The sequence below is a fragment of the Shigella sp. SIG3 genome (assembly GCF_053555855.1).
Map to the genome: position 1 here is coordinate 1 of NZ_JBQZXE010000004.1, position 56,809 is coordinate 56,809.

General features: G+C 51.1%; 62 protein-coding genes and 3 pseudogenes (1 of these 65 cut by a window edge). 14 read left to right on the forward strand and 51 right to left on the reverse strand.

All coding sequences use genetic code 11. From position 1 onward, the window contains the following. The 19 genes and pseudogenes from ACUU1I_RS01770 to ACUU1I_RS01860 all read right to left on the reverse strand — a co-directional run. Positions 1-1,596 (reverse strand): terminase large subunit (locus tag ACUU1I_RS01770; RefSeq protein WP_449144804.1); only part of this gene is annotated, 1,596 nt, incomplete at its 3' end. Beyond that, a complete protein-coding gene (locus tag ACUU1I_RS01775) occupies positions 1,580-1,936 on the reverse strand; it encodes a phage terminase small subunit P27 family (protein WP_000113645.1) in 357 nt (118 codons plus the stop codon). The genes ACUU1I_RS01770 and ACUU1I_RS01775, both read right to left, overlap by 17 nt. Before the next feature lie 122 nt (positions 1,937-2,058). Continuing rightward, on the reverse strand, positions 2,059-2,241 hold the full coding sequence (locus ACUU1I_RS01780; RefSeq protein ID WP_000174068.1) for a hypothetical protein: 183 nt from the start codon (positions 2,239-2,241) through the stop codon (positions 2,059-2,061). Continuing rightward, complete coding sequence (locus tag ACUU1I_RS01785) at positions 2,225-2,665, reverse strand: HNH endonuclease signature motif containing protein (protein ID WP_001145905.1); 441 nt, start codon at positions 2,663-2,665, stop codon at positions 2,225-2,227. The genes ACUU1I_RS01780 and ACUU1I_RS01785 overlap by 17 nt, the downstream gene beginning before the upstream one ends. Continuing rightward, complete coding sequence (locus ACUU1I_RS01790) at positions 2,665-2,961, reverse strand: head-tail connector protein (protein WP_000134108.1); 297 nt, start codon at positions 2,959-2,961, stop codon at positions 2,665-2,667. The genes ACUU1I_RS01785 and ACUU1I_RS01790 overlap by 1 nt, the downstream gene beginning before the upstream one ends. Next, the gene (locus ACUU1I_RS01795) at positions 2,958-3,296 is read right to left on the reverse strand and encodes a phage head closure protein (RefSeq protein ID WP_001020662.1); all 339 of its coding nucleotides are present in this window, start codon (positions 3,294-3,296) and stop codon (positions 2,958-2,960) included. The genes ACUU1I_RS01790 and ACUU1I_RS01795 overlap by 4 nt, the downstream gene beginning before the upstream one ends. After that, on the reverse strand, positions 3,293-4,504 hold the full coding sequence (locus ACUU1I_RS01800; RefSeq protein ID WP_000267614.1) for a phage portal protein: 1,212 nt from the start codon (positions 4,502-4,504) through the stop codon (positions 3,293-3,295). Before ACUU1I_RS01800 ends, ACUU1I_RS01795 begins: the two co-directional genes overlap by 4 nt. Before the next feature lies 1 nt (position 4,505). After that, complete coding sequence (locus ACUU1I_RS01805; protein WP_000504059.1) at positions 4,506-5,078, reverse strand: HK97 family phage prohead protease; 573 nt, start codon at positions 5,076-5,078, stop codon at positions 4,506-4,508. Between the two features lie 39 nt (positions 5,079-5,117). After that, a complete protein-coding gene (locus tag ACUU1I_RS01810; protein WP_001188865.1) occupies positions 5,118-6,275 on the reverse strand; it encodes a phage major capsid protein in 1,158 nt (385 codons plus the stop codon). 299 nt (positions 6,276-6,574) lie between these two features. Next, complete coding sequence (locus tag ACUU1I_RS01815; RefSeq protein ID WP_001132078.1) at positions 6,575-6,799, reverse strand: hypothetical protein; 225 nt, start codon at positions 6,797-6,799, stop codon at positions 6,575-6,577. A 141-nt stretch (positions 6,800-6,940) separates the two neighbouring features. Then, complete coding sequence (locus ACUU1I_RS01820; protein ID WP_000126701.1) at positions 6,941-7,102, reverse strand: PerC family transcriptional regulator; 162 nt, start codon at positions 7,100-7,102, stop codon at positions 6,941-6,943. A gap of 9 nt (positions 7,103-7,111) precedes the next feature. After that, positions 7,112-7,417 carry a hypothetical protein gene (locus ACUU1I_RS01825; RefSeq protein WP_001294165.1) on the reverse strand — a complete coding sequence of 102 codons (306 nt, stop codon included), beginning with the start codon at positions 7,415-7,417 and terminating at the stop codon, positions 7,112-7,114. Next, positions 7,414-7,692: a hypothetical protein gene (locus tag ACUU1I_RS01830; RefSeq protein WP_000557476.1), complete on the reverse strand. Its 279-nt coding sequence runs from the start codon at positions 7,690-7,692 to the stop codon at positions 7,414-7,416. The genes ACUU1I_RS01825 and ACUU1I_RS01830 overlap by 4 nt, the downstream gene beginning before the upstream one ends. A gap of 279 nt (positions 7,693-7,971) precedes the next feature. Next, positions 7,972-9,720, reverse strand: a complete 1,749-nt coding sequence (locus ACUU1I_RS01835; protein WP_000761799.1) for a DNA primase family protein — start codon at positions 9,718-9,720, stop codon at positions 7,972-7,974. Beyond that, positions 9,717-10,016, reverse strand: a complete 300-nt coding sequence (locus ACUU1I_RS01840) for a DUF4222 domain-containing protein (RefSeq protein ID WP_000770157.1) — start codon at positions 10,014-10,016, stop codon at positions 9,717-9,719. The genes ACUU1I_RS01835 and ACUU1I_RS01840 overlap by 4 nt, the downstream gene beginning before the upstream one ends. Before the next feature lie 5 nt (positions 10,017-10,021). Beyond that, positions 10,022-10,255, reverse strand: a complete 234-nt coding sequence (locus tag ACUU1I_RS01845; protein ID WP_001204964.1) for a hypothetical protein — start codon at positions 10,253-10,255, stop codon at positions 10,022-10,024. 1 nt (position 10,256) lies between these two features. After that, positions 10,257-10,477: pseudogene (locus ACUU1I_RS01850) on the reverse strand (hypothetical protein). Beyond that, the gene (locus ACUU1I_RS01855; RefSeq protein WP_005005155.1) at positions 10,470-10,691 is read right to left on the reverse strand and encodes a hypothetical protein; all 222 of its coding nucleotides are present in this window, start codon (positions 10,689-10,691) and stop codon (positions 10,470-10,472) included. Before ACUU1I_RS01855 ends, ACUU1I_RS01850 begins: the two are co-directional and overlap by 8 nt. Further along, positions 10,681-10,881: a host cell division inhibitor Icd-like protein gene (locus tag ACUU1I_RS01860; RefSeq protein ID WP_024260618.1), complete on the reverse strand. Its 201-nt coding sequence runs from the start codon at positions 10,879-10,881 to the stop codon at positions 10,681-10,683. The genes ACUU1I_RS01855 and ACUU1I_RS01860 overlap by 11 nt, the downstream gene beginning before the upstream one ends. Before the next feature lie 129 nt (positions 10,882-11,010). Here ACUU1I_RS01860 and ACUU1I_RS01865 point away from each other — a divergent pair, with 129 nt between their 5' ends. Next, positions 11,011-11,190: a hypothetical protein gene (locus tag ACUU1I_RS01865; protein ID WP_000103622.1), complete on the forward strand. Its 180-nt coding sequence runs from the start codon at positions 11,011-11,013 to the stop codon at positions 11,188-11,190. 124 nt (positions 11,191-11,314) lie between these two features. Next, positions 11,315-11,644 carry a hypothetical protein gene (locus ACUU1I_RS01870; protein ID WP_154074686.1) on the forward strand — a complete coding sequence of 110 codons (330 nt, stop codon included), beginning with the start codon at positions 11,315-11,317 and terminating at the stop codon, positions 11,642-11,644. Between the two features lie 49 nt (positions 11,645-11,693). Here ACUU1I_RS01870 and ACUU1I_RS01875 read toward each other — a convergent pair whose 3' ends face one another. Further along, a complete protein-coding gene (locus ACUU1I_RS01875) occupies positions 11,694-11,882 on the reverse strand; it encodes a helix-turn-helix transcriptional regulator (protein ID WP_000953271.1) in 189 nt (62 codons plus the stop codon). A gap of 404 nt (positions 11,883-12,286) precedes the next feature. Next, positions 12,287-13,516, reverse strand: a complete 1,230-nt coding sequence (locus ACUU1I_RS01880) for a tyrosine-type recombinase/integrase (protein ID WP_000085257.1) — start codon at positions 13,514-13,516, stop codon at positions 12,287-12,289. A gap of 248 nt (positions 13,517-13,764) precedes the next feature. On the opposite strand from ACUU1I_RS01880, the gene roxA reads away from it, so the two are divergent. Continuing rightward, positions 13,765-14,886, forward strand: coding sequence for a [50S ribosomal protein L16]-arginine 3-hydroxylase (gene roxA, locus ACUU1I_RS01885; RefSeq protein ID WP_001295435.1), 1,122 nt, complete (start codon positions 13,765-13,767; stop codon positions 14,884-14,886). A 48-nt stretch (positions 14,887-14,934) separates the two neighbouring features. On the opposite strand, the gene pepT is transcribed toward roxA, so the two are convergent. Beyond that, positions 14,935-16,161 (reverse strand): peptidase T, encoded by a 1,227-nt coding sequence (pepT, locus tag ACUU1I_RS01890; protein WP_000359449.1) that lies wholly within the window; start codon positions 16,159-16,161, stop codon positions 14,935-14,937. Positions 16,162-16,410: 249 nt separating this feature from the next. Here pepT and potA point away from each other — a divergent pair, with 249 nt between their 5' ends. Genes potA through potD form a run of 4 tightly spaced genes read left to right on the forward strand, consistent with a single transcriptional unit; the run spans position 16,411 to position 20,222 of the window. Further along, positions 16,411-17,547, forward strand: a complete 1,137-nt coding sequence (gene potA, locus ACUU1I_RS01895) for a spermidine/putrescine ABC transporter ATP-binding protein PotA (RefSeq protein ID WP_000531594.1) — start codon at positions 16,411-16,413, stop codon at positions 17,545-17,547. Continuing rightward, on the forward strand, positions 17,531-18,388 hold the full coding sequence (potB, locus tag ACUU1I_RS01900) for a spermidine/putrescine ABC transporter permease PotB (RefSeq protein ID WP_000799401.1): 858 nt from the start codon (positions 17,531-17,533) through the stop codon (positions 18,386-18,388). The genes potA and potB overlap by 17 nt, the downstream gene beginning before the upstream one ends. Beyond that, positions 18,385-19,179 (forward strand): spermidine/putrescine ABC transporter permease PotC, encoded by a 795-nt coding sequence (potC, locus tag ACUU1I_RS01905; protein ID WP_000580316.1) that lies wholly within the window; start codon positions 18,385-18,387, stop codon positions 19,177-19,179. Before potB ends, potC begins: the two co-directional genes overlap by 4 nt. Further along, positions 19,176-20,222, forward strand: a complete 1,047-nt coding sequence (gene potD, locus ACUU1I_RS01910; protein WP_000759317.1) for a spermidine/putrescine ABC transporter substrate-binding protein PotD — start codon at positions 19,176-19,178, stop codon at positions 20,220-20,222. Before potC ends, potD begins: the two co-directional genes overlap by 4 nt. Before the next feature lie 155 nt (positions 20,223-20,377). Here the strand turns inward: potD and cobB are convergent, their stop codons facing one another. The 5 genes from cobB to lolC are packed head-to-tail and all read right to left on the reverse strand — an operon-like array spanning position 20,378 to position 25,292. After that, positions 20,378-21,199, reverse strand: coding sequence for a Sir2 family NAD+-dependent deacetylase (gene cobB / locus ACUU1I_RS01915; RefSeq protein WP_000952731.1), 822 nt, complete (start codon positions 21,197-21,199; stop codon positions 20,378-20,380). A gap of 15 nt (positions 21,200-21,214) precedes the next feature. Next, positions 21,215-22,126 carry an N-acetylglucosamine kinase gene (nagK, locus tag ACUU1I_RS01920; protein WP_000291256.1) on the reverse strand — a complete coding sequence of 304 codons (912 nt, stop codon included), beginning with the start codon at positions 22,124-22,126 and terminating at the stop codon, positions 21,215-21,217. Between the two features lie 28 nt (positions 22,127-22,154). Next, entirely contained in the window at positions 22,155-23,399 is a 1,245-nt protein-coding gene (gene lolE, locus ACUU1I_RS01925) for a lipoprotein-releasing ABC transporter permease subunit LolE (RefSeq protein ID WP_001251390.1), read from the reverse strand. Beyond that, on the reverse strand, positions 23,399-24,100 hold the full coding sequence (gene lolD / locus ACUU1I_RS01930) for a lipoprotein-releasing ABC transporter ATP-binding protein LolD (RefSeq protein WP_001033695.1): 702 nt from the start codon (positions 24,098-24,100) through the stop codon (positions 23,399-23,401). Before lolD ends, lolE begins: the two co-directional genes overlap by 1 nt. Beyond that, the gene (gene lolC, locus ACUU1I_RS01935) at positions 24,093-25,292 is read right to left on the reverse strand and encodes a lipoprotein-releasing ABC transporter permease subunit LolC (RefSeq protein ID WP_005067807.1); all 1,200 of its coding nucleotides are present in this window, start codon (positions 25,290-25,292) and stop codon (positions 24,093-24,095) included. The genes lolD and lolC overlap by 8 nt, the downstream gene beginning before the upstream one ends. Positions 25,293-25,553: 261 nt before the next feature. Here lolC and ACUU1I_RS01940 point away from each other — a divergent pair, with 261 nt between their 5' ends. The 3 genes and pseudogenes from ACUU1I_RS01940 (at position 25,554) to ldtC (ending at position 31,279) form a co-directional block, all read left to right on the forward strand. Further along, positions 25,554-26,600, forward strand: a complete 1,047-nt coding sequence (locus ACUU1I_RS01940) for an acyltransferase family protein (RefSeq protein ID WP_000810299.1) — start codon at positions 25,554-25,556, stop codon at positions 26,598-26,600. A 127-nt stretch (positions 26,601-26,727) separates the two neighbouring features. Then, the gene (mfd, locus tag ACUU1I_RS01945) at positions 26,728-30,174 is read left to right on the forward strand and encodes a transcription-repair coupling factor (protein WP_005067803.1); all 3,447 of its coding nucleotides are present in this window, start codon (positions 26,728-26,730) and stop codon (positions 30,172-30,174) included. Positions 30,175-30,316: 142 nt separating this feature from the next. Continuing rightward, positions 30,317-31,279, forward strand: a pseudogene (gene ldtC, locus ACUU1I_RS01950) (L,D-transpeptidase LdtC). Between the two features lie 82 nt (positions 31,280-31,361). On the opposite strand, the gene bhsA reads toward ldtC, so the two are convergent. Further along, on the reverse strand, positions 31,362-31,619 hold the full coding sequence (gene bhsA / locus ACUU1I_RS01955) for a multiple stress resistance protein BhsA (protein ID WP_000800146.1): 258 nt from the start codon (positions 31,617-31,619) through the stop codon (positions 31,362-31,364). 240 nt (positions 31,620-31,859) lie between these two features. On the opposite strand from bhsA, the gene comR reads away from it, so the two are divergent. Further along, a complete protein-coding gene (gene comR, locus ACUU1I_RS01960) occupies positions 31,860-32,492 on the forward strand; it encodes a TetR family copper-responsive transcriptional repressor ComR (protein ID WP_000179805.1) in 633 nt (210 codons plus the stop codon). Between the two features lie 61 nt (positions 32,493-32,553). Here comR and ACUU1I_RS01965 read toward each other — a convergent pair whose 3' ends face one another. The 8 genes from ACUU1I_RS01965 to hinT form a co-directional block, all read right to left on the reverse strand. Then, positions 32,554-33,093, reverse strand: a complete 540-nt coding sequence (locus tag ACUU1I_RS01965; protein WP_001043459.1) for a glycine zipper 2TM domain-containing protein — start codon at positions 33,091-33,093, stop codon at positions 32,554-32,556. Between the two features lie 226 nt (positions 33,094-33,319). After that, entirely contained in the window at positions 33,320-34,624 is a 1,305-nt protein-coding gene (gene ndh / locus ACUU1I_RS01970; protein WP_005048063.1) for an NADH-quinone dehydrogenase, read from the reverse strand. Positions 34,625-35,024: 400 nt separating this feature from the next. Continuing rightward, on the reverse strand, positions 35,025-35,567 hold the full coding sequence (ycfP, locus tag ACUU1I_RS01975; RefSeq protein ID WP_000587933.1) for an alpha/beta hydrolase YcfP: 543 nt from the start codon (positions 35,565-35,567) through the stop codon (positions 35,025-35,027). Between the two features lie 22 nt (positions 35,568-35,589). Beyond that, positions 35,590-36,615, reverse strand: coding sequence for a beta-N-acetylhexosaminidase (nagZ, locus tag ACUU1I_RS01980; RefSeq protein WP_000529300.1), 1,026 nt, complete (start codon positions 36,613-36,615; stop codon positions 35,590-35,592). A gap of 10 nt (positions 36,616-36,625) precedes the next feature. Further along, positions 36,626-37,450: a thiamine kinase gene (gene thiK / locus ACUU1I_RS01985; protein ID WP_001116580.1), complete on the reverse strand. Its 825-nt coding sequence runs from the start codon at positions 37,448-37,450 to the stop codon at positions 36,626-36,628. Beyond that, positions 37,431-38,072: a penicillin-binding protein activator LpoB gene (lpoB, locus tag ACUU1I_RS01990; protein WP_000164451.1), complete on the reverse strand. Its 642-nt coding sequence runs from the start codon at positions 38,070-38,072 to the stop codon at positions 37,431-37,433. The genes thiK and lpoB overlap by 20 nt, the downstream gene beginning before the upstream one ends. A gap of 14 nt (positions 38,073-38,086) precedes the next feature. Next, entirely contained in the window at positions 38,087-38,464 is a 378-nt protein-coding gene (locus tag ACUU1I_RS01995) for a YcfL family protein (protein WP_001225297.1), read from the reverse strand. A gap of 2 nt (positions 38,465-38,466) precedes the next feature. After that, entirely contained in the window at positions 38,467-38,826 is a 360-nt protein-coding gene (gene hinT / locus ACUU1I_RS02000; RefSeq protein WP_000807125.1) for a purine nucleoside phosphoramidase, read from the reverse strand. Between the two features lie 333 nt (positions 38,827-39,159). Here hinT and fhuE point away from each other — a divergent pair. Then, positions 39,160-41,349 (forward strand): annotated as a pseudogene (gene fhuE, locus ACUU1I_RS02005) (ferric-rhodotorulic acid/ferric-coprogen receptor FhuE). Between the two features lie 59 nt (positions 41,350-41,408). Here fhuE and ptsG read toward each other — a convergent pair. The 14 genes from ptsG to yceD all read right to left on the reverse strand — a co-directional run bounded on the left by ptsG (position 41,409) and on the right by yceD (position 53,916). Next, the gene (gene ptsG / locus ACUU1I_RS02010) at positions 41,409-42,842 is read right to left on the reverse strand and encodes a PTS glucose transporter subunit IIBC (protein ID WP_000475710.1); all 1,434 of its coding nucleotides are present in this window, start codon (positions 42,840-42,842) and stop codon (positions 41,409-41,411) included. A 294-nt stretch (positions 42,843-43,136) separates the two neighbouring features. Next, positions 43,137-43,934, reverse strand: a complete 798-nt coding sequence (locus ACUU1I_RS02015) for a metal-dependent hydrolase (protein ID WP_000480243.1) — start codon at positions 43,932-43,934, stop codon at positions 43,137-43,139. 10 nt (positions 43,935-43,944) lie between these two features. After that, positions 43,945-44,949, reverse strand: coding sequence for a DNA polymerase III subunit delta' (gene holB, locus ACUU1I_RS02020; protein WP_001267946.1), 1,005 nt, complete (start codon positions 44,947-44,949; stop codon positions 43,945-43,947). Continuing rightward, a complete protein-coding gene (tmk, locus tag ACUU1I_RS02025; RefSeq protein WP_001257000.1) occupies positions 44,946-45,587 on the reverse strand; it encodes a dTMP kinase in 642 nt (213 codons plus the stop codon). Before tmk ends, holB begins: the two co-directional genes overlap by 4 nt. Next, positions 45,577-46,599 carry a cell division protein YceG gene (yceG, locus tag ACUU1I_RS02030; RefSeq protein ID WP_000756820.1) on the reverse strand — a complete coding sequence of 341 codons (1,023 nt, stop codon included), beginning with the start codon at positions 46,597-46,599 and terminating at the stop codon, positions 45,577-45,579. Before yceG ends, tmk begins: the two co-directional genes overlap by 11 nt. Positions 46,600-46,601: 2 nt before the next feature. Further along, the gene (gene pabC / locus ACUU1I_RS02035; RefSeq protein WP_000478708.1) at positions 46,602-47,411 is read right to left on the reverse strand and encodes an aminodeoxychorismate lyase; all 810 of its coding nucleotides are present in this window, start codon (positions 47,409-47,411) and stop codon (positions 46,602-46,604) included. A 119-nt stretch (positions 47,412-47,530) separates the two neighbouring features. Then, entirely contained in the window at positions 47,531-48,772 is a 1,242-nt protein-coding gene (gene fabF / locus ACUU1I_RS02040; RefSeq protein ID WP_000044679.1) for a beta-ketoacyl-ACP synthase II, read from the reverse strand. Between the two features lie 86 nt (positions 48,773-48,858). Further along, positions 48,859-49,095 (reverse strand): acyl carrier protein, encoded by a 237-nt coding sequence (gene acpP / locus ACUU1I_RS02045; protein ID WP_000103754.1) that lies wholly within the window; start codon positions 49,093-49,095, stop codon positions 48,859-48,861. Positions 49,096-49,305: 210 nt separating this feature from the next. Then, positions 49,306-50,040 (reverse strand): 3-oxoacyl-ACP reductase FabG, encoded by a 735-nt coding sequence (gene fabG / locus ACUU1I_RS02050; protein WP_001008541.1) that lies wholly within the window; start codon positions 50,038-50,040, stop codon positions 49,306-49,308. A 12-nt stretch (positions 50,041-50,052) separates the two neighbouring features. Continuing rightward, positions 50,053-50,982, reverse strand: a complete 930-nt coding sequence (gene fabD, locus ACUU1I_RS02055; protein ID WP_000191374.1) for an ACP S-malonyltransferase — start codon at positions 50,980-50,982, stop codon at positions 50,053-50,055. A 15-nt stretch (positions 50,983-50,997) separates the two neighbouring features. Next, complete coding sequence (gene fabH / locus ACUU1I_RS02060) at positions 50,998-51,951, reverse strand: beta-ketoacyl-ACP synthase III (protein WP_000288132.1); 954 nt, start codon at positions 51,949-51,951, stop codon at positions 50,998-51,000. A 67-nt stretch (positions 51,952-52,018) separates the two neighbouring features. Continuing rightward, on the reverse strand, positions 52,019-53,089 hold the full coding sequence (gene plsX / locus ACUU1I_RS02065) for a phosphate acyltransferase PlsX (protein ID WP_000197568.1): 1,071 nt from the start codon (positions 53,087-53,089) through the stop codon (positions 52,019-52,021). Positions 53,090-53,169: 80 nt separating this feature from the next. Beyond that, the gene (gene rpmF / locus ACUU1I_RS02070) at positions 53,170-53,343 is read right to left on the reverse strand and encodes a 50S ribosomal protein L32 (RefSeq protein WP_000290727.1); all 174 of its coding nucleotides are present in this window, start codon (positions 53,341-53,343) and stop codon (positions 53,170-53,172) included. Between the two features lie 51 nt (positions 53,344-53,394). After that, positions 53,395-53,916: a 23S rRNA accumulation protein YceD gene (gene yceD / locus ACUU1I_RS02075; RefSeq protein WP_001174439.1), complete on the reverse strand. Its 522-nt coding sequence runs from the start codon at positions 53,914-53,916 to the stop codon at positions 53,395-53,397. A 198-nt stretch (positions 53,917-54,114) separates the two neighbouring features. Here yceD and yceF point away from each other — a divergent pair, with 198 nt between their 5' ends. After that, the gene (yceF, locus tag ACUU1I_RS02080) at positions 54,115-54,699 is read left to right on the forward strand and encodes a 7-methyl-GTP pyrophosphatase (RefSeq protein ID WP_001125202.1); all 585 of its coding nucleotides are present in this window, start codon (positions 54,115-54,117) and stop codon (positions 54,697-54,699) included. 111 nt (positions 54,700-54,810) lie between these two features. On the opposite strand, the gene rluC is transcribed toward yceF, so the two are convergent. Next, positions 54,811-55,770 (reverse strand): 23S rRNA pseudouridine(955/2504/2580) synthase RluC, encoded by a 960-nt coding sequence (rluC, locus tag ACUU1I_RS02085; RefSeq protein ID WP_000846343.1) that lies wholly within the window; start codon positions 55,768-55,770, stop codon positions 54,811-54,813. A 572-nt stretch (positions 55,771-56,342) separates the two neighbouring features. Here rluC and rne point away from each other — a divergent pair. Then, on the forward strand, positions 56,343-56,809 hold the 5' portion of the coding sequence (gene rne / locus ACUU1I_RS02090; RefSeq protein WP_000827422.1) for a ribonuclease E. Its footprint extends 2,719 nt past the window's final position; 467 of the gene's 3,186 nt are visible here — the first part of the coding sequence; it begins with the start codon at positions 56,343-56,345; the stop codon falls past the right edge of the window.

Below are 56,809 nucleotides of genomic sequence, written 5' to 3' on the forward strand. Positions count from 1 at the left end.
ATGCTCTGCCTGGAATGTACCAAACGCCATCAGCGCCGCCACGCTCGGGTCTATCTTGTTCGGTGATTTTTTCTTGTTCGGCTTGATATTGGCGTTCGCGTCACTCTGCATCACGACGTTACTCATCGACCAGGACAACACCGGATCGCCACGATGCACAATCACCCTGCGGTTAACAAAAACTTCGAACGATTTCGCCGCCGGACTGAATCTGAGGTAGGTTTGCGGGAACGGCTCCACCTCAAAACCAGCCCCCTGTAATTGCGTCCTGAGATGCGTGGCGTTCCACGTATCAAAGCCCACCAGCCTGATATTAAATTTCTCCGCATCCTGCATGATGTCATCTCTGATCCGGTCGTAATCAATGCAGTCACCTGGCGTTGTGCGTATCCAGCCCGCTTTAGCCCACTGGCGATAGACAGCGCGGTTTTTATTGGCGGGGTTCTGTAGCTGGAACTCCGGCAGATAATGACGGGAAATCAGCATAATGGTTTTACCGACCGGAAAGGCATAGCATACGCTGGAAATATCGCTGGTTGATGATAAGTCCAGCCCCGCGTAACACTCCTGACCGTGTAAATCTTCCTCCGTGAACGTTCCGGCACACTCAGCCCATGCACCATTACCCATCCACGGGGTAGTCCCCTGACACCAGATATTAAATCGCTTTGTCATCATCTCCACCCACTGCGACGGAATACCCCGCGCTTTCTGGATGGTTGAGGCCAGTTTTTCACGATCCACGGAAACATCAATATTAGGGTTCGCCTTTATCCACATCGCCGGATCATCAACCTCGTTTTTGTCGTCCAGTTCGTAAATCAGTACAAAAATTGAATCGTTGACCTCTTCGCCGTCCAGGATCTGGCAGCAATAATCATAGTGCTGTTTACAGGCTGAAACGACGTTACTGCCCGATGTGGTAATGGCAAATAACAGCCCTTCGGGACGTGCGCCCATCCCCAGCTCAAGCGCGGAATAAACGCCGTTATCGGGGTGTAGGTGGTATTCGTCCACGATGGAAAGACTGGGGTTTGTCCCCTCGATGGTTGCCGCTTTTGCTGCCAGCGGCTTTAACAGGCTGTTGCTTTTCGGGTGTATCACCTTATGCGCCTGAATATTCACCCGCCTGCGTAACGGTCGGGATAAAAGGCACATCTGACGCGCATCATCAAACACGATCCGCGCCTGGTCACGGCTCACCGCTGCGGTGTAGATATCCTGCTGACCGTTCTCCATAATCAGAAACCAGTTAGCCAGAATCGCGGCGGTCGTGGATTTCGCATTTTTGCGCGGCACTTCGATAAAGGCGCTCGTGTATTTGCGCCGTCCGGTGGCCTTAACCTTAAAGCCGAGGATGCACGCAAAGGCGAACTGCTGCCACGGCTCCAGCTCAATGGGTCTGCCACGCATCGGTCCTTTTACGTGCGGGCACACCCTGGAAAAGGCAATAAACCGCTCCACAACCTCACGATCGAACATGTAAAGGGGGCTTTTAAGGTCCGAAAAGTACCGTTTAACAGCCTGTTTTAACCGTTTACAGGCCGGAATTTTGCCCGTTTTTACGTCTTCTGCGTACTTATTCCAGGCGGTCAAGCTCGTCCTCTTCTTCTGTTTCCGGTGGATTTTTACGGCGGCTTATCGGGTCAAAACCGAGCAAGGAGGCCATTTTTATCATCACTCTTTCAGCGTCGGATTTTGCGCTTAATGCGGGGTTTCTGCTCTCGCCGCCCTGACTGTTAACAATGCTGAACCCGCGCGCCGCAAGGTCTGCAACGGCTTTCCGGTAAATGGAGTAGTTGACGCAATACAGTTCCAGATTGCTCCAGTCGGCGGGGGTCAGGTCTCCCCGTTCCGCAAGCTGCCGCGATTTTTCCCGCCACTGCTTCACGGCGATATCATCCAGGTAGGCGGGGGCTTTCGGTGGTCTTGCCATGCTTATTTTTCGTCAGATTATTTTTCAAAAAATTCCCGTGCATAAAAATTTGGGGAGGCGTTCGGTGCCCGGCGGGGTCGGGTTTGTCCTGAAAACGCCCCCCACCCCGTCATACAGCCTCATCAGCGATTGCGGAAACATTCCATAACCTCGCGGTCACGGTCGGTTAATCGCTTCGCTGTGATGCGTTCTGCGCGTCCTGACGCTTTATCTTTATGCCCTGTTTCCTGTGTCTTCCATGCGTCACGCTGCCTTATAAGTCCACGGATAAGGCGGTTTTGTTCCCGCTCATTCATCAGCGTCATACATCCAGTTATTGCGGTTAGCAGCCCGTTCTTCCTCTTCACGAAATCCACCTGCGGCACGCTTGCTTTTTGTTGCCGGATCAAGCCATTTCGTTTTCTGGTTATGACACGCCTGGCACAATGGTTGATGGTTCCATTCGGGCCAGAAGAGAACATCATCACCGCCATTAATCGGGATAATGTGATCCACCACCACGGCGGGCGTATATATCCCCTTCTCAAGGCATCGCACGCATAACGGGTTTTTACTCAGATACATGGCGCGGTATTTGTCCCACTGTCTGGAATATCCACGCGCGCGGCGGTGTCCTCGTCTGGCATCCTCTGCACGCCATGCCGCCCGCCTGTGCTCCTCACACTTGCCGGATTTAACGCGCCTGTTACAGCCTGGTTCTGTGCATCGTCTTAATGGTTGCCACGGCATCAGTACACCCCCACATCACGGTAAGCCGTCCAGAGTGCGCCTATCGTCATGGGTACGCGTGTTTTTGCGTTATCCGCGACAATCTGGCGATTTTCATACAGGTGAGCGATAAACATCATGCAGCCAATCTTTATGGCTGGCGTGAACGCCAGCCCGTCATCAAAGCGCCTGCCTATGTGTATCTGGCACGCCTCAAGCGATGCGGCAATGTATCCGCTGATTAACTGGTCTTCATCGTCGCCATCGATGCGGCAATGGAGTTTCACTTCTTCCAGGGTGATAAGTTCTTCTGTCATTTTTCCGCGCCCTCACGACAAAGAATTTCAAGGCGTGTCCTGGCGGCATCCGGCAGCGGCTGCCCGATGATATTCAGTACACGCCCCGCCAGCGGCCCCGTACTGACCTTTATCCGGCTGGTGGCGTTGATGTCCTTCCGGTACCGTATCCAGATCCTTACGGTACCAATCGCCAGCTCTGCGCCCGATGAAATGGCCTCCTTGCTGCTGACCATGTTCACGCTTGCCCAGAGTGTGTGACCGTCCTCCCACGTTTCGAGTATTTCGCCGGTTATATCCCTGGTCTGTTTCAGGGTCTGAATCGTTATCCTGTCACGCAGTCGCCCTATGTTCATTCCGGTTTTTCTCCCTCGCTGATTTTTACTTCCTGTTTCCATGCCTGGCTGAACTCATCACCACCATCACGCGGTGACAGCCCTTCACGTTCGCGGGCTTCGTTCGGACACATAACGCCGGATTTTATGCCGCGCTCATAGGTGGCAAAGCGTTCGCCAGGTGTGGCCCGTAACAGGTCCGCGCTGTCAAACTCCACCTGATACCGGATACCAGGTACAGGCGAGGCCACCAGCAAGGCATTTTTTATCTGCTGCTCAAAGTTCGCCAGCCACGGGCGCATCGTCATGGTGAGAAATGCGCGGCTTGCCTCGCTGAAGTTGCTGTAGGTGCTGTTGCTGTATTCCTGCAAAAAAATCGGCGAGACGTTGAACATTCGGGCGATGTCTTCAATGGTGAAGCGACGGGAGGCCAGCCATTCGGCATCCTGATTACTCATGCCCAGCTGCTGATAGCTCATCCCCCCTTCAAGGATGGGCGTTTTTCCGGCGTTTCTGGCCCCTTTGTAGCGTTCCAGTGCGGCTAATGCCTGTTTGCCCTTCACGCCGTCCAGCCATTCGCCTGACGTGATAACCCCTGCCGCCATCATGCCATCACGCATCACGCTCGCGCCGTGGCGTTGTTGGGCCAGCCCAAGCCCCAGCGATTCGCGGCAGATGGTTACAGGTGAGCGCCCCATAAAACCGTCATCCGTGGAGTAACGAAGGTGGAGAACCTCCCACGGTAAATAGTTGCGGGTGTTTCCGGTGTAGGCGTCAGTGATGCAGTAGCGCCAGTTATGATCACCTGTCTGCTCCACGTTCACCGACTGCGGCGGGTAAGGATGTAAAGCCGCCGGAAAACCATCACGCCCCCACTGAATAACCGCATAAGCATTACCACTTAACAGGCAGTGGCGGATCATCATTCGCTTAAACTGGTAGGGTGTCTGCCACGCGTTCGGGCGCTCGTTGAGGATGTGATCGACCGGATGAGAATCAAGCCATTCGCGGGCCTCCTTCCCCTTCTCATTGCGTACCAGGTACAGGTAACACGGCATGGTAGCCACCGCCTCAGAGATGACCGTGACGGCGTTCATGACGGCGGAGAGTGATTCCGCTGTCCCAGATGATACGTACTCACCCGCCCCCGTGTTCGATGTGCCGGCCAGCGCCATAAATTCATCAAGCGTCATGCTGCGCTGCTCTTTTTTTCGTCTGAAAGGCCACATATCACACCCCCGCTAAATCCGCCCACCAGCGGCGATTATCCTCACGCGGCATTTTTTCGGGGTGCTGCTCATACAGGGAACGGCGGGCCAGCTCCACGCCGGAATCGGGGTAAGCCGGTACCGATGTAACGGTAATTTCGTACAGTTCCGCCACCAGCACGGTGCGCACGCATGGATCTGTTGTGGTATCCCATACATCCTTACGGGAGCGAAAGCTAAAGCTCATCCCCGAGATGTCCCCACGCTTAACCAGTTCGATAACGTCGCGCCCTGTACTGGTATCCGGTGGGGTCAGTTCAAAGCGTAACCCTGTTTCGTCCTCTTCCAGTTTCAGCGTGCCGGAACGGGTGCGCCCCAGTAACATGCTGTGGTCATGCTCATACAGGCCGCGAACGTCATTACCCGCCGCAAGCCATTCAGTAAACGCCCCCCGCTGGAATTTTTCGTAAAACTCACCCCATAACAGTTCTGAAAGCTTATCCCAGCGAACAACGTAGCCCGTCAGCGTACCGGCTCCGCTGGTGGTGATTTCCGATGACCGGATTTCCATACTCTTCATAATTTTTTCACCCATAAAACACTAAAGGGGCTTTTTAGCCCCTTCTGTATGCTGTTAATCGTCGTCTTCCGGCAGTTCCAGAATCTTGATCGCGTTCGAATCCACCACGCCACCGCCTAAATATTTTTGCGTGAAAATTTTGATGAATCCTGGTTCTGTCAGGTTGTCCGGTCTGGTGCGAACACCTGTTTCGTGATCAACAATGTAGTAACCGCGTTTGAAGTCACCCAGGGCAATAACGTTATCAGGCATAAACTCCAGATATTCGACCGGAAGGCCCAGCAACGTATCAGGATCACCCGCCTGTAAACGGTCGCGCCAGATATAATCACCGTTCGCGTTCTTCACCTTCTGAAGTTTTGCCGCCGTCGTGGAGTTAACCACCCAGACCGCGTTTTTGCGGTATTTTTTACGTAATGCAAATTTCAGGTCGATCAGCGGGTCCGCAGATGTCCACGCCAGAGATTCGGAAGGTTTAATTACCTGCAACGTACCAAAATCACGCTCTTTGTCGTTCTTCTCTGCACGGGGTACGGATAAAAAACCTTTTGCTTTTTTGTCACCGTCGCCCACAACCAGATCGCTTTCTTCGGTTTCCGTGAAGGTGTCGCCAATCTCACCCGTCAGCCATGAAAGGATGTCCACATCGGAAAAATCCACGATTTCCTGTGTGGTGCGCGGGTACGCATAGACCGGATACAGCTTAATGCTCACCTCGTTAATCTGCGGGGTGCTGGTCTGTTCGCGTGCCTTACCCTCTTCACCGTGGTTAACGGTCGCACCGCCAGCGGAAACAAGCTGCTTAAACTCGTTGCTGCTGATTTTCTTCACGGTACAGATGCGGCGCATAGTGGATTCATCCGCCAGCATTCGCATGATTTCGGTGTTCAGTTCAGGGATAACGGTATAACCACCATCAGCGGGAACGCCTGTACTTAATGCGCGGGTTTCACCGGTCAGAATGTAGTTGCGTAGTTCTGCGGGGTCAGTGGTCTGGCTGCTTTTACCTGGCTTGCTGCGCTCTTCGTCTGCAATGGCTTCAAGGCGGGAAATGTCTTTATCGAGGGATTCAGCTTTAGCGCGTAATTCGTCAAATTTTGCGCCCTCAGCATCGTTAAGACTGCGGTTTTCTTTTTCAGCGTTCTCCAGCATGTCGCGCATCTGATTTTTAATGGCGGTTTTCTGCTGGCGTAATTCGATTATTCTCTGCATAAAAAAGTCCTGGGGTTAAGTAAGGAACTCCAGGACGCGGCAAACACTCAACCGTTTTTCATAAGGAAATCAGTAATCGCACCGATCGTTTTCCCGCCTGGTAATGAATATTGGCGAGCACATTAACAGGCGGGAAAGTGGCCCCAGCGTCCTGGCACCACGGGCGAGAATAATCATGATTCAGTTCGGGTAAAATATGCCGATCCGCTCAGTGAACAACGTGGAACAACCACGAACAAATAATTTACAAAAAATAACAAAAAGCCGGATTGCTCCGGCTGTATGTGCTGTATGGGTGCTCAGTCTCTGATCCCTTTCAGAAATTCTATCAATGCATCTGTCTGTTCAGGATTTACTGCCAGCATTTCACCGGATAGCGCGCAACGAACAAAACCATGATGATCCTTTTCAATCAGCGCCCCCGTTTCCAGAAATGCGCGGTAATCAGTGATATTCATCGTCTCCATGTTGTCAGCATGGTATTTATCACGCTGTTTAAGTATCTCATCAAATTTCATCGGCATTGCGTTTTCCTCTGTTGTGTCTGTTTGTTTCAGATAGTAACTATGCCGGACCGTGACGAAAAGCCAGTAGTGCTCCATACCGTTTCAAATGACGCAAAAAAAGCCGGATTGCTCCGGCTTCGTGGTGTGGTTCTGATATTCCTACTCTGCTAATTTGCTCAGCCCCATGTCTGCGTAAGTGCGATTTACTGCATTTCTCAGGTCTGCGTAGTTCTCCGTTGGCGGCTCCGGTGTGCCCTTGCTGCTCTGTTTTACCAGCGGGTCGCCCACCAGCCGCCCGTAAGCTGCAATTTGTGCTGTCATATTGCCACCTCAGTGAAGCGATCCGGCATTGTTCTTTTTCATCTCTTCCATCATTTTTTCAGTGAGCATTACGCACTGAAACCCCATGTTTTTGATGTCTACGGGTTTCATGCCTTTGTCAGTGGATATCACAGGCAGAATATCCTGATACACATCGCGGTCAGGGTAACTAAGCACACAAAGCGCCCATGATGCCACGGGTGAGGATCCTTCGTCTGTTTCAACCCACCAGCCTGGTGTAGCTGCGCTTATTTGCAGAATCGTGATCCGTCCGTTGTGCTTGTAAAATTTTTCACCAAATTTTGGTTCGCTCATGATTCCACCTCTCCGGTTTTAACGTTGATTGTTGTTACCTGTTCCGCTTCGGCAATCTCCCGCTCTGTCAGCGTGGCAAAATTTGCCGCCGTCGTGGTCATGAATGCGCTTATCAGTTCGGGATGTGCTTTCGCGTATCCTTCCCCCGCGTGGCGGTCTATCGTTCTGATTGCCACCTTTAAAGCGTGCTCTGTCATGTCTAACGCGCGATATTTCGGTTCTGTTCTGTCTCTGCGTTTTTTGAGTGATTTATTAAATTTCCCTGAAGTGTGCATATTTATTTTTACCCCCTCGTTTAAAAAGTTTTGAGTTGTGCCTCCCCTTGTCTACCTTAGTGGCCCTCATGCCAGTAATGGCGCTGCTTTCAGCGGGGTAGAGTGCTTTTATCCACTATCTACCCCGTGTCTACCTCCCTGTCTGATTCAGGTAAAATCAGGTAGAGAGGGTAGATAGTGGGTAGACAGTAAAAAAAGGCTACCTACCTAACTTAATGCACTGAATTAAATGTATTTTTCTTTACTCAGGTAGATAGGGTAGACAGCAATTACAAAAAATTATAAAAACGCGTCGCACTCGTCTGTTGTTATTGCGTTAGTCTGCGTTACTCCCTTAACTTTCCGCGTAATATATTCATGTCCGTAAACTTTCGCGGCTGGCTTCATAGCCTTGCCAAAGTCATTTACGTTTAGCGGTTTGCTCCTGCCTGCGTACGCCATAAACGCCAGATAGACGCGGTAAAGGCTGTTTCTGGTCGTGTACTTCACTGAATCGCCACCGCCGCCCATCATCAGGCCGCGTGCTTCCTCCAGAAAATTCAGGAACTGGCAAAACTCAATAACCGGATCCGTCTGTTGCTTTATTGCCAGAGCTTCATCACCGTCACGCTGTTCCAGTAGTAAAGCCCGTGCTTTCTCAGAGTCGGTAAAGTTCGCCAGCAATCGGCGGATAATGACAGGGATTTCAGCCGCAATCTTTTCCGGTAGCTCCCTGTCTTTTTCGGCCTCACTAACGATATTGTCGAAACGGAAAATCACGCGACGACGTGCCACACCTCCGGCCCGTTCGGTGAATATCATCGGGTTATTGTTGGTCGCCAGCACCACCGCCCTGATTACAGCCGTGAAACGCTTTTCGTATTTCGGGTTAATTTCCACGGGGTCACCGCCCGTGATTTTCTTGATGCCCGTTCCTTCGCCTGTATATTTCGGCTGGTCAGCCAGGACGATAAGACGACTCCCGACAACCTGCGGACGTCCACCAGCATCATCAAGCGATGTCATTTCAGCGCTTACCGTGTTCTGTTTCCCTGCCAGAAGGCTGGCTATGTGTGTGAATGTACTTTTACCGCTCCCGCCGTCTCCGGTGGCCTCAATAAACATCTGCCAGTCGTACCGGTTCGCCATAATCATGTACAGCGCGGCACATATACGCATCATCTTGCGCTGGTCTTTTCCGGCTGCGTGCTCAAGCCATTTATGAAAGTTTAGCGCGTTATCGCGGATGTTCTCCCCTGGTGCTGGTGGCGTGTACTCAATGCCGTTGTGCGTGGTGATCCAGTTCTCCGGCGTGTGCGGGGAAAATTCCCCCGTTTTCAGGTCAAGCGCACCATTGGCGAACGGCAGCAAATCGCCGGACGGCTCGCCCATTGGTTCGGCAATAACTTTTAACGCTTCCACGGCGTTATTGATTACGCGCTTGCTGAAAGTGGCCCTGTGCTCTGAATAGATCGCCACCATTTCGCGGCTAAGTTCCATTGTGCTGACCGGACACCATACCCCGCCGCGCCATACGTGAACGATTTCACTTTCCTGATGCACACAAACGCCATCAAAGCGCTCGGCAAGCAGCTGCGCGCGCTCACTGTCTGCCATTTGTGCCAGTTGCGTATTTTTCTGCTCCGGCATGGTAAGCCCTGCGGCAATATTTTCACGCTCAGCATTCAGATAGCGCCGCCAGTTTTCACACTTCTGGACGTGCATTCCTTCGGGGTAAAAATTTGCGTCCTGAATATCTGCCGCCGCCAGCTTCTGACCAATCTTTTTGGTCTCCACCAAATCCAGTTCTCCGGCCTGGTACAGCCTTACGCGTTTTTTTCCATCCGGAACAATTTTCAGTGCATCAAGTTCGGCAAGCTGATTTGGCCCAAGCCACACAGGCGGCACATTATCGCCGGATGCGGGGCCATCCTGCTCCTGCCATTGTTTCGCGTGCGACCAGGCATCACTACCCGCAAAGATAATTACCTCTGTGTCTTTGTGTTTTATTCCGCGTGGCTGTTTTTTTACGTTCGGTGCCAGTTTCATTTTTTACCCCTGAATACGTTAAGCATCTTTTTTATTTCCTGAATATTGGCGCGTGCTTTCTCCCTGCTGGTTGGTTTACTGCGGGGCGCTGCCTGTACCAGCGTGAAATCACGCCGGAATTGATAAACAGGCATCACGCAATCATATTCGTAACCTTCACGGCGGTAGGTGATGCGCCGTTCTGCCACGCCTTTAATCGTTACCATGCCGCCGTACTGGTCGCGGTAAATATCACCGCGCGTAAATTTAGGGTGAGTGTTGCCACTGGCAGTTAAGCCAGAATATTTAAGTTTCATTATTTTTATTCTCCGGTGTGCTGTTCTTTATATCTGTCGTGCAATAGATCTATTTCTTGCAGTTCCATTATTACAGGCTCAAGAAGCGTTATTAATGCCGTGGCAATTCTTGATTTTTGTTTGTCGCGTTCATTGTCGCCAAGTGTTTCAAGCCATATGCGCAATATTTCCAGCATGTTTTCACTGTGAGAAAGTGCAAGAAATGCGCGGTCTATTGTTTCGTGGTAAATATCACGCATATTAATCCCCGTCCGTCGTTTTTCTTAAAATAACCTCTGTCACGAAATCAGCATAATCGGCGGCGATATTCAGTACATCAAGCCCGTTGATTTATATTCTCTCGTGGAAAGTAAGAAAAAAGCCGCTCTAATAAGTTCTGGCATTGACGAAAGCGCATCAGCCGCATCATCAGGAACGCCGGAAAATTCCTGTTTCAGGGAATTAAAACGATCATCACGCATAACCCCCCCCATTTTCACAATCGGCAACAAGAATATTTTTAGCGTCATTCAGTGACCGCGTTGCGATGTATCGGATACATTCCAGGGCGAACTGTGTCCGGTCTTTCTGTTCTTCTCCCTGCGCAAGCTCTGCCGTGCATTCAATATCAATAAGCGCGTGCATCAGCGTAGTGAGTGCGGCGGCTGCTGCGTTCGGTGTGGTTTTATTGTGCATAGGTTTCCCCCTGACGAATACGGGCGGCGAATACAGCAACACAACCGGACGGGCAACGGCTACGCGCTTCGCGTTCCGTCCAAGCGGTTACGTGGATGATTTGGGATTCTCCGGTACTCAGTGCCAGAAAACGCCACACAAAGGCCGTTTGTGTGTGTACAAGGTGTGGTATATGATTTACGGCAACCATAACGGCTCCTAGTTTACGTTGTTGGTTAGAAGCCCCGTTACTGCTCCTACAGTGCGGGGCTTTGCTTTTTGTGTTGATTGTGTGTAATGTGTCATTACACATAAATACATTACATGAGGTGTAATTAACGTGTCAACACACAAAAACGAAAGGCGTGGTAATCCTCCGTTCCAGTTCCGTTTAGATCCTGACTTACGGGAAAAGATGGAAAAGGCACAACAACAGGACGGCGATGATTCTCTTGCTGCCTGGATAAAGCGAATAATCCGCAAAGAATTACAGCAACGCGGCATAGAACCCAAAGGATAAAAACTATCAGCGCCGTGGTGTGAGGTACTACGGCGCATTGCTTTACAGGCGCACACAATGACCAACGAAGAATCAACCGAAAAAACATCACCTGCACGAAAAAGACGACGCAGAAAGAAAGAGCATGAATCAGAACGATTCGCGCCGTGTTCTTTTGCCCTTGAGAAGTACCTTAAAGAATACTCATCAAAGGAGAGAACTTCGCAGTTATGGCAACGCACTGAACCAGACTGATTGCATTGCCCACCAGCCTGATAGCGGCTATCATCCCCGTGCTTATGTTTGGGATCACACACACAAACGGCGCAGCGGGTTATCTGTTCAGAAAGGCGGCTCCATTTCGGGGCCGCTTTTTTTATGCCTGAAAAACCCCAATTTTGTGGTTTTCCAGTTTCACCAGGGCGAACGAATCCCCGCCCACGTTCTGGCGTATATTCAATCTTCATGGTTATAGCTCTGTGTTCAGATGATTGATGTGTGGCGGCTGCGTGCCGCCAGCGTGATTAATGAACTGCCTTGCAGCTATCCTTCCAGGCCAGAACCTCGGATAAAGACCAGCCAACGGAACGACCGCCAAGTTTACGACGTGATGGGAATTGTCCGGCCTTTTCCAGGCGGTAGCGGCATGAGCGGCTAAGGCCTGTTAGCTTTTCGCATTCTTTTTCACGTATAAACCGATCAGTGCTTAACACTATTGCCCCCTTTCGTTTCTTAAAGAGTTATTTCGTGTTCTATTGCGTTGGGATGTGTCTGATTGTGTCAGGATGATTCAGAGTTGGCAAATGTTGAGGCCGTATGGTTTACAGAAAGAGGAATAATCAGGATAAAATCATTTAAATTCATGTTAATACAAAGGCATAAAATATTGTTTCATGCCTTTTTTCTCGCTATTTAAAGAGTGATTCGCTAGTGTATAAAAAACCAGTAAGACGTTAAAAATCAGCTACTTATAAATCTGTACACTTTTTCACCTCTTGTTCGTAGTTGTTCCGCATTGTTGCTCATTGTTGCTCATTGTTGCTCATTGTTGCTCATTGTTGCACGTTGTATCTGTTCGCATATCCAGTATGCGCATACTGAAAAAACACGAAAAAAATTATTTTCTTCTGGCTACTGGTAGCGTGGTTACGTTTTCATGTGTTCCCGCCAGTATCCCTAACCGCTCCGTCCACATATCCAGCGCATTGCGTTTAGCATCCAGATAACGGGAATGATTATAAACTCGCTGCATTCCTGGCATCTGGTGGCCTGTAAGCTGCTCCACGACGTGAGGATCCACGCCTAAATCGTTCAGCATCGTTGTAAAGGTGCGCCGGATGTCATGTAGTGACCAGTGAGGGTGATTTAGCCTCCTGTGCGCTAATCTGCCGTACTGCGACACGCTTGTTTCCTGTTTCACTTCCCCCAGCAATAAGCCCGTGTGCCTGTTCTGCTCCACCAGCTGCGTGACGAACGGCAGTATTGCTTCCGGTATGGGCCGGAATATTGCCACCTTCGTTTTGCTGTGTTCTTTCGGCACGGTCCAGAGCATTTCGGTAAAATCCCACTCGCTGATCTCCGATAACCTCAGTTCTACCGTCCGGCATCCGAACACAATCAGGAGGCGGATTAACGCGATGTAGTAGGGGGAGAATATTTTTTTGTCCAGTGCCTGCAATAATTCGCCCAGTTCTTTGGTGCTTAAGACACGCTCGCTTATATCCGGTTTTTTCCCAACGTCCGCCACACTCATATCATCAAGAACGTTGCTGATTGCATAGCGCCGCCTCCGGCAGAACTTAAGCGCCTGTTTGCACGTCTGTAGCAAGAATCCGGCAGTAACAGGCGTTCGCTTTGCCACCTGGTCAAAACAGGCCAGCCAGTGCCGTAGCTCGCATTTATCCAGCGGCATAGCACCAATGTGCTGTATTACGTGATTATTAAGGCGCTTTTTCAGGGCGGCATAATCCACGCGGTTTTCCTTTGCGTACGACTCAAGCCAGTAGGTGAGCGCATCGCCAACCGTTACCGGCTTTAACGCTTCCTGTACGGTGTAATTAAGCTCATGACGTGGATTTTTCCCCTCTGCCAGCCATGCGCGACACTGGGCGGCTTTTTCCCTGGCTGATTTCAGGCTCAGATCAGGATAATTTCCCAGCTTAATGCGTTCCGGTGGTGCCCCCCTTCCCGTTCCGGCCCTGTAAGTGAAATACCAGGTTAAAAGGCCACTGGTTGAATGCCTGACGCTCAGGTTTCCACCGTCATTAAGAAAGGCTGTTTTTTGGGCGGGTGTGCCGTTGATTTTCCTCAGCTGTGTATCGCTCAGTTTGTTAAGTGCTCTGCTCATAATTTTGATTCCGGTCATCACAATTAACTACACCATTAACTACACCGATCGTTGCACAAAGGGCTACAACGTGAAACAAGCTGGAACAAGGAAAATCACAAATCTGTTTATAATCAAAAACATAATGAACAATCTGAAACATTATGAAACGGCAAAAAACACTAATTGATAAAATATGTCCATACTTCACGCATTACGTTAAGCATCCGTTATAATCGGTTGCAGATACCAGCCTGTGGATGCTTAACATGGAATACCAACTCACTCTTAACTGGCCCGATTTTCTTGAACGTCACTGGCAGAAACGCCCGGTGGTGTTAAAACGCGGCTTTAATAATTTTATTGACCCGATCTCTCCAGACGAGTTGGCGGGTCTGGCGATGGAAAGCGAAGTTGACAGTCGACTGGTCAGTCACCAGGATGGCAAATGGCAGGTCAGCCACGGCCCGTTCGAAAGCTACGATCATCTCGGTGAAACCAACTGGTCATTACTGGTACAGGCAGTAAACCACTGGCATGAGCCGACCGCCGCGCTGATGCGACCGTTCCGTGAACTACCGGACTGGCGTATTGATGATCTGATGATTTCTTTTTCTGTACCTGGCGGCGGCGTCGGCCCGCATCTCGATCAGTACGACGTGTTTATCATTCAGGGTACCGGACGTCGTCGCTGGCGAGTGGGCGAAAAGCTGCAAATGAAACAGCACTGCCCACATCCAGATCTGTTACAGGTCGATCCGTTCGAAGCCATCATCGATGAAGAGCTGGAGCCTGGTGATATTCTTTATATTCCGCCAGGATTCCCGCATGAAGGCTACGCGCTGGAAAATGCGATGAACTATTCCGTGGGTTTTCGCGCGCCAAATACGCGGGAATTAATTAGCGGATTTGCCGATTATGTGCTGCAACGTGAACTGGGCGGCAACTACTACAGCGATCCGGATGTTCCACCTCGCGCTCATCCTGCGGATGTTCTGCCGCAAGAGATGGATAAACTGCGTGAGATGATGCTCGAATTGATCAACCAGCCGGAACACTTTAAGCAATGGTTTGGCGAGTTTATATCCCAGTCACGTCATGAACTGGATATCGCGCCGCCGGAACCGCCTTATCAGCCAGATGAAATCTACGATGCACTGAAACAAGGTGATGTGCTGGTGCGCCTGGGTGGTCTGCGCGTATTGCGCATTGGCGACGACGTGTATGCCAATGGTGAGAAGATCGATTCCCCGCACCGTCCGGCACTGGATGCACTCGCCAGCAACATTGCGCTGACTGCGGAGAATTTTGGCGATGCGCTGGAAGATCCGTCATTCCTCGCGATGCTCGCGGCGCTGGTCAATAGCGGGTATTGGTTCTTCGAAGGGTAAGTTTGGATTTAAGCCGGATGCAGCATCACATGCCGCATCCCTTTTCGCTTACTTCCGTTGCGCCGTTAACTCGGCAATACGGACGATCACCTGCACCGCTTTTTCCATACCTTCCAGAATCACAAACTCATGCTTACCATGATAGTTGTAACCGCCAGTGAACAGGTTCGGGCAAGGTAATCCCATAAACGACAACTGCGCGCCGTTGGTACCGCCGCGGATCGGTTTCAGTTCCGGTTCAATATCGCAGTCACGCATCGCCTGCTGGGCGATATCGAGAATATGCGGATGCTCAACCACTTTCTCGCGCATATTGTAGTAACTGTCTTCAATCACCAATTCAATGTAGCAATCAGGATGTAACCCTTTGCCCACTTTTTTGGCGATCTCCATCATTTTACGTTTACGCGCTTCAAACTGTTTACGGTCGAAATCACGGATGATGTAGTGCATATCGGCCCGTTCAACGGTGCCTTTCATGCTCGCCAGGTGATAGAAACCTTCATAGCCTTCTGTCATTTCCGGGCTTTCATCCGCCGGAACTTCCGCATGAATACGTGCCGCCAGCGACAGCGCATTTACCATCACTCCTTTCGCCGTGCCCGGATGAACATTGTTACCGACAATTTTGATATTGACCGATGCGGCGTTGAAGTTTTCAAACTCCAGTTCGCCTACGCCACCACCGTCAACAGTGTAAGCCCAGCGGGCATCGAAGGCATCAACATCAAAATGTTTCGCCCCTTTGCCCACTTCTTCATCCGGGGTAAAGGCGACGCGAATATCACCATGCGGAATGTTTTTCTGTTGCAATACCGCCAGCGCGGTCATGATTTCTGCAATACCTGCTTTGTCATCGGCACCTAACAAGGTTTTACCATCGGTGGTAATCAACGTCTGACCCAGTAGCTGATGCAGCACCGGGAACATAACCGGTGATAAAACTTCATCGCCGATACCCAGCGCAATATCGCCACCGCGATAGTTTTCAACAATTTGCGGATTAACATTTTTGCCGCTGCAATCCGGTGAGGTATCCACATGAGAAATAAAGCCAATCGCCGGGATATCGCCAGGGACGTTAGCCGGTAACGTCGCCATCAAAGTGCCCTTCTCACTTAAGGTCACATTGATAAGCCCCATTTCTTCGAGCTGCTCTTTCAGCAGATGCAATAACTTCCATTGGCCTTCCGTGCTGGGAACCTGTCTCACCCCTGCTTTTGATTGGGTATCCAGAGACACGTAGTTCAAAAATCGCTCAAGTAGTTTATCCATGTAGTCACCCTCACTTTTTGTGACAACATTATTAAGAAGCAAGAAAAGACAAATATTGCGTCAGGTCACTTTTACCCCTGCAAGCGGGAATATTTATCAGCATTACCTTAATGAATATAAAGCTAAGCCAGTAATTCACAACAAAGATTGGCGATTCAAGCGGTTTGCCGTAGAATTACCGCCCTCATTAAGAGTCACCAAGGTGGTTAACCACAAACCCCGCATCGGTAAGCCATCCGTTGCGTTTACATGGGACAGAGTAAAAAATTGAATAAACAACCGAGTTCGCTTTCACCGCTGGTGCAATTGGCGGGAATTCGCAAATGCTTTGATGGTAAAGAGGTCATTCCCCAGCTGGATCTGACTATCAACAATGGCGAGTTCCTCACGCTGCTTGGCCCTTCTGGCTGCGGTAAAACAACCGTTCTTCGCCTGATTGCAGGTCTGGAAACTGTTGATTCCGGACGCATCATGCTGGATAACGAGGACATCACCCACGTTCCGGCGGAAAACCGCTATGTGAACACTGTTTTCCAAAGCTATGCACTTTTCCCCCACATGACCGTGTTCGAAAATGTGGCCTTTGGGTTGCGCATGCAAAAAACCCCCGCTGCTGAAATTACGCCCCGCGTGATGGAAGCCCTGCGGATGGTGCAGCTGGAAACCTTCGCTCAACGTAAACCGCATCAGCTCTCTGGTGGTCAACAGCAACGCGTCGCCATTGCTCGCGCGGTGGTTAACAAGCCTCGTCTGTTGTTGCTGGATGAGTCGCTCTCAGCGCTGGATTACAAACTGCGTAAGCAAATGCAGAACGAGCTGAAAGCGTTACAGCGTAAGCTTGGCATTACATTCGTTTTCGTGACTCACGACCAGGAAGAAGCACTCACCATGTCGGACAGGATTGTGGTGATGCGCGATGGTCGCATTGAGCAAGACGGCACGCCGCGTGAAATCTACGAAGAGCCGAAAAACCTGTTTGTTGCCGGGTTCATTGGCGAAATTAATATGTTTAACGCCACGGTGATCGAGCGACTCGACGAGCAGCGCGTACGCGCCAACGTTGAAGGCCGCGAATGTAATATCTACGTTAACTTCGCCGTTGAACCGGGGCAAAAACTGCATGTTCTGCTGCGCCCGGAAGACTTACGTGTTGAAGAGATTAACGACGACAACCACGCTGAAGGGCTGATTGGTTACGTTCGTGAGCGTAACTACAAAGGCATGACGCTGGAGTCGGTTGTTGAACTGGAAAATGGCAAGATGGTGATGGTCAGCGAATTCTTCAATGAAGACGATCCTGACTTTGACCACTCTCTCGACCAAAAAATGGCCATTAATTGGGTAGAAAGCTGGGAGGTCGTACTGGCTGATGAAGAACACAAGTAAGTTCCAGAATGTAGTGATTGTCACTATTGTCGGTTGGCTTGTGTTGTTTGTCTTTCTGCCCAACCTGATGATCATTGGCACCAGCTTTTTGACCCGCGACGACGCCAGTTTCGTCAAAATGGTCTTTACGCTGGATAACTACACGCGTCTGCTCGATCCGCTCTATTTTGAAGTGCTATTGCACTCGCTGAATATGGCGCTGATCGCCACCCTCGCCTGCCTGGTGCTGGGCTATCCATTTGCCTGGTTTCTGGCGAAGCTGCCACACAAGGTGCGTCCGCTGCTGCTGTTTCTGCTGATTGTTCCGTTCTGGACCAACTCATTGATTCGTATCTACGGGCTGAAAATTTTCCTCAGCACCAAAGGCTATCTCAACGAGTTTTTGCTCTGGCTGGGCGTTATCGACACACCAATCCGTATCATGTTCACGCCCAGTGCGGTGATTATCGGTCTGGTTTACATTCTGCTGCCGTTTATGGTGATGCCGCTGTACTCCAGTATCGAAAAACTGGATAAGCCGTTGCTTGAGGCGGCGCGCGATCTCGGTGCCAGCAAGTTACAGACTTTTATCCGCATCATTATTCCACTGACGATGCCGGGGATTATTGCCGGATGTCTGCTGGTGATGCTGCCAGCGATGGGCCTGTTCTATGTGTCCGACCTGATGGGCGGTGCGAAAAACCTGCTGATCGGTAACGTCATCAAGGTACAGTTCCTCAATATTCGTGACTGGCCGTTTGGTGCAGCCACCAGCATTACGCTGACTATCGTAATGGGCCTGATGTTGCTGGTTTACTGGCGCGCTTCTCGTTTGCTGAATAAGAAGGTGGAACTCGAATGATCGGTCGACTGCTTCGCGGCGGTTTTATGACCGCTATCTACGCGTACCTGTATATCCCAATCATTATTTTGATTGTGAACTCCTTTAACAGCTCGCGCTTTGGCATCAACTGGCAGGGTTTTACCACCAAATGGTATAGCCTGCTGATGAACAACGATAGCCTGTTACAGGCAGCGCAGCATTCACTAACAATGGCGGTGTTTTCGGCGACGTTTGCTACGCTTATCGGTTCACTGACGGCAGTTGCGCTGTACCGTTATCGCTTTCGCGGTAAGCCGTTCGTTAGCGGAATGCTGTTTGTGGTAATGATGTCACCAGATATCGTGATGGCAATTTCGCTGCTGGTGCTGTTTATGCTGCTGGGTATTCAGCTTGGCTTCTGGTCGCTGCTGTTCTCGCATATCACCTTCTGCCTGCCATTTGTGGTGGTGACGGTGTATTCGCGCCTGAAAGGTTTTGACGTGCGGATGCTGGAAGCGGCGAAAGATCTCGGTGCCAGCGAATTTACCATTCTGCGAAAAATCATTCTGCCACTGGCAATGCCAGCGGTGGCGGCGGGCTGGGTGTTAAGCTTTACCCTGTCGATGGACGATGTGGTAGTTTCTTCATTCGTCACCGGACCAAGTTATGAAATTCTGCCGTTAAAAATTTATTCGATGGTCAAAGTCGGCGTATCGCCGGAAGTTAACGCGCTGGCAACCATATTACTGGTGCTGTCGCTGGTGATGGTTATTGCCAGCCAGCTTATTGCTCGTGATAAAACGAAAGGTAACACAGGGGACGTTAAATGAAAAAATGGTCACGCCACCTGCTCGCGGCGGGTGCTCTGGCACTGGGCATGAGCGCCGCTCACGCCGATGACAACAACACGCTGTATTTCTACAACTGGACCGAGTACGTGCCGCCAGGACTGCTTGAACAGTTCACCAAAGAAACCGGTATTAAGGTTATCTATTCGACTTACGAGTCGAACGAAACCATGTACGCCAAGCTGAAAACGTACAAAGACGGTGCCTATGACCTGGTGGTTCCTTCAACCTATTACGTCGATAAAATGCGTAAAGAGGGGATGATCCAGAAGATCGACAAGTCGAAGTTAACGAACTTCAGCAATCTCGATCCAGACATGCTCAACAAGCCTTTTGACCCGAATAACGACTACTCCATTCCGTATATCTGGGGTGCGACGGCGATTGGTGTTAACGGTGATGCAGTGGATCCGAAATCTGTCACCAGCTGGGCCGATCTGTGGAAGCCAGAGTACAAAGGCAGCCTGCTGTTGACCGACGATGCCCGTGAAGTGTTCCAGATGGCGCTGCGTAAGCTGGGCTACTCCGGTAACACCACCGATCCGAAAGAGATTGAAGCTGCATATAACGAGCTGAAAAAACTGATGCCAAACGTCGCAGCGTTTAACTCCGATAACCCGGCTAACCCGTACATGGAAGGCGAAGTTAACCTCGGCATGATCTGGAACGGTTCTGCTTTCGTTGCACGCCAGGCGGGTACGCCTATTGACGTGGTGTGGCCGAAAGAAGGCGGCATATTCTGGATGGACAGCCTGGCGATCCCGGCAAATGCCAAAAACAAAGAAGGCGCGCTGAAATTGATCAACTTCCTGCTGCGCCCGGATGTGGCAAAACAGGTTGCTGAAACTATCGGTTATCCAACGCCAAACCTTGCGGCGCGTAAGCTGTTAAGTCCAGAAGTGGCAAACGATAAGACGCTCTACCCGGATGCTGAAACCATTAAAAATGGCGAATGGCAGAATGACGTTGGCGCAGCCAGCAGCATTTATGAAGAGTATTATCAGAAGCTGAAAGCAGGACGTTAATTCAACAAGCGGACGGTGGTATTACCGCCCGTTTTTTAGTTAGCAAGGATGTGGCTAATGAGTCAGGACAGTAAAGTTTTATCCCGCTCTTTCGTCGGTATTGTGGTCCGCTTGTAGGCCTGATAAGCGTAGCGCATCAGGCAATGCTTCCTGCTTTATAATCCCTCCAGCAACTTTTCAACAAATTCTGGCACCACCTGGCTTGCCGGGCCGTAATATTTCTCGGCAAATTCATTACCAACCTGACTCGGTTCAAGATTCAGTTCAACGGTGTGAGCACCATGTAGTTTGGCTTCGTGTACAAACCCAGCAGCCGGATAGACATGCCCGGAAGTACCAATGGCAATAAAGACATCCGCCATCGACAACGCCATATAAATTTCATCCATGCCGAGTGGCATTTCGCCAAACCAAACGACGTGCGGACGCAAGGGTGCCGGGAAGTGGCAACAATGGCATTTATCTTCTGGCGTAACGTCTCCGGTCCAGTCGAGAACCTGACCACTTTGCGAACAACGAACTTTCAGCAATTCCCCATGCATATGAATGACATTGGTATTACCTGCGCGTTCATGCAGGTTGTCTATATTCTGCGTTACCAGCAAAAAGCGATCGCCGAGAGCGTCTTGCAGTTTAGCCAGCGCAAGATGCGCGGCGTTAGGCTGAATTTCTGGCTGCTGCAGCTGTCGACGACGGGCGTTATAAAACGCTTGCACCAGTTCAGGATCGCGATCGAAACCTTCCGGCGTTGCCACATCTTCAACCCGATGTTCTTCCCACAGGCCATCTGCGGCGCGAAAGGTACGAATACCTGATTCCGCAGAAATTCCTGCCCCTGTCAGTACGAGTACTCTTGGTTTTTCCATTGCTTCCGGCACCACTTTATCTCTGAAAAAAATACGCTGACGCAAACGCTCGCGCAGGCGACGTTTATTTTTACGAAAACGACTTAACCGATGACCCCGACGCGACAGCATAGCAACCTCTGTTGTTTAATCGGTTAGATGTAGGAAGGCCGCACCACGCATTCCTCCCGCATCACCGTGGCGCGCGCGTTCAATGCGCGGAACACGAGCTACAGGTAAGAGATGACAAGGCAACCTGTCCGCCAGTTGCGTTGTGATTGCCGGGAAATTCGATAAGCCACCACCAATGACGACCAGGTCAGGGTCAACAATGGTCAGGATATTTCCCAGAGAAACCGCTAATAAATCCAGATAACGCTCAACGTGCGCCCTTGCCTGCTCATCGCCTTGATCATAAAGCGCAATAATTTCGGGAGCCTGCAACGGTTGATGATAATAGTGTTGATACAGCCACGCAAAACCGCGACCAGACAGATAATTTTCAATGCAGCCATGCTGACCACAGCCGCAGCGGCGTAACGGGAAATCCAACCCCATCATGGTTAACGCATCAACCGGCAGACGCATATGGCCAAACTCGCCGGTAATGTAGCTTTTACCAGTAATCGGTTTGCCGTTGAAAACCAGCCCGCCGCCAACGCCGGTGCCGAGAATTAACCCCATCACCAGTGGATATTGCGTAAATTCATCCTCCCAGGCTTCTGAAAGGGCAAAACAGTTGGCATCGTTATCAAGGCGTACATCGCGATCAAGACGTGCGCTCAGGTCGGCACGCAGCGGTTTGCCGCTGGCAGCGGGGACATTAGCGGCATACAGCTTACCATCTTCTGTTTCCGGCATTCCCGGAATACCGATGCCGACAGAACCTTTACAGCCAAAACGTTGGTCAGCTTCAGCTACCAGCTCACACACTGCATCTAAAAATGCGTCATAGCTGTCACGCGGTGTCGGCACCCGCTTTTCCCACTGCAACTGCCGACCGCTATCAAACACGCCAAGCGCAATTTTTGTTCCACCAATATCAAACCCGTAATACATTGCCGCTCCTTGTTTTAATGTACTGCCTTTACTGGCCGCTAAGGACTCGCGCAGGGTCAATATTACTGGCGCGCCGCGCCGGATACCAACTTGCCAAAAGACTCAGCAACAATGCTGTGACCAGTACGTAGAAGACGTCCAGCCAGTGCAATTCCGATGGCAGGAAGTCAATAAAATAGATATCGCTGGAGAGGAACTGATGACCGATCAGCTTTTCAATCCACTCAATAATCGGGGTAAGTTGCAGTGAAACAACTACGCCGATAACCACCCCACACAGGCTGCCGAACAGCCCTGCCAGCAATCCATACCAGACAAAGATGGCGCGAATTAAACCATCTTTCGCCCCCAGCGTTCTTAATACTGCGATATCGCCACTCTTGTCTTTCACCGCCATCACTAAGGTGGAGACGATGTTGAAACAGGCCACGCCAATCACCAGTACCATCGCCAGATACATAATGGCGCGGATCATCTGGATATCGCGATACATATAGCCGTAAGTACCAATCCAACTTTTAATATAAACATAGCTGTTGGTCACTTCACCCGCATCGCGTACCAGCTTATTGGCGTTGAAAACATCCGTCATTTTAAGGGCAATACCTGACACGCTGGAACCCATATCAAGATATTGTTGGGCATCCGCCAGCGGGATCATGGCAAAACTGTGATCGAGTTGACCACTCAACTGCAAAATACCGGCAATGTGCAAACGCACACGTTTTGGCTGCATCAGTTTATGCTCGGGATTCGAGTTGGGGATCATGATCGACACCCAATCGCCCTGCTTCACTTTCAGCGCATCCGCCACGCCTTTGCCGATGATAATTTGCTGTTCGCCCGCTTTAAAATTGCGCCACGCATCCCCCTGAACAAACGAGGGTAATGCGCTCAGACGCTGTTCCTGTTGTGGGTTAACGCCCTTCACCTGGATTGCGCGCAGATTCGCTCCACTTTCCACCAGACCGGTGAAATTGATATACGGCGCAGCGGCGGCAATACCCGGCACTTTCTGCACGTTATCCAGTGCTTCCTGCCAGTTAGTCCATGGCTGATTTACCGCTTCGATTTCGCCATGCGGCACCACCGCCAGAATGCGGTTATTCAGTTCGCGTTCAAAGCCGTTCATCGCGCTTAAGCCGACGATCAATACCGCCACGCCGAGGGCAATGCCAATGGTAGAAATGACAGAGATTAGCGACACCATGCCGCCGCGTCGCCGTCCGCGACTAAAACGCAGGCCAATCAATAACGATAAAGGCATCGCCATTACTCCGCCCCCATCAGGCTCAGTTCCGCCGTCAGACGTCCATCACGCATTTCCAGTTGGCGGCTCATACGTTTCGCCAGTTGCAGGTCGTGAGTGACCACCAGGAAAGCGGTGCCCTGCAAGCGATTCAACTCTCCAAGCAACTGGAAGATGCTGTCGGCGTTACGCGCATCGAGGTTACCGGTAGGTTCATCCGCCAGTACCAGACGCGGATTATTGACCAGCGCACGGGCAATCGCTACACGCTGGCGTTCGCCGCCAGAAAGTTCAGATGGGCGGTGATTCGCACGATGCTCCAGCCCCACCGCTTTTAACATCTCCAGTGCACGGCTGTTGATTTCAGCGGGCTTTTTCTTGCCAATCAGCAGTGGCATAGCCACGTTTTCCAGGGCAGTAAAATCCGGCAGCAGGTGGTGAAACTGATAAATAAAGCCCAGCTTCTGGTTGCGCAGTTCTGCTTTCGCCGCTGAAGACAGTTTGCTCATCGGCTGACCGTTAAAGATCACATCGCCGGAGGTTGGCGTATCCAGCCCGCCTAACAGGTGCAGCAAGGTACTTTTACCGGAACCAGAGCTACCGACAATTGCCATCATTTCACCTTCGCCCACGCTGAAACTGACATTGTGCAGCACATCGGTTTGCACACTGCCTTCCTGATAGCGTTTGCACAGGTTGTCGCATTGCAACAGGATCTTATTCATAACGTAAAGCCTCAGCGGGTTGTGTGGCGGCAGCGCGCCATGAAGGGTAAAGCGTAGACAGCAGCGCGATAGCCATCGCCACCAGCGCAATAACAATGACCTGTAAAGGTTCGATAGCCACCGGCAGCGCCGCGCCATCAAGCAGGACGCCGATTATCGGCATCAGATTATTTAACTGGCTGGCAAGCAGTGCGCCAAGCGCCGCTCCGAGGATTGCACCGATAATCCCGGCGCTGGCCCCTTGCACCATAAAGACCATCATGATTTGTCGCGGAGTTAAGCCTTGCGTTTGCAGGATCGCGACTTCGCCCTGCTTCTCCATCACCATCAGCCCCAGCGAGGTAATAATGTTAAACGCCGCAACAGCGACAATCAGGCTCAGCAGTAAGCCCATCATATTTTTTTCCATGCGTACGGCCTGGAACAGCTCGCCTTTACGGTCACGCCAGTCCTGCCATTTGCTGCCTTCAGGCAGTTTTTGCTGACTTAAAGAGTCAACTTTCAGCGGCTCATCCAGCCACAAACGCCAGCCGGTAATATTGGCTGCCGGATAACGCATCAGACGCGAGGCATCCTCAATATTCACCAGCATTTCATAGCCATCGACTTCACTGTTGGCGGCGAAAGTGCCAATCACATTGAACAGGCGCTGACTTGGAATACGCCCCATCGGCGTGAACTGGCTGGCAGATGGCACCATCACGCGGATTTGATCACCGCGATTGACGCCCAACTGTGAGGCAAGTTGTTCGCCGAGGATGACATTATATTTCCCCGGCTCGAGGTCAGTTTGTTTCACATTGACCAGATACGGCGTTAGTGGATCTTTTTGCGCCGGGTCGATACCGAGCATCACCCCGACCGCCACGCTGCGCGCGCTTTGCAGTACCACATCACCGGTAGTAATAGGTGCGACGCGATTAACGCCGTCCAGTTTGACTGCCGTTTCCGGGAGTTGCTGCGGGTTAAGAGAGCCATGCTCAGAAGAGAGAATTGCCTGTGGCATCAGGCCAAGGATGTTGTTTTGCAGCTCGCGCTCAAAGCCGTTCATCACTGACAATACTGTGACCAGCGCCATCACCCCGAGGGTAATGCCGATGGTAGAAAGCCAGGAGACGAAACGACCGAAGCGATCCGCTGCACGCCCACGCATGTAACGCAAGCCAATAAATAGAGCGACAGGTTGGTACATGAAATCCGTCTGGTTGCTGTAGCAAAGACACGAGTATATAAGCGAAAGCAAGATGGGTAAACGTCTGAACTGTAAGTGATCGTCAGGGCTAATCTGAAAAGCCCCCGTAAATCAATCGGCTAAATTGCCATGTTTTATCATCAATCTTGCCGCCTGATCTTAATCTGAAAAATCATCCAATACAGACAGATACCCATTACACCTCGGGTCATAACCAGCAGGATCAACCGCATGTAAATTAAAAAAGAGCGTGTTGTTCTGATGAAACAAAAAGAGCTATGGATTAACCAGATCAAAGGGTTATGTATTTGTCTGGTGGTGATTTATCACTCGGTCATTACCTTTTATCCGCATATGACCACTTTTCAGCATCCGTTATCGGAAGTCCTGAGCAAATGCTGGATCTATTTCAATCTTTACCTTGCCCCCTTTCGTATGCCGGTTTTTTTCTTTATATCCGGCTATTTGATTCGCCGCTATATCGACAGCGTACCGTGGGGAAATTGTCTCGATAAACGGATCTGGAACATCTTCTGGGTGCTGGCGCTTTGGGGCGTGGTGCAGTGGCTGGCACCTGAGCGCGATTTAAGCAATGCCTCCAATGCCGCTTATGCCGATTCCACCGGTGAGTTCCTGCACGGGATGATCACCGCCAGCACCAGCTTGTGGTATCTGTATGCGTTAATTGTCTATTTCGTGGTATGTAAAATTTTTAGCCGTCTGGCGCTGCCACTATTCGCCTTGTTTGTACTGCTGAGTGTGGCGGTTAATTTCGTTCCCACGCCGTGGTGGGGAATGAACAGTGTGATACGCAATTTGCCTTATTACAGCCTTGGCGCATGGTTTGGCGCAACAATAATGACCTGTGTTAAAGAGGTGCCGTTGCGCCGCCATCTGCTGATGGCTTCTTTGCTTACCGTTCTGGCGGTCGGTGCCTGGTTGTTTACTATCTCGCTGCTGTTGTCGCTGGTATCGATTGTGGTGATCATGAAGCTGTTTTATCAGTACGAGCAACGATTCGGTATGCGCTCCACCAGCCTGCTGAATGTGATTGGCTCCAACACCATTGCTATCTACACCACCCATCGCATTCTGGTTGAAATATTCAGCTTAACTCTGCTTGCGCAAATGAACGCAGCACGCTGGTCGCCGCAAGTCGAACTGACACTCCTGCTGGTTTATCCCTTTGTCAGTTTGTTCATCTGTACTGTTGCGGGCTTGCTGGTAAGAAAACTTTCACAGCGTGCATTCAGCGATCTGTTGTTCTCCCCGCCTTCACTGCCCGCTGCCGTCAGTTACTCTCGTTAAACCATCACCCCAGCCGGGGCGATTCAATTTGCTAAACCATGTCGATTACGGATAATGAACAGCATTGCTTATCAGAGATATGCCCCCATATGTTGAGGCATATCCTAACGAGAATCTGACAACCGTTATGCCTGAACAATATCGTTATACGCTGCCCGTCAAAGCGGGTGAGCAGCGTCTGCTGGGCGAGTTAACCGGCGCAGCCTGTGCAACGCTGGTAGCGGAAATTGCCGAACGTCACGCCGGTCCGGTGGTACTCATTGCACCAGATATGCAAAATGCTCTGCGTTTGCATGATGAAATCAGCCAGTTCACCGATCAGATGGTGATGAATCTGGCGGACTGGGAAACTCTTCCCTACGACAGTTTTTCGCCTCATCAGGACATTATCTCCTCGCGCCTTTCCACCCTTTACCAGCTACCGACGATGCAGCGTGGCGTACTGATTGTTCCGGTGAATACGCTTATGCAGCGCGTTTGCCCACACAGTTTTCTCCACGGTCATGCGCTGGTGATGAAAAAAGGTCAGCGCCTGTCACGAGATGCATTACGAACCCAACTGGACAGCGCCGGTTATCGCTATGTTGACCAGGTGATGGAGCACGGCGAATACGCCACGCGCGGCGCGTTGCTGGATCTCTTCCCGATGGGGAGTGAGCTGCCTTATCGTCTTGATTTCTTTGATGATGAAATCGACAGCCTGCGGGTGTTTGACGTCGACAGCCAGCGCACGCTGGAGGAAGTAGAAGCGATCAATCTGCTGCCCGCACACGAATTTCCGACCGATAAAGCGGCAATTGAACTGTTCCGCAGCCAGTGGCGCGATACCTTCGAAGTGAAGCGCGATCCGGAACATATTTACCAGCAAGTGAGTAAAGGCACATTACCTGCCGGGATCGAGTACTGGCAGCCATTGTTCTTCAGCGAACCACTGCCGCCGCTGTTCAGTTATTTCCCTGCCAATACCTTGCTCGTGAATACTGGCGATCTGGAAACCAGTGCCGAACGTTTCCAGGCTGACACGCTGGCGCGTTTTGAGAATCGCGGCGTCGATCCGATGCGCCCGCTGTTGCCACCACAATCGCTCTGGCTGCGGGTGGACGAGCTCTTCTCAGAGCTGAAAAACTGGCCCCGAGTGCAGCTAAAAACTGAACATTTACCGACAAAAGCCGCGAATGCCAATTTAGGTTTCCAGAAACTGCCAGACCTGGCCGTTCAGGCGCAACAAAAAGCGCCGCTGGATGCGCTGCGTAAGTTCCTCGAGACTTTCGACGGTCCGGTGGTGTTCTCGGTAGAAAGTGAAGGTCGCCGTGAAGCGCTGGGTGAACTGCTCGCACGAATTAAAATTGCTCCGCAACGCATTATGCGTCTTGATGAAGCCAGCGACCGTGGGCGTTATCTGATGATTGGCGCTGCCGAACATGGTTTTGTCGATAAGGTGCGTAATCTGGCGCTGATCTGCGAAAGCGATCTGCTCGGTGAACGTGTTGCCCGCCGTCGTCAGGATTCTCGCCGCACCATCAACCCCGATACACTGATCCGTAACCTTGCGGAGCTGCATATTGGTCAGCCGGTGGTCCATCTGGAGCACGGCGTCGGTCGCTATGCCGGAATGACCACGCTGGAAGCTGGCGGCATTACTGGCGAGTACCTGATGCTCACCTATGCCAACGACGCCAAACTGTATGTTCCGGTGTCGTCACTGCATCTGATTAGCCGTTACGCAGGTGGCGCGGAAGAAAACGCCCCGCTGCATAAACTTGGCGGCGATGCGTGGTCACGCGCGCGGCAGAAAGCGGCGGAAAAAGTGCGTGATGTGGCGGCGGAATTGCTGGATATCTACGCGCAACGCGCCGCCAAAGAGGGCTTCGCGTTTAAACACGATCGTGAGCAGTATCAGTTGTTCTGCGACAGCTTCCCGTTTGAAACCACGCCGGATCAGGCGCAGGCCATTAATGCGGTACTTAACGACATGTGTCAGCCGCTGGCAATGGATCGTCTGGTGTGCGGCGATGTTGGCTTTGGTAAAACAGAAGTGGCGATGCGCGCCGCTTTCCTGGCAGTAGATAACCACAAGCAGGTAGCGGTGTTGGTGCCTACCACCCTTCTTGCGCAGCAGCATTACGACAACTTCCGCGACCGTTTCGCCAACTGGCCGGTACGTATCGAAATGATCTCCCGTTTCCGCAGCGCCAAAGAGCAGACGCAAATCCTTGCGGAAGTGGCGGAAGGGAAAATCGATATTCTGATCGGTACGCACAAACTGCTGCAAAGTGACGTCAAGTTTAAAGATTTAGGCCTGCTGATTGTCGATGAAGAACACCGCTTCGGGGTGCGTCATAAAGAGCGCATTAAAGCGATGCGCGCGAACGTGGATATTCTGACGCTTACTGCAACGCCGATCCCACGTACGCTGAATATGGCAATGAGCGGAATGCGTGACCTGTCGATTATCGCCACGCCGCCCGCCCGTCGTCTGGCAGTTAAAACCTTTGTCCGTGAGTATGACAGCCTGGTGGTCCGGGAGGCGATCCTGCGTGAAATTTTGCGCGGAGGACAGGTTTATTATCTCTACAATGATGTGGAAAACATTCAGAAAGCCGCCGAACGGCTGGCAGAACTGGTGCCTGAAGCACGGATTGCCATCGGTCACGGGCAGATGCGCGAGCGCGAACTGGAACGGGTGATGAATGATTTCCATCATCAACGTTTCAACGTGCTGGTTTGTACCACCATTATCGAAACCGGGATCGACATCCCGACAGCCAACACCATTATCATTGAACGTGCGGATCACTTCGGTCTGGCGCAGCTGCACCAGTTACGCGGTCGCGTCGGACGTTCACATCATCAGGCATATGCATGGCTGCTGACGCCGCATCCAAAAGCGATGACTACCGATGCACAAAAACGTCTTGAAGCGATTGCCTCGCTGGAAGATCTCGGGGCAGGTTTTGCGCTGGCAACGCACGATCTGGAGATTCGCGGCGCGGGTGAACTGCTTGGCGAAGAACAAAGCGGCTCAATGGAAACCATCGGTTTCTCGCTGTATATGGAGTTGCTGGAAAACGCCGTCGATGCACTGAAAGCCGGACGCGAGCCGTCGCTGGAAGATCTCACCAGCCAGCAAACAGAAGTCGAGCTGCGGATGCCGTCGCTATTGCCAGATGATTTCATCCCTGACGTGAACACGCGTCTGTCGTTCTACAAACGTATTGCCAGCGCCAAAACGGAAAACGAACTGGAAGAGATCAAAGTCGAGCTTATCGATCGCTTCGGCCTGCTGCCAGATCCGGCGCGTACCCTGCTGGATATTGCCCGTCTGCGCCAGCAAGCGCAGAAACTGGGGATCAGGAAGCTGGAAGGTAATGAGAAAGGCGGGATGATCGAATTTGCCGAGAAGAATCACGTTAATCCGGCCTGGTTGATTGGTTTGCTGCAAAAACAGCCGCAGCATTACCGCCTTGATGGTCCGACGCGCCTGAAATTTATTCAGGATTTGAGTGAGCGGAAAACGCGTATCGAATGGGTACGCCAGTTTATGCGTGAACTGGAAGAGAACGCGATCGCTTAATGTAAATCGGGGGCGTTTCTGCGCCCCCATCTGCAACATTTACAAATTCTTTGCACTTTCCTGCACTATCCGACACTGTCACCATCCATAATTCAGGCTTATCTGTTTATTACAATAACCTTATATTTATTATGGATTTTTGGTGATGATCAAAACGCGTTTTTCTCGCTGGCTAACGTTTTTTACGTTCGCCGCTGCCGTGGCGCTGGCGCTACCGGCAAAAGCCAACACCTGGCCGCTGCCGCCAGCGAGCAGTCGTCTGGTTGGCGAAAACAAATTTCATGTGGTGGAAAATGACGGTGGTTCTCTGGAAGCCATCGCCAAAAAATATAACGTCGGCTTTCTCGCTCTGTTACAGGCTAACCCCGGCGTTGATCCTTACGTACCGCGCGCGGGCAGCGTGTTAACGATCCCGTTGCCAACCCTACTTCCAGACGCGCCGCGCGAAGGCATTGTGATCAACATTGCGGAGCTGCGTCTCTATTACTACCCGCCGGGTAAAAATTCGGTAACCGTGTATCCAATAGGTATTGGTCAGTTAGGTGGTGACACGCTGACACCGACAATGGTGACCACCGTTTCAGACAAACGTGCAAACCCAACCTGGACGCCAACGGCAAACATCCGCGCCCGTTATAAAGCACAGGGAATTGAGTTGCCTGCGGTAGTGCCGGCTGGACCGGATAACCCAATGGGCCATCATGCGATTCGTCTGGCGGCCTATGGCGGCGTTTATTTGCTTCACGGTACGAACGCCGATTTCGGCATTGGCATGCGGGTAAGTTCTGGCTGTATTCGTCTGCGGGATGACGATATCAAAACACTCTTTAGCTAGGTCACCCCAGGCACCAAAGTGAATATCATCAACACTCCGATAAAAGTCTCTGCCGAACCAAACGGTGCGCGTCTGGTTGAAGTACATCAGCCGCTGTCAGAGAAGATTGATGACGATCCGCAGCTGCTGCCAATTACGCTGAATAGCGCAATGCAATCATTTAAAGATGCAGCACAAACTGACGCTGAAGTGATGCAACATGTGATGGATGTCCGTTCCGGGATGCCGGTGGATGTCCGCCGTCATCAAGTGAGCCCACAAACTCTGTAAATCCTGGATAAAAAAAATCCCCGCGACACGGCATGTCGCGGGGAAAAAATCAGCAGTAGCAGGCATTAATGAGGGTTAATGCTTATTTATAAATTACTGCTGTTCCATGGAGGGTATTCGGACCGGTTACAGAAGTAATACGGAAAGATTTTGCGCCCATCTCATCCGCTTTTTGCGCCAGCTGCTCTTCCAGCGATCCCAGATTTGTCCCCGCGTTAGCACTGATAGTACCGACTTTTTGTTGGCCTTCTGGCGTTGACTGAACTTCGACAGCCGCAAAGTTGGCAAATGACATGGAGCTTAAAATCGCCGCAGCGATGAGGGTTTTTACGTTTTTCATAATAGTGGCCTTATGCAGATGAATGACGTCGCAAGAAATTACTTAACGATCGATAACTAAATGATAGATGTGATCTGGATCACATACAAGATATTTTTTATAACAATCATTAATTAATTTAAAAATCTTTAAATTTCAGTCAAATAGAAAGCAATTATTTTTATGGGATCTGGACTGGTGAACGGAGGTGATTATTTTTATAATAACCTTTCATTCACAGTCACCAGGTACAACGGCATCATGGCAACTGACTCAACACAATGTGTAAAAAAAAGCCGTGGCCGCCCAAAAGTGTTCGACAGGGATGCCGCGCTTGATAAGGCCATGAAATTGTTCTGGCAACACGGTTATGAAGCGACTTCTCTTGCGGACCTCGTCGAAGCGACCGGAGCCAAAGCGCCCACGCTATACGCGGAATTTACCAACAAAGAGGGGTTATTTCGTGCCGTTCTCGACCGCTATATCGATCGTTTTGCCGCTAAGCATGAAGCACAGCTGTTTTGTGAAGAGAAAAGCGTGGAGTCTGCGCTGGCTGACTATTTTGCTGCCATCGCCAACTGCTTTACCAGCAAAGACACCCCGGCAGGCTGCTTCATGATCAACAACTGCACCACCCTCTCCCCAGATTCAGGAGATATCGCCAATACGTTGAAATCACGCCATGCGATGCAAGAGCGCACTTTGCAGCAGTTTTTATGTCAACGACAAGCGCGCGGGGAAATCCCGACCCACTGTGACGTGACACATCTGGCAGAATTCCTTAATTGTATTATTCAGGGGATGTCGATCAGCGCACGCGAAGGTGCATCGCTGGAAAAACTGATGCAGATTGCCGGAACGACTTTGCGTTTATGGCCCGAACTGGTGAAATAAGTCGCAAAAAAAGCCCCTCAGCCTGAGCGAATGAGGGGCCAAATTGCAGAGTACAGCCTTGTTATACTTTGTTATTCAAAATCAGTTGCCCGTTACTATCTAGCGGGATCTGCGTACCCGGATCGCGGTCCATGCGGATTTTGCCCTGCTGATCGCCAATCTTATAGGTCACATCATAACCGAGCATTTTTTCTGACTTGTCATACACCGTTTTACAACGCTGTTGCGTAGTCGTGTAAGTATCGCTTTCCTGGAGAGAGCCCTGGATCTGGTTACCGGCATATCCACCACCCAGCGCCCCCACAACAGTGGCGACATCTTTACCGCGACCACCACCAAACTGATGCCCTATCACGCCACCAGCAACAGCGCCGAGCACCGACCCGGTAATGCGATTTTCATCCTGCACCGGTCGACGATGGGTCACTGTGACGTTGCGACACTCCTGACGCGGTGTTTTAACCGTTTCCTTGATTGGGGTTGCAGAAACAACCTGAGCGTATTGCGGGCCCCGTTCAAACACGTTCAGACTGGCCACTGCCGCTACGCCCAACGCAGCTGCGACACCAATCCCGATACCCGCCAACATTGATTTATTCACGGGAACACCTCCTTCTTTGCAGTTATGCCAATCATGCAAGCGAAGGAGAAAAGCAGCTATCAGACAGAAGATGAAAAGCGCGGGAATGACTGGAAATACTTAAGGATTCGGAGGAGTCTGAAGGAATGCCTGATGCGACGCTTAACGCGTCTTATCAGGCCTACCGCTCGTACCATTTGTCCAGGGCGGATAAGGCGTTTATGCCACATCAGCCAGTGTACGTCGATTAATGCAACTTCAAACGCGGACGGATAACGCGGTTAATACTCCCCACCAGCATCATTAATCCGGTTTTAAAGTAACCATGCAGCGCAATCTGATGCATTCGGTATAGCGAGATATATACAAAGCGCGCAATTCGTCCTTCAATCATCATTGAGCCGCGCGTCAGGTTACCCATCAGGCTACCAACGGTGGAGAAGTTCGACAGCGATACCAGCGAACCATGATCTTTATACTGATAATTTTTCAGCGGCTTACCGTTCATCTGCGCCAGAATGTTGTTCATTGCGCAAGTCGCCATCTGGTGTGCAGCCTGAGCACGCGGCGGAACAAAGCCCCCTTCCGGACGCGGGCATGACGCGCAGTCGCCAATAGCGTAAATGTCTGGATCGCGAGTGGTTTGCAGCGTCGGTTCCACCACCAGCTGGTTGATACGGTTAGTTTCAAGACCACCGATATCTTTCAGGAAGTCTGGCGCTTTGATCCCGGCTGCCCATACCATCAGATCAGCCTCAATATATTCGCCATCTTTAGTGTGCAGGCCGCCTTCATCAGCACTGGTGACCATGGTTTGCGTCAGCACGCGAACGCCAAGTTTCGTTAGCTCGTTGTGGGCCGCAGCAGAGATACGTGGCGGTAATGCAGGCAAAATACGTTCTCCCGCTTCTACCAGCGTTACGTTCAGGGCTTCGTTGGTCAGGCCTTTGTAACCGTAGCTGTGCAGTTGCTTGATCGCGTTGTGCAATTCAGCGGAGAGTTCTACACCCGTCGCGCCGCCGCCGACAATCGCAATGTTCACTTTGCCATTTGCGCCCAGGTTGGCAGAGTATTTCAGGAACAGATTCAGCATCTCCTGGTGGAAGCGACGCGCCTGGTGCGGGTTATCGAGGAAAATGCAGTTCTCTTTGACGCCTGGCGTATTGAAATCGTTAGAGGTGCTACCCAGCGCCATGACCAGGGTGTCATAGGCGATTTTACGTTCCGGAACCAACAGTTCACCTTTCTCGTCGCGTAGTTCTGCAATAGTGATTGTTTTCGCTTCACGATCAATATCAATGACGGAACCCAACTGGAACTGGAAACCATGATTGCGCGCATGGGCCAGATAGCTCAACGCATCGACGCCTTCATCAAGCGAGCCAGTCGCCACTTCGTGCAGCAGTGGTTTCCACAGGTGGCTGTGGTTACGATCGACCAGCGTAATTTTGGCTTTTTTCTTACGTCCCAGCTTATGCCCCAGCTGTGTTGCCATTTCCAGCCCACCAGCACCGCCGCCGACAATCACAATCTTTTTCAATGGCGTAGTCAACGTGACCCCCTTAAATTTATTAACCAATTGTTAATTAATGGTTATTAACATAGCTCTTAATTAACAACAGGTTACAGCAATGAAAATGTTCTTCGCTATTGAGAATAACATGAATGGTGCATTGGTCATACCAAAATTGATGTTAATCAAGTTTTGTTGCTTAAAAGATAGGCAACTTTACCGGGGGAGATCAAAAAATAGCGTTTATTATTTGAGCAAATTCGGAAGAGTAATATAGGGTGAAGCGTATATCGAGGGCGTTTGGTCGTCCTGATAAGATGCGCAGCATCGCATCAGGCATTGATGCTCGACTGTCGGATGCGGCGTGGACGCCTTATCCGACTTACAGAATTCGGAGCGCATCAGGTACCGGCAAGGTTACCTGATGCGACGAGGGCATTTACCCGAGGGTTTTGAACGCTTTAATGCGCTGTAAATGCGGGGAGATATTCTTGAATTTGTGCGTCTGCTCTTCGTCCCAGACAATCTCGTAATAATGATGCAACTCTTCAGATGTCCGCTGGCTGTTAAGTGCTTCATCATTACGCGACAAAATAACCAGACAACGATCGCGATTCTTCTCGCGGAAGTTGGTCACACACTTAGTGGCAATATCGGCATACTCTTCCGGGCGATCAATCTTGCCTTCCATGTTCTCATAAGGGAACAAATTAGGGTTGAAGATCACCTGGCGGATATCGCAAAGAAAACCAATCCGTTCCGCCCAGTATCCGCCCAGGCCAACGCCGCAAATTAGCGGACGCTCGTCAACGTTCAGTTGCAACATTTTGTCCACTTCTTTAAGCAGATGCTGCATATCATGTTTCGGATGCCGCGTACTGTAGCTTATCAAGCGTACATCCGGGTCAATAAACTGCAATTGTAAGACTTTCTCGTGGTTACCCGGACTGTTAGAGTCAAAACCGTGTAAATAGATAATCATCGCTTCCTCACATAAGCCAGGGTTAGTGACCTGCTTTCTCTTCCTGCCAGCGTTCATGTAACTGATTCAGACGGGTGCTGATCGCTTTCCAGCGAGCCGAGTCCATCAGTTCCTGTCGCGAAAATGAACCTTTATGATACAAACGTGTAACACGTTCTGCCTTGATCGGTGACAGATTATCTAACACGCTGACGGCCCCTTTACGATTATTGCAGACCAGGATCATATCGCAACCCGCATCCAGTGATGCCTGCCCGCGTTCGGCATAACTGCCCATAATCGCGGCACCTTCCATCGATAAATCGTCAGAGAAAATCACGCCGTCAAAACCCAGTTCCTGACGCAAAACGGTTTTCAGCCAGTAGGGAGAACCGCTCGCCGGACGCGGATCAACATCACTGTAGATCACATGCGCAGGCATAATGGCGTCGAGTTTATTTTCGCGGATTAAGGAACTGAAGACCGACATATCTTTAGCGCGAATCTCCGCTTGTGGACGTGGATCGCACGGTGTTTCTTTGTGTGAGTCTGCCGTTACTGCACCGTGTCCTGGGAAGTGTTTCCCGGTCGTTTTCATTCCGGCTTCATGCATACCATCAATAAACCGGCTGGCAATTGCCAGGGCTTTTTGTGGATCGGCATGATAAGAACGCTCGCCAATCGCCGCGCTGATATGCCCGACATCCAGCACTGGCGCAAAGCTGATATCAATATCCATAGCGATCATTTCGCTGGCCATCAGCCAACCCGCCTCTTGCGCCAGTTTGCCGCCCTCTTCCATTCCCAACAGCGCAGCAAAGGATTGTGCTGCCGGTAAGCGGGTAAAACCTTCGCGAAAACGCTGCACGCGTCCACCTTCCTGATCTACCGCCACCACCAGATGATTGCGCGATGCTGCGCGGATCTGGCGCACCAGTTCACGTAACTGGGCAGGATCATGATAGTTACGCGTAAAGAGAATCAGCCCTCCCACCAGCGGATGCGCCAGTATTTCACGCTCTTCCGCGTCCAGTTCGTAACCTTCGACATCCAACATTACTGGACCCACACTGCTCTCCTTATTGTTTTATTAATAGCTGCCGCCAGGTGTCATCGGCCAGCCTGATAAATTGTTGATCGCCGGTTTGTCGCCAGCGGTACTCAAACCACCCTCCTTTGAGCATCAGCAGCCAGGGAAACCATCGCCTGACCTGACGCCATAATTGCGCCGGATAAATCTTCGCGCGAGTGGCATAGTCATTGACCAATTGCCGGTGCTGTTCAGTATTTTCCACCCACACCGCCGCCAGTTCCAGCGCGATATCACCATCTCCAGCATACTCCCAGTCGATGAGTTTTAACCCTGATGCGCTATGCACTAAATTTCCGGCGTGGACATCCATATGCAATGGACTTAAGCGTAAAGGTCGTGGTTCCCGCGCTTTGCGCAGACGTTTTAACATTCGCAGCCAACCCACAGTCCGCCGCGCCGGATCGCTTTGCTGCCAGTACAGTTCCAGTAAGGGCAACAGCGTTATTCGCCAGCCAAAACGTGGTTGTTGATGTAGATAATACAGCAAGCCTGCCAGTTCGTTGGTATCCGGCAAATACGTTTTTACCGCGCCGGGCAGATAGTCGACTACCATCCAGTCACGGAGATATAAATGCGGCTTCGGTGCAATGCTTGCGGGTAGTTGTGATAAAGCCCGATACTGGCGCAAGAACGCGGACTGCGGCGCATCAGGATCGTGCGGCTGACGCACAACAAAACGCTGGCCCTGATGTTCAATGAGAAAACTACCGCCACTAAGCCCACTATTAAACGTCGTGACGGGATGAAACTGCGGGAAAAAGCGCGACAGCAATTCGTCGCGCGTGATGGGATTATTGCTGCGAAACGGCACCTTTACCTGACCAGATAATTTCGCCCGTCTGCACCAGCATCAGCTGCATTTGTAGGGTCGGAGCGTTAACGTTGCCAGAGGCGCTGGAGTACAGCACGTAATGAGCGCCGACATTGCGGGCAATGCCTATGGCTTTACTACGGGTGCCTAAACTGTCCTGCGGCGACAAACCTAACTGTTGCTTAGCCATCGACAGTTGCTGGGCGGAAACCAGGGTAAATTTCCCGTTATTAGCCAGCGCATTTCGCAGCGTTTCGGTCGCTTCTGCGGCATTCAGCGAACCGTTAGTACGGTTGTTAACGCTATCAACCAGCAGGACGCTACCCGCAGTCACCCCGTCAGCCCCAAGCATCTTACTGACCATCGGCTGCATTGCGCCATTCCAGTCATAATGGCGAATATGCGGCGCAGGCGGTGCCGTTCGATCTTCGTGCTCAATTGGGCCTGGCTGCTGCGGGATCGTCGGCACCGAGGGCACTGTGGGGACAGGCTGTTGTGGCTCGGCTGGTTGTTCCGGCGCTGGTTTCACTTCTTCTACCGGTGCAGGTTCACGTTGCCCCACACACCCGGCGAGAAACATCGCCAGCGCGGTAATCAAGGCGTAGCGACTCATTTTTGTCATCAAGATTCACCCCTTTACAAATATAGATAAAGTCTGACTTTGTGCGCCCCCAGAAAATTGGCGCTGCCGTACAGCGTTACCGCCGAATGTGCGGGAATGGTAACGCTGCGTGGCCTTTCCAGAGGATGCATCTCCAGCCCTCTGGCGTCATACCAGTAAAAACGATAATGAACGGTAACGGGTTCTTGCCTTTCGTTATAAAGCGTTGAGGATGCTGAAGGTTGAATATCAGACGTCGAAAGGACGGGCTTTTCTGCACTGATGCCCGCAGCCAATAAAGATGACTCCATCACCAGCGATTGCTCATCATTCACCGGAATTTCCGGATGTGAACGACAGCCCACCAGCAGTAACAACACCAGAGACACCAGCCCAAAGCATCCTTTTCTCATCGTTACAGACCTTTATGCGCCAGCATTGGTCCCAGCGGACGGCCACCCAACAAGTGCATATGGATGTGGTAAACCTCTTGTCCGCCATGGCGGTTGGTATTCATGATCAGACGATAGCCATCTTCGGCAATACCTTCTTGCTCAGCAATTTTTGCCGCTACGGTGATCATGCGTCCCAGCGCCTGCTCATGCTCAGCTGACACGTCGTTCACAGTCGGAATGAGGATATTCGGAATGATCAGAATATGCGTTGGCGCTTGCGGCGAAATATCGCGAAACGCCGTTACCAGATCATCCTGGTAGACGATATCGGAGGGGATCTCACGACGAATAATTTTGCTGAATATAGTTTCTTCTGCCACGACATTTTCCTTTTTCAAATAGCCATGCGTTGCGCCATGCTACGCCGCGCCACACTGCGAGTATAGAGTATGGTCGAGTTAAACCTGCTCTTTCAACCTTAACTCACGATTTCTTAAGCAAAAAATCGTTTTGCTGCCGTATATATCGCCATTATTCCCATTTCTGCCTGCGAATGCGCTGAAAAGACATTCTCTGTTTGGTTTACACGACAAATATGAATGCGTATATTTCTCATTTGCATTTGCAAGCAAAATTATTCGCACACTAAATATAACCGCTCATCACCCTCCTCCGGCATGAGCCTGACGACAACATAAACCAAGAGATTTCAAATGCTTTCAACACAATTTAACAGGGATAATCAATATCAAGCCATCACCAAACCGTCACTACTTGCCGGTTGCATAGCACTGGCACTATTACCTTCTGCCGCTTTTGCTGCACCAGCCACTGAAGAAACGGTGATTGTTGAGGGTTCAGCCACAGCTCCAGATGATGGCGAAAATGATTACAGCGTAACGTCTACCTCTGCGGGTACCAAAATGCAGATGACTCAACGTGATATTCCTCAGTCGGTCACTATTGTTAGCCAGCAGCGGATGGAAGATCAGCAGTTACAAACGCTGGGCGAAGTGATGGAAAACACGCTGGGGATCAGCAAAAGTCAGGCGGATTCCGATCGTGCTCTTTATTATTCCCGCGGATTCCAGATCGATAACTATATGGTTGATGGTATCCCCACCTATTTTGAATCGCGCTGGAATCTGGGCGACGCACTTTCTGATATGGCACTGTTTGAACGCGTAGAAGTAGTGCGTGGCGCGACAGGACTCATGACCGGGACGGGTAATCCATCTGCGGCAATTAATATGGTTCGAAAACACGCGACCAGTCGTGAATTTAAAGGCGATGTCTCGGCGGAATACGGTAGCTGGAACAAAGAACGGTATGTGGCGGATTTACAAAGCCCACTCACCGAAGACGGTAAAATCCGCGCGCGAATTGTCGGCGGCTACCAGAATAACGACTCATGGCTGGACCGCTACAATAGTGAAAAGACCTTCTTCTCGGGCATTGTCGATGCTGATTTAGGCGATCTTACGACGCTTTCAGCCGGTTACGAATATCAGCGCATTGATGTTAATAGCCCAACCTAGGGCGGTTTACCGCGCTGGAATACTGATGGCAGCAGCAACAGTTACGATCGCGCACGCAGTACCGCACCTGACTGGGCGTACAACGATAAAGAGATCAACAAGGTCTTTATGACCCTGAAGCAGCGGTTTGCTGATACCTGGCAAGCGACACTGAATGCCACCCACTCTGAAGTCGAATTTGACAGCAAAATGATGTATGTCGATGCCTATGTAAACAAAGCGGATGGTATGCTGGTTGGGCCATACAGTAATTATGGACCTGGCTTTGATCATGTCGGCGGCACCGGTTGGAACAGTGGCAAACGTAAAGTTGATGCGCTGGATTTGTTCGCTGACGGTAGTTATGAATTGTTTGGTCGTCAGCACAATCTAATGTTTGGTGGCAGTTACAGCAAACAAAACAATCGTTACTTCAGTTCATGGGCCAACATCTTCCCGGATGAAATTGGCAGTTTCTACAACTTTAATGGCAATTTCCCACAAACCGACTGGTCACCACAGAGCCTGGCGCAGGACGATACCACACATATGAAATCGTTATATGCTGCCACTCGTGTCACCCTTGCCGATCCGCTGCATCTGATCCTCGGCGCACGTTATACCAACTGGCGGGTTGATACGCTGACTTACAGCATGGAGAAAAACCACACCACGCCTTACGCTGGTCTGGTGTTTGACATCAATGACAACTGGTCGACCTACGCCAGCTATACCTCTATTTTCCAGCCGCAAAATGATCGTGACAGTTCAGGCAAATATCTGGCTCCAATCACCGGTAACAACTACGAGCTGGGTCTGAAATCGGACTGGATGAATAGCCGTCTGACCACCACGTTAGCCATCTTCCGTATTGAGCAGGATAATGTCGCTCAGTCCACCGGTACACCTATCCCCGGCAGCAACGGCGAAACCGCCTATAAAGCGGTGGATGGGACAGTCAGTAAAGGGGTGGAATTTGAACTCAACGGCGCAATTACCGACAACTGGCAGCTGACATTTGGCGCAACGCGCTATCTTGCAGAGGATAACGAAGGAAACGCCGTTAATCCTAATCTGCCACGCACCACGGTTAAAATGTTCACCAGCTATCGGTTGCCTGTCATGCCAGAGTTGACAGTCGGCGGTGGTGTTAACTGGCAAAATCGCGTGTATACCGACACCGTGACACCGTATGGCACCTTCCGCGCCGAGCAAGGTAGCTACGCGCTGGTGGATCTCTTCACCCGCTACCAGGTGACGAAAAACTTCTCGTTACAGGGGAACGTCAATAACCTGTTCGACAAAACCTACGATACCAACATGGAAGGTTCTATCGTCTACGGCGCACCGCGTAATTTCAGCATTACCGGCACGTATCAATTCTGAATAACACCTGTAAAAAAGGCAGCCATCTGGCTGCCTTAGTCTCCCCAACGTCTTACGGATTAGTGGTTACGGATGTACTCATCCATCTCGGTTTTCAGGTTATCGGATTTAGTACCGAAAATCGCCTGAACACCAGAACCAGCAACCACTACGCCCGCTGCGCCCAGTTTCTTCAGGCCAGCCTGATCCACTTTAGACACATCAGCAACGCTGACGCGCAGACGGGTAATACATGCGTCGAGGTTAGTAATGTTTTCTTTACCACCAAATGCAGCAACCAGAGCCGGTGCCATTTCGCTGGTACCTGTTGCTTTTGCATCTTCAGTCGCGTCTTCACGACCCGGCGTTTTCAGATCCAGTGCTTTAATCAGCACGCGGAAGATGGTGTAGTAAACAATCGCATAACCGATACCGACGATCGGGAACAGCCACAGTTTGCTGCTGTTACCAGACAGAACGATGAAGTCGATCAGACCGTGCGAGAACGACGTACCGTCACGCATTCCCAGAAGAATACAGATTGGGAATGCCAGGCCTGCCAGAATCGCGTGGATGATGTACAGGATCGGCGCAACGAACATGAAGAAGAACTCGATCGGCTCGGTGATACCGGTCAGGAACGAGGTCAGCGCCGCGGAGATCATAATACCGCCCACTTTCGCGCGGTTTTCTGGTTTAGCAGAGTGCCAGATAGCAATTGCGGCAGCTGGCAGACCGTACATTTTGAACAGGAAGCCACCAGACAGTTTACCCGCAGTCGGGTCACCCGCCATATAACGCGGAATGTCGCCGTGGAAAACCTGACCTGCTGCGTTGGTGTATTCACCAATCTGCATCTGGAAAGGTACGTTCCAGATGTGGTGCAGACCAAACGGTACCAGACAACGTTCGATGAAACCGTAAATGCCAAACGCAACTACCGGGTTCTGGTAAGCAGCCCACTGAGAGAAGGTCTGGATTGCAGAACCAATCGGCGGCCAAATGAAGGACAGCACAACGCCAGTAAAGATGGCAGCCAGGCCAGAAATGATCGGCACAAAGCGTTTACCGGCAAAGAAGCCAAGATACTCAGGCAGCTTAATACGGTAGAAACGGTTAAACATGTACGCTGCAATCGCACCGGAGATAATCCCTCCGAGTACGCCAGTATCCGCCAAGTGTTTAGAGGCGATTTCTTCAGCAGGTAAATGCAGTACCAGTGGCGCAACCACGGCCATGGTTTTAACCATGATGCCATAGGCAACAACTGCGGCCAGCGCGGATACGCCATCGTTATTGGTAAAGCCGAGGGCGACACCGATCGCAAAAATCAGTGGCATGTTTGCAAAGACGGAACCGCCTGCTTCTGCCATAACATGCGATACAACGGCGGGCAGCCAGCTGAAATTCGCGGAACCGACGCCCAGCAGAATACCTGCGATAGGTAGTACGGATACCGGCAGCATCAGCGATTTACCGACCTTTTGCAGGTTAGCAAATGCATTCTTAAACATAATTGAGAGTGCTCCTGAGTATAGGTGCTTTTTTTACGTTCTCACGCGTGGCAAGGGGGGAGAGCCTCGCCGTGTACAGGGCATCTAAGCGCCCTTTATTTATTACACAGAGTAAAATAATTCAGTGCCAATTTGTTTGACGGCTATCACGTTTCAACTTCAGATCATTGGAGAAGTTGCACATTTTGACAAAACATATGTCACAATATTTCAAACGCGGTTATTCACCGCCCAATTTTCGGCGGTGAACTTTACTCGTTTTAGCCATTAATTACGAGCTTTAAAAAAACTCATTCAACGGATGGATTGAAGGCGGGAAGCGTCGATGTGAAACAGACGGGCGAAGTTATCGGTGGTTACCTGCGCCAGTTCTTCAACGGCAACACCTTTCAACACAGCCATGTATTCTGCAACGTCACGAACCATCGCAGGTTGATTCTCTTTTCCTCGATGCGGTACCGGCGCAAGGTAAGGTGAGTCAGTTTCCACCAGTAATCGATCCAGGGGGACATAACGCGCAGCATCGCACAGTTGCTCCGCATTACGGAAGGTCACAATGCCGGAAAAGGAGATGTAAAATCCGAGATCCAGTAATTTACCCGCCGTTTCTCTGTCCTCTGTAAAACAGTGTAGTACGCCACCGCAATCCGTCACTTTTTCTTCGCGCAGAATTGCCAGCGTATCGGCACGGGCGTCACGGGTATGGACGATAACCGGCTTGTTCAGTTCACGACCAATCTGGATATGATGGATGAAGGACTCTTGCTGACGTACTTTAGTTTCCGGTGTGTAATAATAATCCAGCCCGGTTTCACCCAGCGCTACAACACCCTCTTCTGCCGCCAGACGGCGTAAATCTTCTACATCGTAGGGATCATTCTGGTTGAGTGGATGCACGCCACAAGAAAATACGACGTTGTCACGTTCGCCTACCAGATCCCGCATATGTAAATAACCCGGTAATGTTGTGGCGACTGCCAGACAAAATTTCACATCGCGTGCGGCGGCTTTCGCCAGAACGTCATCCACGTCCTTATGCAAAGATTCATAATCCAGACCATCGAGATGGCAGTGTGAGTCGACTAAAAACATGATGTCTCTCTTAAAGATGAGGAACCGGTAGCACAACGCCCGGTTGCAGGTAATGCTCAATACGCAGTAAAAGATCGGTGATGAGAAGCTCGCGGTTGATGCCTGTGACAGACATTAACTGTTCACGAATGTGGCAAACATCCCCCAGTATAGCCTGCAGGCGCGAGGGAGAAAGATGGTTTGCCAGTTCGGCGACCAGGCCCGGCACATCAACATTGGTCACCAGCGCAGCGCCATGATGGCGTTTTAGCGCATCCATCAGCAACGTTGCCACCCAGTGTAAACGCGCCGGAGCTTGTTCATGATTAAGGGCCGCCAGCAGCGAATACCAGTCGCCCGATGGCACGCTATATGCCAACGCCTGACACAATGTTTCACGAGCCTGCCAGTTATCTCCCTGAAACAACGCCAGTGCCGCGCCAGGCGAACCGGCGCTTAAGCGCAATGCGGCAAGTAATGCATCCTGTGACATTGTCACTTCGCGTGAAAGCCAAGTCACGGCGTACTGTTCTGGAGGCGGCGCAAGGTAATGTAACCGACAACGACTACGTAATGTTGCCAGTAAACGTTCAGGCTCGCGGGTAGCCAGGAAAAACCAGGTTTCTGCTGGTGGCTCTTCAAGCGTTTTCAGCAATGCGTTAGCCGCGGCGTCGGTCAGTAAGGCAGCATCGGTTACCCAGACAACTTTCGCACCACCTAGGCGTGCGTGCTCATTCAGCTTTTCGGTGACCTCACGTACCGCATCAATGCCCAGCGTATTTTTCCCTTTTTCGGGAGCCAGGGTGTAGTAATCGGGATGCGTGCCAGCCTGCATCAACTGACATCCACGACAGTGACCGCAACTTTTGTGGCCCTGCGGTTGTTGGCAGAGTAAATAACGGCTCAGGGCGTAGATTAAAGCATCATCGCCCATGCCCGGTAACGCCTGAATGAGTAGCGCATGGTGACCTCTTCCGGCCTGATAGCTGGCTACCAGTTTTTCGAAATCAGGTCGTAACCATGGATACCATCTCATGCGTCCAACTCCTTCACCCAGTGGGTCACGGTAGTGCGGATTGCATCCATCACGGCCTCCAGCGGCTGGGTGGCATCAATGGTATGAATACTTTTATCTTGTGCAGCCAGTTCCAGATAGCGGGCGCGGGTGCGATTAAAGAAATCGAAAGACTCTTGCTCAATACGATCCAGCTCGCCGCGCGCACGCGCGCGTTTTAAGCCAACTTCCGGGGTAACATCGAGATAGAGCGTTAAGTCGGGGCGAAAATCCCCGAGAACAGCATCACGCAGTGTTGCCAGCATATGTTGGTCAATACCACGTCCTCCGCCCTGATACGCCTGAGTGGAGAGATCGTGGCGATCGCCAATCACCCAGGTGCCGTTAGCCAGCGCAGGTTTGATGACCGTTTCTACCAGTTGAACGCGCGCGGCATAAAACATCAGAACTTCGGCTTTATCGGTAATGACTTCATCGCCTACCGATTTGATATCCAGCACCAGGCTTCTTAACTTTTCGGCAAGTTGCGTACCGCCAGGTTCCCGAGTGAAAACCATGTCGCGGATACCCAGTTGCTCGAGCGTCTCAACCACCACATTACGCGCGGTAGTTTTGCCTGCGCCTTCCAGCCCCTCAATGACGATATACTTACTGCGCATTTTTTTCCTTAAGCACTTTCAGATAATCCTGCACAGACTTGTTATGACTGGCAAGATTGGTATTAAACGTGTGACCACCTTTACCATCGGCCACAAAATAGAGATACGGCGTTTTTGCCGGATGCGCAGCAGCCTTCAGCGAATCCGCCCCCGGCGTAGCTATCGCACCCGGCGGCAAACCGGTAATGGTATAGGTGTTATACGCTGTCGGCGTTTCCAGGTCTGCACGAGAAAGTTTGCCATTATAACGCTCTCCCATCCCGTAAATCACGGTTGGGTCGGTCTGCAGGCGCATACCAATGCGTAAACGGTTGATAAATACCGAGGCAACCTGATCGCGTTCACTGGCAACGGCGGTTTCTTTTTCGATAATTGATGCCATCGTCACCAGCTGATTTTTATCTTTATAAGGCAGACCGTCCGCACGCCCTTCCCAGGCGCTATCGACCGCTTTCACCATTTTCTTGTGAGCTCGCTTGAGTAACGCGACATCGGTGGTATTGGCGGTATACATCAAGGTGTCTGGCCAGAACCAACCTTCAATCCACTCCGGGTTTTCCAGTTCAAGTGCCTGCGCTACGGTGGCGTACTTATCGTCACTCAGCGTGTGCTTGATATACGGAGCCTCACGCAATTGCTTGAGGTAGTCGCTCAGACGCATCCCTTCTACCAGTCGCAGCGGGAACTGTGCTTCTTTACCGCTTTCCAACAATTTCAGCATCTCGCGCACGGTCATCTGCGGTGTAAAGCGGTAAGTCCCGGCTTTAAAGTGAGAAAGATCCGGTTCGATACGCAGCAGCCATTGAAAAACCCGTGGGCGATTGATGATCTTATCAGCATAAAGCTGTTCACCGAGCGCCAGACGTCCGGTCCCTGGCTTCAGGGTAAATATCGTCTCTTCTTTGATAAGCAATTTGCTGTCGGCAAGATGGCGAACCTTCCAGACGCCCACACCAGCGGCGATACCCAGTACCACCAGCAATAACAAGATAATCAATAACACTTTTTTCATGACTAATTCGGGCGCTCACAAAGTGGGGCTAAATATTCATATAACGTTGCTGACGAAAAGGTGACATCGCCACAGGCACGTACGGGCATCACTGGCATTAACGCATTACAAATAACCATCTCATCTGCCTGCAACGCCTCCTCCAGCGAGGCTTGCACTTCGACAAGCTGATAAGAGGATTGTGCCAGTAAACGGATACAGAATTGTCGCATAATGCCGTTAACACCTGCCTGATCCAGTCGCGGCGTATAAACTACATTGCCCTTCCGCCAGAACAAATTAGCCGCACAGCATTCCGTAACCCACCCTTCGCTGTCAAGGACCAGCGCCTCATCAGCGTTTGTCTGCTCAAGATGAGAGCGAATCAATACTTGCTCAAGCCGATTAAGATGTTTAATACCTGCAAGATGAGGATTGCGCCCCAGCCGCACCGGGCTTAGCGCCAACGTCATCCCTTCGTTACGCAAACGGTCGTAATGTGCAGGATAAGCCGTAACGGAGAGAATCCGCGTTGCTGGTCCGCTGTTCAATGTGCTGTACCCTCGCCCGCCACTACCGCGACTGATCACGACTTTCAGCACACCATTTTGCTGTTCTGCTGCCAGCGTTTTCATCTCTTGTTCAAGCTGAGGCCAGAAGTCACAGGAAATCATCAACCGCTGACAAGCATCCTGTAGTCGCTGGATATGCGCCGATAACAAACTGACTTTACCGTCGATAACTCTGGCGGTGGTAAAACAACCATCACCAAACTGCGTTGCCCGATCGCTTACTGCCAGCGATTCCTGCTTATAACCGTTAATTAAGAACATACCGGCTCCTTATCAGAGAATTGTTAGTGTGGCAGCATGTTCACTACGGAACAAGTCGGAATAAAAGCTAAGAAAAAAGGCCCGCAAGCGGACCTTTTATATGGGTGGAAAATGACAACTTAGATCTTTTTAAAGATCAAAGAACCATTAGTGCCACCGAAGCCGAAGGAGTTACACAGCGTGTATTCCATTCCGCTGACCTGACGTGCTTCATGCGGTACGAAATCCAGATCGCAACCTTCATCCGGGTTATCCAGGTTGATGGTTGGCGGAACAGCCTGATCGCGCAGCGCCAGGATGGAGTAGATAGATTCTACTGCACCCGCCGCACCTAACAGGTGACCGGTCATAGATTTCGTGGAGCTTACCAACACACGGCTTGCAGCTTCACCGAAGATGGTTTTCACCGCCTGCGCTTCAGCTTTATCGCCAGCCGGCGTAGAAGTACCGTGCGCGTTAACGTAGCCAATCTGACTCGCTTCAATGCCTGCATCACGCAGAGCATTTGCCATTGCCAGAGCTGCGCCTGCGCCATTTTCTGGCGGTGACGTCATATGATAAGCATCGCTGCTCATACCAAAGCCGACGAGTTCAGCGTAAATTTTCGCACCGCGTTTTTTCGCGTGTTCGTACTCTTCAAGTACCAGCATACCGGCACCATCGCCCAGTACGAAGCCATCACGCTCTTTATCCCACGGGCGGCTCGCCGCTTGCGGGTTATCATTGCGGGTAGATAATGCACGTGCCGCGCCAAAACCACCAACGCCCAGCGGCGTACTGGCTTTCTCTGCGCCACCTGCAACCATCACGTCAGCATCGCCATACGCGATAATACGCGCAGCATGGCCAATGTTGTGCACGCCGGAAGTACAGGCGGTCGCGATAGAGATGCTTGGGCCACGCAGGCCATACATGATAGTCAGATGACCTGCCACCATGTTCACAATCGTTGACGGAACGAAGAATGGGCTGATCTTACGTGGACCACCGTTCATCAGAGATGTGTGGTTTTCTTCGATCAGTCCGAGGCCGCCAATCCCGGAGCCAATTGCGGCACCAATGCGGGTTGCGTTCTCTTCCGTTATTTCAAGGCCAGAATCCTGCATGGCCTGAACGCCAGCGACAATTCCATATTGAATGAAGGCATCCATCTTGCGCTGTTCTTTGCGCGAGATAATGTCCTCACAGTTAAAATCCTTTACTAAGCCAGCAAATTTCGTTGCATAGGCGCTAGTATCGAAATGGTCGATTAGGCTGATGCCACTCTGACCGGCAAGCAGAGCTTTCCAGGTAGACTCTACGGTATTGCCGACAGGAGACAACATGCCCAGTCCGGTCACAACTACACGACGCTTAGACACGTTTGTCCTCCAAGGAGGGAAAAATGATTCTAGTGGGACAAAAAGATAAAACTCAGGCGGTCGAACGACCGCCTGGAGATGTTCACTTACGCCTGGTGGCCGTTGATGTAATCAATGGCAGCCTGAACGGTGGTGATTTTCTCAGCTTCTTCGTCCGGAATCTCAGTATCAAACTCTTCTTCCAGAGCCATTACCAGCTCAACGGTGTCAAGAGAATCCGCGCCCAGGTCTTCAACGAAAGAAGCATTGTTGGTAACTTCTTCCTGCTTAACGCCCAGCTGTTCGCCGATAATTTTCTTAACGCGTTCTTCGATAGTGCTCATACTCTTAAATTTCCTATCAAAACTCGCTTTCGCGATGGTTTTCGTAGTGTATAAAATGTTGAAAAATTTGCAACTAAATCCCGGCAGGTCTTACCACGATTTTACGTTATTTTGAGGCCTTACCCCCCAATAACGCAAATCATTTTGCACTAATTATTACTCATAACCACGCAGACTGCGCGCAACATGAGCATTTTGTGCAAATCGCGGTCAGACCATGTACATCCCGCCGTTCACATGCAAAGTTTCACCCGTGATGTAAGCTGCTTCGTCGGATGCCAGGAATGCAACCGCGTTGGCGATTTCCTGTGCGCCGCCGAGGCGACCCGCAGGAACCTGCGCCAGGATACCCGCACGCTGGTCATCGCTCAGCGCACGTGTCATGTCCGTTTCAATAAAGCCCGGAGCAACAACGTTTACAGTAATACCGCGTGACGCAACTTCGCGCGCCAGTGATTTACTGAAGCCGATCAAGCCCGCTTTCGCCGCAGCGTAGTTGGCCTGACCGCCATTTCCCATGGTACCAACCACAGAACCGATAGTGATAATACGACCATGACGCTTTTTCATCATAGCGCGCATTACCGCTTTTGACAGACGGAAAACAGATGAAAGGTTAGTTTCGATAATATCGTTCCACTCTTCATCTTTCATTCGCATTAACAGGTTATCACGAGTGATACCGGCATTATTGACCAGGATATCCACTTCACCAAATTCTGCGCGAATTTTTTCCAGAACAGATTCGATAGATGCCGGGTCGGTCACATTCAACATCAGACCTTTGCCGTTGGCACCTAAATAATCACTGATCGCCTGAGAGCCATTTTCACTGGTCGCAGTGCCAATAACTTTCGCGCCACGGGCTGCGAGCGTTTCAGCAATTGCGCGGCCAATTCCGCGGCTTGCACCGGTTACCAGTGCGATTTTTCCTTCAAAATTCATGATTTTCCTCTTTTAAAGCTCGAGCGCCGCTGCCATCGCTGAAGGTTCGTTCAGCGCCGAGGCGGTCAGGGTGTCGACAATGCGTTTCGTCAGGCCAGTAAGCACCTTGCCCGGGCCGACTTCATAGAGATGTTCTACGCCTTGCGCTGCCATGTACTCAACAGACTTCGTCCACTGAACCGGGTTATACAACTGACGTACCAGTGCGTCACGGATGGCATCACCATTGGTTTCGCATTTCACATCAACGTTATTCACAACAGAAACTGTTGGTGCGTTAAAGGTGATTTTCGCTAATTCTACTGCCAGTTTGTCGGCTGCTGGTTTCATCAGCGCACAGTGAGACGGTACGCTCACTGGTAACGGCAGCGCGCGTTTTGCGCCAGCAGCTTTACAGGCAGCGCCAGCACGCTCAACCGCTTCTTTATGACCGGCAATAACCACCTGTCCCGGAGAGTTAAAGTTTACCGGAGAAACGACCTGACCTTCTGCAGCTTCTTCACACGCTTTCGCAATAGACGCATCATCCAGACCGATGATTGCCGCCATAGCGCCCGTGCCTTCCGGTACGGCTTCTTGCATGAACTTACCGCGCATCTCAACCAAACGCACCGCATCAGCGAAATCAATCACGCCAGCGCAAACCAGCGCGGAGTATTCCCCCAGGCTGTGACCGGCCATCATTGCCGGTGCTTTACCGCCCTGCTGCTGCCATACGCGATACAGCGCAACAGATGCAGTCAACAGCGCTGGCTGGGTTTGCCAGGTTTTATTCAGTTCTTCAGCTGGCCCCTGCTGGGTCAGCGCCCACAGGTCGTAGCCCAGCGCCGCAGAAGCTTCAGCAAACGTTTCTTCGACAATTGGATAGCTCGCCGCCATATCAGCCAGCATTCCAACGGTTTGAGAACCCTGTCCAGGGAACACAAATGCAAATTGCGTCATGTTTTAATCCTTATCCTAGAAACGAACCAGCGCGGAGCCCCAAGTGAATCCACCGCCAAAGGCTTCAAGCAGAACCAACTGCCCCGGCTTAATGCGCCCGTCGCGTACAGCTTCATCCAGCGCGCACGGGACAGAGGCCGCAGAGGTATTACCGTGGCGATCCAGCGTCACCACGACATTGTCCATCGACATACCGAGTTTTTTCGCCGTTGCACTGATAATACGCAGGTTAGCCTGATGCGGAACCAGCCAGTCCAGTTGAGAACGGTCAAGATTATTCGCCGCCAGCGTCTCATCAACGATGTGCGCCAGTTCCGTTACCGCAACCTTGAAGACTTCGTTGCCCGCCATCGTCAGATGAATTGAATTCTCTGGATTCACGCGGTCGGCGTTTGGCAACGTCAGCAATTCACCATAACTACCGTCGGCATGCAGATGGGTGGAAATGATTCCCGGCTCTTCAGAGGCAGCCAGCACCGCAGCGCCCGCGCCATCGCCAAAAATAATAATAGTCCCACGATCTGTTGGATCGCAGGTGCGCGCCAGTACATCGGAACCGACGACCAGAGCATACTTCACCGCCCCAGATTTCACGTATTGATCGGCTACGCTTAATGCATAGGTGAAACCTGCGCAGGCTGCTGCAACGTCAAATGCCGGGCAACCTTTAATGCCCAACATGCTTTGAATCTGACAAGCTGCGCTCGGGAAAGCGTGCGTAGCAGAAGTCGTTGCCACAACGATCAGGCCAATCTGGTCTTTCTCAATGCCCGCCATCTCAATTGCGCGTGTCGCCGCTTCAAAGCCCATGGTTGAAACGGTTTCGTTTGGCGCGGCAATGTGGCGTTCGCGGATACCGGTACGAGTGACAATCCACTCGTCAGAGGTGTCCACCATTTTTTCCAAATCGGCGTTTGTCCGCACTTGTTCGGGCAGATAGCTGCCAGTACCAATAATCTTCGTATACATGTACGCTCAGTCACTTTTCGGTTATATACCGTCACTTGCAAACTGCGAGTTCGCTGGCAGCGTCCTGCTACCGCAGAGTTCCGCTTTTGCCACCGTCCAGCAGCTCAAAACCAGCTGGGTATACAGATTCCAGGCGAGCGGCAATTCGCTGAGGAACTTGTCGCTGCACCGCCTGCACTGCCTGTTCAATCGCGACCGCAAAAGCTCGCTGATTGGCTGCACCATGACTTTTTATCACCGTGCCGCGCAATCCTAACAGACAGGCGCCGTTATACTGGTCGGGGTTGAGGTGACTGAATCGCCTCGTCAGGCTCTTTTGTAGCCAACGCTTTAATAACAGTAGCCACCACGACCGTTTTTTCCCTTCACCCTGAGATTTCAGCAGAGAAAGGAACATCCTGACAACACCTTCCATCGTCTTTAACGTGACATTTCCTGTAAAGCCGTCACAAACCAGCACATCTGTCTTGCCAGTTAACAACTCATTGGCTTCAAGATAGCCGATATAATTGATAGAAGGGATTGTTTTAAGCACCGCTGAGGCATCCCGAATACTGTCAAGACCCTTTACTTCTTCTTCACCAATATTGAGCAACGCCACGCGAGGATTGGGAATTTCCACCACCTCTTCAGCCAGAACTGAGCCCATAATGGCAAATTGCACCAACATTGTGCTGTCACAATCGACGTTGGCCCCTAAATCGAGGACCACCGTTTTGCCCTTTTGCTGATGTGGTAATACCGTCACCAGCGCCGGACGCTCAATCCCCTCCAGGGGCTTGAGTAATAATTTTGCCAGCCCCATCAGTGCCCCGGTATTACCGGCACTGACACAGGCTTGCGCTCGACCTTCTTTCACCAGCTCCAGGGCCATACGCATTGAACTCCCACGACTGGCGCGGATAGCTTGCGAAGGCCGGGCATCACTGGCGATAACTGACTGCGCAGGAATAATCTGCAGACGCGAACGTTGTTCAAAGTCAGCTTTAGCAAGTAATGGCGTGATGGCGTCGGGATTGCCGACTAAAAGAAGAGTGAGTTGCGAATTAGAATTCAGTGCCTGCAATGCTGCAGGCACTGTCACGGAAGGGCCAAAATCCCCTCCCATGACATCTAACGCCAGGGTTAGACGTGTCAAGGTATCGTCGCCGCCCGGTTTGGTCTTTCCCCAGTTGCCTGGGGAAAATCCTCACTAAGCTTCATCACGCAGACGCGTGATTACTTAGCGATGACCTTGCGGCCGCGGTAGTAACCGTCGGCAGTGATGTGGTGACGCAGGTGTTTTTCACCAGAAGTTTTGTCTACAGACAGGCTGGTGACTGCGGTCAGCGCGTCATGGGAACGACGCATGCCACGTTTGGAACGGGTTGGTTTATTCTGTTGTACGGCCATGGACCTTACTCCTCAATTACGGTTTATCCCCGATCCAACGGGGAGCACCAATTACTTACGCTTTAAGCTGGCTAATACGGCAAATGGGTTTGGCTTTTGCACTTCTTCAGGCAGTTCACCAAAGACCATATCCGCTTCGGACACTTCACAGTGTTCAGAATCATGCACCGGAACTACCGGCAAGGCGAGGATGATTTCATCTTCAACCATTGCAAGCAGATCGATTTCACCGAATTCGTTAACCTCAATCGGTTCATACGCTTCCGGCAGTGCTTCAGCCTGTTCGTCTGAACGCACAGGACTAAAACAATACGTTGTGTAGACCTGATGAGTAAACGGCTTCCCGCAACGCTGACACTCGAGCGTTACCGTCACCTTCGCATCGCCGTTTAACACTGCGAGACGTTGGTTATCGATAGCGAACGACATGGAGCATTCCACATCACTGTCCACACTGACTACGGATTCGGCGACGCGCTCAACCTGATCAGGGGTATAGATACCCTGGTAATCAAGGCGTTTTTGAGCCGTACGAACCGGATCGAGAGTCAGGGGGAATTTTACCTTTTGCATAGGGCGCGCATATTAACTTTGTAACGTCATAGAGTCAAAGAAAAAGGCAGCCTGTGGTTGCCTTTTGCCAATAATTCGCACACATTGCGGGTTACTGCTTTATTTTCGTTCAGTGCTGATAACGAACATCAACCTGCAAAACGAAGCGCATAGTTTAAAATGGCTATCATCAATACGCTATATCTGATGGAAAAAAATATGCCTAAACTTATTTTAGCCTCCACCTCGCCATGGCGTCGCGCTCTTCTGGAAAAACTGCAAATCTCTTTTGAATGTGCAGCACCTGAGGTCGACGAAACCCCACGCAGCGACGAATCACCGCGACAGTTGGTGCTTCGACTGGCACAAGAAAAAGCGCAATCTCTGGCGTCACGTTATCCGGATCATTTAATTATTGGTTCAGACCAGGTATGTGTTCTTGATGGCGAAATCACCGGTAAACCGTTAACGGAAGAAAATGCCCGTCTGCAATTACGCAAAGCCAGCGGCAATATCGTCACCTTCTATACTGGACTGGCGTTGTTTAATTCGGCGAATGGGCATCTACAAACAGAAGTGGAGCCTTTTGACGTCCATTTCCGTCACCTAAGCGAGGCGGAGATTGATAATTACGTGCGTAAGGAGCATCCCCTGCACTGCGCGGGTAGCTTTAAGAGTGAAGGATTTGGCATTACGCTGTTTGAGCGTTTAGAGGGACGTGACCCTAACACGCTGGTTGGTTTACCGCTAATCGCGCTGTGTCAGATGTTACGTCGGGAAGGGAAAAACCCGCTGATGGGATAGTTGTTTGCGCCGGATGCGGTTACGTCGCATCCGGCAATCGGTGCAGGCGGCCTGATGCGGCGTAAACGCCTTATCAGGCCAACCGCCCATTATCAGGCTTATATGCTTGTATTAGCGCGCGTTACGCAGTTTTTGCAAACAACGCTTCAAACCTTCATCCATCGGCGCTTCGATACGCATCACCTCACCGGTCCCCGGATGGGTAAACTTCAACGCTGCGGCGTGCAGGAACAGACGATTTAATCCCGTGCCTGCTTCAGTGAGCTGTCTGTCAAATTCACGGTCACCGTAGCGATCGTCAAAGGCAATCGGATGACCCGCATACTGTGTATGCACACGGATCTGATGAGTACGTCCGGTTACCGGGCTACAACGCACCAGGGTGGCAAATGCATAGCGTTCTTCCACTTTAAAGCGTGTTTCCGACGGTTTGCCTTCCTGACTGACACGCACGATACGTTCGCCGCTTTGCAGAATATTTTTCAATAACGGCGCTTGAACGCTCTTCACATGCGACTGCCACTGACCGCGCACCAGCGCCAGGTAATCTTTTTGCATTCCTTTTTCACGTAATTGCTCATGCAGAGAACGCAACGCCGAGCGTTTTTTCGCTACCAGCAACACACCTGAAGTGTCCCGGTCGAGACGATGAACCAGTTCAAGGAACCGCGCTTCCGGGCGCAACGCCCGCAAACCTTCGATAACGCCGAAGCTTAAACCACTGCCGCCATGTACCGCCGTACCGGAAGGTTTATTCAGCACCAGGATATGATCATCTTCATATAAGATGACGTCCGCCAGCGCCGCCACCTTTTGCAGATGTGGCGAAACCGCCTCTTCTTCCCGCTCAGCAACGCGAACCGGTGGGATACGCACCTCATCACCCGCTTCGAGTTTATATTCAGGCTTAATACGTTTTTTGTTCACCCGCACTTCACCTTTACGCAAAATACGGTAAATCATACTTTTTGGTACGCCTTTCAATTGGGTACGCAAAAAGTTATCGATACGTTGCCCCGCTTCGTCAGCGGTGATAGCAACAATTTTTACGGATGGAGTCTCTGTTTTCATGGTGGGCGATTCTAATTAGCCAACAGGATTCGCGCCACTCATTTTTCTATGCTTATATTTAGTTTTGCACCTTATTACTTCACTACGTGATCACTTTATTGATGGTTATTAAACCAATCACCAGCAAGAAGTGAAAAAACTGTGAGTAAGCGGGTGATAAATGGTAAAAGTCATCTTGCTATAACAAGGCTTGCAGTGGAATAATGAGGCCGTTTCCGTGTCCATCCTTGTTAAAACAAGAAATTTTACGGAATAACCCATTTTGCCCGACCGATCATCCACGCAGCAATGGCGTAAGACGTATTGATCTTTCAGGCAGTTAGCGGGCTGCGGGTTGCAGTCCTTACCGGTAGATGGAAATATTTCTGGAGAGTAATACCCAGTCTGTTTCTTTGATAATTGCGCTGTTTTTCCGCATGAAAAACGGGCAACCGACACTCTGCGCCTCTTTGAGCTGACGATAACCGTGAGGTTGGCGACGCGACTAGACACGAGGCCATCGGTTCACACCCGGAAAGGCGTTACTTTGCCCGCAGCTTAGTCGTCAATGTAAGAATAATGAGTAAGTTACGATGAAAAGAATGTTAATCAACGCAACTCAGCAGGAAGAGTTGCGCGTTGCCCTTGTAGATGGGCAGCGTCTGTATGACCTAGATATCGAAAGTCCAGGGCACGAGCAGAAAAAGGCAAACATCTACAAAGGTAAAATCACCCGCATTGAACCGAGTCTGGAAGCTGCTTTTGTTGATTACGGCGCTGAACGTCACGGTTTCCTCCCACTAAAAGAAATTGCCCGCGAATATTTCCCTGCTAACTACAGTGCTCATGGTCGTCCCAACATTAAAGATGTGTTGCGTGAAGGTCAGGAAGTCATTGTTCAGATCGATAAAGAAGAGCGCGGCAACAAAGGCGCGGCATTAACCACCTTTATCAGTCTGGCGGGTAGCTATCTGGTTCTGATGCCAAATAACCCGCGCGCAGGTGGCATTTCTCGCCGTATCGAAGGCGATGACCGTACCGAATTAAAAGAAGCACTGGC

Bases quoted from the DNA above. Each gene is read 5' to 3' on its own strand.
- ACUU1I_RS01790 (WP_000134108.1), bottom strand. From the start codon at position 2,961: ATGACAGAAGAACTTATCACCCTGGAAGAAGTGAAACTCCATTGCCGC.
- pabC (WP_000478708.1), bottom strand. From the start codon at position 47,411: ATGTTCTTAATTAACGGTTATAAGCAGGAATCGCTGGCAGTAAGCGAT.
- potA (WP_000531594.1), top strand. From the start codon at position 16,411: ATGGGACAGAGTAAAAAATTGAATAAACAACCGAGTTCGCTTTCACCG.
- ycfP (WP_000587933.1), bottom strand. From the start codon at position 35,567: ATGATTATCTATTTACACGGTTTTGACTCTAACAGTCCGGGTAACCAC.
- ACUU1I_RS01815 (WP_001132078.1), bottom strand. From the start codon at position 6,799: ATGCCGATGAAATTTGATGAGATACTTAAACAGCGTGATAAATACCAT.
- ACUU1I_RS01780 (WP_000174068.1), bottom strand. From the start codon at position 2,241: ATGACGCTGATGAATGAGCGGGAACAAAACCGCCTTATCCGTGGACTT.
- bhsA (WP_000800146.1), bottom strand. From the start codon at position 31,619: ATGAAAAACGTAAAAACCCTCATCGCTGCGGCGATTTTAAGCTCCATG.
- yceG (WP_000756820.1), bottom strand. From the start codon at position 46,599: ATGAAAAAAGTGTTATTGATTATCTTGTTATTGCTGGTGGTACTGGGT.
- ACUU1I_RS01795 (WP_001020662.1), bottom strand. From the start codon at position 3,296: ATGAACATAGGGCGACTGCGTGACAGGATAACGATTCAGACCCTGAAA.
- mfd (WP_005067803.1), top strand. From the start codon at position 26,728: ATGCCTGAACAATATCGTTATACGCTGCCCGTCAAAGCGGGTGAGCAG.
- rpmF (WP_000290727.1), bottom strand. From the start codon at position 53,343: ATGGCCGTACAACAGAATAAACCAACCCGTTCCAAACGTGGCATGCGT.
- potC (WP_000580316.1), top strand. From the start codon at position 18,385: ATGATCGGTCGACTGCTTCGCGGCGGTTTTATGACCGCTATCTACGCG.
- lolE (WP_001251390.1), bottom strand. From the start codon at position 23,399: ATGGCGATGCCTTTATCGTTATTGATTGGCCTGCGTTTTAGTCGCGGA.
- roxA (WP_001295435.1), top strand. From the start codon at position 13,765: ATGGAATACCAACTCACTCTTAACTGGCCCGATTTTCTTGAACGTCAC.
- potB (WP_000799401.1), top strand. From the start codon at position 17,531: ATGAAGAACACAAGTAAGTTCCAGAATGTAGTGATTGTCACTATTGTC.
- potD (WP_000759317.1), top strand. From the start codon at position 19,176: ATGAAAAAATGGTCACGCCACCTGCTCGCGGCGGGTGCTCTGGCACTG.
- ACUU1I_RS02015 (WP_000480243.1), bottom strand. From the start codon at position 43,934: ATGTTTTTAGTCGACTCACACTGCCATCTCGATGGTCTGGATTATGAA.
- fabD (WP_000191374.1), bottom strand. From the start codon at position 50,982: ATGACGCAATTTGCATTTGTGTTCCCTGGACAGGGTTCTCAAACCGTT.
- ACUU1I_RS01995 (WP_001225297.1), bottom strand. From the start codon at position 38,464: ATGAGAAAAGGATGCTTTGGGCTGGTGTCTCTGGTGTTGTTACTGCTG.
- rluC (WP_000846343.1), bottom strand. From the start codon at position 55,770: ATGAAAACAGAGACTCCATCCGTAAAAATTGTTGCTATCACCGCTGAC.
- yceF (WP_001125202.1), top strand. From the start codon at position 54,115: ATGCCTAAACTTATTTTAGCCTCCACCTCGCCATGGCGTCGCGCTCTT.
- ACUU1I_RS01805 (WP_000504059.1), bottom strand. From the start codon at position 5,078: ATGGGTGAAAAAATTATGAAGAGTATGGAAATCCGGTCATCGGAAATC.
- lolD (WP_001033695.1), bottom strand. From the start codon at position 24,100: ATGAATAAGATCCTGTTGCAATGCGACAACCTGTGCAAACGCTATCAG.
- ACUU1I_RS01840 (WP_000770157.1), bottom strand. From the start codon at position 10,016: ATGAAACTTAAATATTCTGGCTTAACTGCCAGTGGCAACACTCACCCT.
- ACUU1I_RS01775 (WP_000113645.1), bottom strand. From the start codon at position 1,936: ATGGCAAGACCACCGAAAGCCCCCGCCTACCTGGATGATATCGCCGTG.
- tmk (WP_001257000.1), bottom strand. From the start codon at position 45,587: ATGCGCAGTAAGTATATCGTCATTGAGGGGCTGGAAGGCGCAGGCAAA.
- lolC (WP_005067807.1), bottom strand. From the start codon at position 25,292: ATGTACCAACCTGTCGCTCTATTTATTGGCTTGCGTTACATGCGTGGG.
- ACUU1I_RS01835 (WP_000761799.1), bottom strand. From the start codon at position 9,720: ATGAAACTGGCACCGAACGTAAAAAAACAGCCACGCGGAATAAAACAC.
- yceD (WP_001174439.1), bottom strand. From the start codon at position 53,916: ATGCAAAAGGTAAAATTCCCCCTGACTCTCGATCCGGTTCGTACGGCT.
- ACUU1I_RS01785 (WP_001145905.1), bottom strand. From the start codon at position 2,665: ATGCCGTGGCAACCATTAAGACGATGCACAGAACCAGGCTGTAACAGG.
- ACUU1I_RS01860 (WP_024260618.1), bottom strand. From the start codon at position 10,881: ATGGTTGCCGTAAATCATATACCACACCTTGTACACACACAAACGGCC.
- ACUU1I_RS01845 (WP_001204964.1), bottom strand. From the start codon at position 10,255: ATGCGTGATATTTACCACGAAACAATAGACCGCGCATTTCTTGCACTT.
- comR (WP_000179805.1), top strand. From the start codon at position 31,860: ATGGCAACTGACTCAACACAATGTGTAAAAAAAAGCCGTGGCCGCCCA.
- ACUU1I_RS01880 (WP_000085257.1), bottom strand. From the start codon at position 13,516: ATGAGCAGAGCACTTAACAAACTGAGCGATACACAGCTGAGGAAAATC.
- acpP (WP_000103754.1), bottom strand. From the start codon at position 49,095: ATGAGCACTATCGAAGAACGCGTTAAGAAAATTATCGGCGAACAGCTG.
- fabH (WP_000288132.1), bottom strand. From the start codon at position 51,951: ATGTATACGAAGATTATTGGTACTGGCAGCTATCTGCCCGAACAAGTG.
- ACUU1I_RS01820 (WP_000126701.1), bottom strand. From the start codon at position 7,102: ATGACAGCACAAATTGCAGCTTACGGGCGGCTGGTGGGCGACCCGCTG.
- ACUU1I_RS01855 (WP_005005155.1), bottom strand. From the start codon at position 10,691: ATGCACAATAAAACCACACCGAACGCAGCAGCCGCCGCACTCACTACG.
- ACUU1I_RS01810 (WP_001188865.1), bottom strand. From the start codon at position 6,275: ATGCAGAGAATAATCGAATTACGCCAGCAGAAAACCGCCATTAAAAAT.
- holB (WP_001267946.1), bottom strand. From the start codon at position 44,949: ATGAGATGGTATCCATGGTTACGACCTGATTTCGAAAAACTGGTAGCC.
- cobB (WP_000952731.1), bottom strand. From the start codon at position 21,199: ATGCTGTCGCGTCGGGGTCATCGGTTAAGTCGTTTTCGTAAAAATAAA.
- lpoB (WP_000164451.1), bottom strand. From the start codon at position 38,072: ATGACAAAAATGAGTCGCTACGCCTTGATTACCGCGCTGGCGATGTTT.
- ACUU1I_RS01870 (WP_154074686.1), top strand. From the start codon at position 11,315: ATGAATCAGAACGATTCGCGCCGTGTTCTTTTGCCCTTGAGAAGTACC.
- ACUU1I_RS01830 (WP_000557476.1), bottom strand. From the start codon at position 7,692: ATGCACACTTCAGGGAAATTTAATAAATCACTCAAAAAACGCAGAGAC.
- ptsG (WP_000475710.1), bottom strand. From the start codon at position 42,842: ATGTTTAAGAATGCATTTGCTAACCTGCAAAAGGTCGGTAAATCGCTG.
- nagK (WP_000291256.1), bottom strand. From the start codon at position 22,126: ATGTATTACGGGTTTGATATTGGTGGAACAAAAATTGCGCTTGGCGTG.
- ACUU1I_RS01825 (WP_001294165.1), bottom strand. From the start codon at position 7,417: ATGAGCGAACCAAAATTTGGTGAAAAATTTTACAAGCACAACGGACGG.
- ACUU1I_RS01800 (WP_000267614.1), bottom strand. From the start codon at position 4,504: ATGTGGCCTTTCAGACGAAAAAAAGAGCAGCGCAGCATGACGCTTGAT.
- fabG (WP_001008541.1), bottom strand. From the start codon at position 50,040: ATGAATTTTGAAGGAAAAATCGCACTGGTAACCGGTGCAAGCCGCGGA.
- pepT (WP_000359449.1), bottom strand. From the start codon at position 16,161: ATGGATAAACTACTTGAGCGATTTTTGAACTACGTGTCTCTGGATACC.
- ACUU1I_RS01940 (WP_000810299.1), top strand. From the start codon at position 25,554: ATGAAACAAAAAGAGCTATGGATTAACCAGATCAAAGGGTTATGTATT.